Genomic DNA, 57,671 nt, shown 5'->3' with positions numbered 1-57,671 from the left:
TTCCAACGATTGGCTCTACAAGGATAGCTGCTACTTCATGTCCCCATTTATCTAACGCTTCTTTTAAAGTTTCTACATTATTAAATGGAACAGTAATAACTTCTTGGGCGATACTTTTTGGCACGCCAGCTGAATCAGGAATTCCAAGGGTAGAAGGACCAGAGCCAGCTGCTACAAGTACTAAATCGGAATGACCGTGGTAACAACCAGCGAATTTCATAATTTTTGTGCGACCAGTGTAAGCACGAGCAACACGAATGGTTGTCATAACGGATTCTGTACCAGAGTTTACGAAGCGGACTTTATCTAAAGCGGGCATTGCTTCTTTTAACATTTTTGCGAATTTTACTTCTAATGCTGTTGGAGTACCGTATAGTACGCCGTTTTCAGCCGCTGTTTTAATTGCTTCTGTTACGTGTGGGTGAGCATGTCCAGTAATAATTGGGCCATACGCTGCTAAATAGTCGATATATTTATTTCCATCTACATCCCAGAAATAAGCACCTTTCCCGCGTTCCATTGCAATAGGGGAACCGCCTCCAACTGCTTTAAAAGAGCGAGAAGGACTATTAACACCACCAACGATATGTTCTAACGCTTCTTTATGTAATGCTTCTGATTTCGTGAAATTCACTACAATTCATCTCCTTACAAAAATCTATGTATTATTCTAACATGTTTTTCGAAAAGACGTATTGTTTGTGATAGAAGGAGCAGTTGGGTAAACTATTCGTTGTGACATTTAGGAAGGGGGTCCGATTATGAAATCGGTAATTGAGGTACAAGGGTTACGTAAAGAGTTTACAGCTTATTCAAGTCGTCCGGGCTTAAAGGGTGCATTTCGCGATTTATTAAATCGTAATTATAAAATAGTACCAGCAGTAAATGATGTTTCTTTTACTATAAAGCAAGGTGAAATGGTTGGTTATATTGGTGAGAATGGTGCTGGTAAATCAACGACGATTAAAATGCTTACAGGGATTTTGACTCCGACATCAGGACAAATTACAGTGAACGGAATGAATCCACACAAACAGAGAGAAGAATTTGTAAGAACAATCGGTGTTGTGTTTGGGCAGCGTTCGCAGCTTTGGTGGGATATTGCTGTACAAGAATCATTTCGTCTATTGAAGAAAGTGTACGGTGTATCAGACGCTCAGTATAAGGAACATATGGAACATGTTATTGAAACGTTAGATATCGGTCCTTTATTAGATAAACCGGTACGAAAATTATCTCTTGGTCAAAGAATGCGTTGTGAATTAGCAGCGGCGTTAATTCATAATCCGCCGTTATTATTTTTAGATGAGCCAACAATTGGACTAGATGTTCTTGTGAAATTGAAAATACGAGAATTCTTAAAAGAGATGAATGAACGTTATAAAACAACAATTTTATTAACGACACATGATATTACTGATATTGAAGCTTTATGTGAACGCGTCATCATGCTTGATGAAGGAAATATTATGTATGACGGATCTTTAGATAATCTTCGTACGCAGTGGGGAGTAGAGAAGGAAATACATTTTCAGTTTGTTGCCCCAGTTTCATACCAGGAGTTATCAATGGTTATGCCAGATAGTCATGTTGTTTGGTTAAAAGCGAAAGAAGAAAACGCATGGGTTGCAAAAATACCGAATGAAGAAGTTATCATTTCTATGTTGATTTCTAAAGTAGTACAAGCCTTTCAAATTAAAGATTTGAAAATTAACGAAGTGTCTACAGAGGAAATTATTCGTAACATTTATGAAGAAGGTATTATGCATGGGTAAGTATATTGAAATGATTCGGATTCGTTTTTTAATGATGCTTGCTTATCGTACAAATTATTACAGTGGGATTTTAATTTATACGATTAACATTGGTGCGTATTATTTTTTATGGCAAGCAATTTATAGCGGGAAAGAGAATATTGAAAGTTTATCTATTTCGCAAATGACTACGTATATTGCGATCGCATGGATGGCACGCGCTTTTTATTTCAATAATATAGATAGAGAAATTGCGATGGAAATTCAAGAAGGACGTGTGGCGGTAGAGCTAATTCGTCCATATAACTATTTAGGTATGAAAGTTATGCAAGGGCTTGGAGAAGGGATATTTCGTTTTGCTTTCTTTTCAATTCCGGGTATGGTTATTGTTACGTTATTATTTTCATTACAAATTACAACGAATTTTCAAACGTGGTTATATTTCTTCTTATCTTTAATATTTAGTTTTATCATTAATACACAAATAAATTTAATGACAGGAATGCTTACATTCTTCTTATTTAATAATAGTGGAATTATGTATGCGAAACGTGTTGTTATCGATTTATTTTCTGGTTTATTATTACCGATTAGTTTTTATCCGTTATGGGCCCAAAAAGCAATGGTGTTTTTACCGTTTCAAGCAATTAGTTATATTCCGAGTATGATTTTCTCTGAAGGTATACAAGGAAGTAAGTTATATGAAGCTTTATTATTTCAAATGATTTGGGCAATTATACTTATTATTCCAATTGTACTGATGTGGAAAACGGCGAGAAAACGTCTAATCGTACAAGGGGGATGACGAGATGATATATATAAAATTATTTTTGCAATATGCAAGTCAATATATAAAAACAAAATTGGAGTATCGTGGCGATTTTATCGTCGGATTACTTTCAGATTTATCACTACAAGCTGTTAATTTAATCTTCATTCTCGTAGTGTTTGGGCATACCCAAGCACTACAAGGGTGGAGCCGAGAAGAAGTAATCTTTATTTATGGTTTCTTTTTAGTACCGTTTGCCATTTTTTCAGCTTTCTTTAATATATGGGACTTTAATGATCGTTACATTATTAAAGGAGAAATGGACCGTATATTAACGAGACCGATTCATAGTTTATTTCAAATTATATTAGAAAGAATGGAACTTGAATCTTTAATTGGAGCTATTACGGGGATTATTGTGATGGGTTATGCAGCAATGGAGCTGCAATTATCTTTTTACTGGTATGATTTCTTCTTATTCCTACTCATGGTAGGGGGAGGGGCACTTGTGTACGGCGGGATATTTGTTACGCTTGCAAGTCTTGGCTTTTGGTCGGATTCGAAAAGTTCCATTATGCCGCTTATGTATAACATAGGGAATTATGGACGCTACCCTGTTGATATTTATAACCGTGTTATTGGCTTTGTTTTAACGTTTGTTTTACCGTTTGCATTTGTTGGGGTATATCCAGCAGCATACTTTTTAAGAAAAACAGAGTGGAATAGCTATGCTTTCGCAACGCCAATTGTTGGTGTTATCTGTTTTACTATTGCAATCACCCTCTGGAATCAAGGGGTTAAACGATATCGTGGTGCAGGGAATTAATTATAGAAGCTTGTTCGTTTCTAAGGGATAAATCAGCTATAGTCCTCATACATATAAAATGAGGTGGAGGACATGTTATGGGGATTTATTCTATTAATTGCAGCAATCGCTATTTTGAGAAGTGTCCAATTATTATGGAGTTCATATTCAAATTCCAATCGTTTCTTTTCGCTGTATAATTTAGCTACGTTGTTTTTAATTTATACAACGGTACTGATTGCGTTTGGATTAAGTTATGTTGTGCTAGAGGAAATGGGTTTTGCAGTTTTGAAAGAAGATGGGGATCGGTTAAGTGCTCATTCCTTTCAGCTCGTTGAAATATGTTTATATTTTAGCGCGGTTACTTTATTGTCCGTTGGATATGGTGATATAGCTCCGATTGGAATCGGAAGATGGATTGCAATTGGAGAAGCGCTAATTGGATATACATTACCGTTTGCATTTGTGGTAAGGACTGTAATGGACAATGAAAAATAAGGTAGCATTTGTTATAGTAATAGAAAAGAAAAGGAGTGATAACAATGATCACAGTAGGAGAAATAGCACCGGAATTCACATTAGAGGGAAGTACCGGAGAACAAATTCGCTTAGCTGACTTCCGAGGTGAAAATGTAGTTTTATATTTTTACCCGAAAGATATGACTCCAGGGTGTACAACTGAAGCATGTGATTTTCGTGATGCATATGGATTATTCCAAGAGAAGGACACGGTCATCCTTGGTGTCAGTCCTGATTCGGTGAACAGACATATGAAATTCATCGAGAAGCATGAGCTTCCATTTGTACTTTTAGTAGATGAAGATCATAAAGTAGCAGAATTGTACGATGTTTGGAAGTTGAAAAAGAACTTTGGAAAAGAGTACATGGGAATCGAGCGTTCTACATTCCTTATCAATAAAGATGGTGAACTTGTAAAAGAATGGCGTAAAGTGAAAGTGAAAGGACATATTGAGGATGTTCTTTCTTATATAAAGTGAAACTTTAATCAGTGGGGGGTGTCTATCCACACTGATTATTAGCCAGCAAATAGCGGGATAAAATAATCTATATTAATGTGGAGAAAAAATATATATATAAGGCATGCGTCTATACATATTTTCTTGCGATACATAAAGTGAAAGTGTAGGGCATACCTCCTCAGATGATAGTATTCCAAGTGCGATTATGTCGCACTTTTTTCTATGTAAATGTATAGGAAATGGGGGAAGTTATATAAGAATAAGGCTATATACAAAAATAAACCACATACTTATAGTAGAAATATTGACGATTTATAAGAAAAAGAGTACACTCTTTATAAGAATTATAAAATAATAATCCGTATAGAATCGGGGTGCATGACGGTGGTCAAAGAAGAATTAAAAGAAGCGCTAGAAATGCTGAAAAATACGGGTGTACGCATTACTCCACAGCGTCATGCTATTTTAGAGTACCTTGTGGAATCTATGACGCACCCAACAGCGGATGACATTTATAAAGCATTAGAAGGTAAGTTTCCAAATATGAGTGTTGCAACTGTTTATAATAACTTACGTGTGTTTAAAGAAGTTGGACTTGTAAAGGAATTAACTTATGGGGATGCTTCAAGTAGATTTGATTATGTTACAAGTCAACATTATCATGTGATTTGCGAAAAATGTGGTAAGATTGTTGATTTTCCTTATGGAGGTTTGGAACAGCTTGAAGAGGAAGCTGCGAAAACGACAGGCTTCGTTATTAATAGTCATCGCTTAGAAATTTATGGCGTTTGTCCAGAGTGTCATAAGGCGTAATATATAATAAAGAAAGAGGGTGACGATTTCGTCACCCTCTTTCTTTATTATATATTACTATTTAGGATTTATAGCTCTTCTTATTATATTTCTCATCAAATTCTTTTCCTTCTAGATTTCGATCAAGTGTTAAAGGTTGATTGCAATGCATACATGCGTCGACACGACCGAGCATTTTTGTTGGTTTATCGCAGCTTGGACAAATAATTTGTATCGTTTTTGTAGATAACATACCAATCCAAAAGTAAACAACAGTGCTAGCGATGACAGCTAAAAAACCAACCATCATAAAGGTTGTCATAATAATGATGTTTTCGCGAAAAAAGACACCTAAGTATGCAATGAAGAGGCCGATAAATACTAAACTCAATGCAAAGGTTCGGATTTTATTAATTTTGTTCGAATATTTAATACCCATTCCCACCACACTCCTATAGGAATAATATAACACACAATTTAGAATATTTTATGAAAACGAAGACGATGACTAAATTTATCACTTATTAAAGAACAGTAGTGCTTTCTTTTAAGATGCAATACAGAAAGAGATTAGGTGGAAGAAGCATGTCTATAAAAGAGGAGTAGTAATTTTTTTCTATAGTTAATTTAGCTTTTTAACGGGATGTGAAATTTTTTTGTGAAAAGTATTGACCCTACATATACTGCATGATATATTAATAAACGTCGCTGATGCGGAAACGCAGTAAACGACAAAAAAGAAATTTGAAAAACTTAGTTGACATCGAAAAACGAAGATGTTAACATAAGGAAGTCGCAATTGAGCGACGAAGTAGTTCTTTGAAAACTGAACGAAACAAACAACGTGAACGTCAATTTTTATTTTTAGATGCTAGACAAACTAACTTTATTGGAGAGTTTGATCCTGGCTCAGGATGAACGCTGGCGGCGTGCCTAATACATGCAAGTCGAGCGAATGGATTAAGAGCTTGCTCTTATGAAGTTAGCGGCGGACGGGTGAGTAACACGTGGGTAACCTACCCATAAGACTGGGATAACTCCGGGAAACCGGGGCTAATACCGGATAATATTTTGAACTGCATAGTTCGAAATTGAAAGGCGGCTTCGGCTGTCACTTATGGATGGACCCGCGTCGCATTAGCTAGTTGGTGAGGTAACGGCTCACCAAGGCAACGATGCGTAGCCGACCTGAGAGGGTGATCGGCCACACTGGGACTGAGACACGGCCCAGACTCCTACGGGAGGCAGCAGTAGGGAATCTTCCGCAATGGACGAAAGTCTGACGGAGCAACGCCGCGTGAGTGATGAAGGCTTTCGGGTCGTAAAACTCTGTTGTTAGGGAAGAACAAGTGCTAGTTGAATAAGCTGGCACCTTGACGGTACCTAACCAGAAAGCCACGGCTAACTACGTGCCAGCAGCCGCGGTAATACGTAGGTGGCAAGCGTTATCCGGAATTATTGGGCGTAAAGCGCGCGCAGGTGGTTTCTTAAGTCTGATGTGAAAGCCCACGGCTCAACCGTGGAGGGTCATTGGAAACTGGGAGACTTGAGTGCAGAAGAGGAAAGTGGAATTCCATGTGTAGCGGTGAAATGCGTAGAGATATGGAGGAACACCAGTGGCGAAGGCGACTTTCTGGTCTGTAACTGACACTGAGGCGCGAAAGCGTGGGGAGCAAACAGGATTAGATACCCTGGTAGTCCACGCCGTAAACGATGAGTGCTAAGTGTTAGAGGGTTTCCGCCCTTTAGTGCTGAAGTTAACGCATTAAGCACTCCGCCTGGGGAGTACGGCCGCAAGGCTGAAACTCAAAGGAATTGACGGGGGCCCGCACAAGCGGTGGAGCATGTGGTTTAATTCGAAGCAACGCGAAGAACCTTACCAGGTCTTGACATCCTCTGAAAACTCTAGAGATAGAGCTTCTCCTTCGGGAGCAGAGTGACAGGTGGTGCATGGTTGTCGTCAGCTCGTGTCGTGAGATGTTGGGTTAAGTCCCGCAACGAGCGCAACCCTTGATCTTAGTTGCCATCATTAAGTTGGGCACTCTAAGGTGACTGCCGGTGACAAACCGGAGGAAGGTGGGGATGACGTCAAATCATCATGCCCCTTATGACCTGGGCTACACACGTGCTACAATGGACGGTACAAAGAGCTGCAAGACCGCGAGGTGGAGCTAATCTCATAAAACCGTTCTCAGTTCGGATTGTAGGCTGCAACTCGCCTACATGAAGCTGGAATCGCTAGTAATCGCGGATCGAGCATGCCGCGGTGAATACGTTCCCGGGCCTTGTACACACCGCCCGTCACACCACGAGAGTTTGTAACACCCGAAGTCGGTGGGGTAACCTTTATGGAGCCAGCCGCCTAAGGTGGGACAGATGATTGGGGTGAAGTCGTAACAAGGTAGCCGTATCGGAAGGTGCGGCTGGATCACCTCCTTTCTATGGAGAATTGATGAACGCAGTTCATCAATAAACGTTGACTTGTTTTGTTTCGTTCAGTTTTGAGAGAACTATCTCTCAAGTTTAAATGTATGTTCTTTGAAAACTAGATAACAGTGTAGCTCATATTTTTTTAATTTTAGTTTGGTTAAGTTAGAAAGGGCGCACGGTGGATGCCTTGACACTAGGAGTCGATGAAGGACGGGACTAACGCCGATATGCTTCGGGGAGCTGTAAGTAAGCTTTTATCCGAAGATTTCCGAATGGGGAAACCCACTATACGTAATGGTATGGTATCCTTACCTGAATACATAGGGTATGGAAGACAGACCCAGGGAACTGAAACATCTAAGTACCTGGAGGAAGAGAAAGCAAATGCGATTTCCTGAGTAGCGGCGAGCGAAACGGAATCTAGCCCAAACCAAGAGGCTTGCCTCTTGGGGTTGTAGGACATTCTATACGGAGTTACAAAGGAACGAGGTAGACGAAGCGACCTGGAAAGGTCCGTCACAGAGGGTAATAACCCCGTAGTCGAAACTTCGTTCTCTCTTGAATGTATCCTGAGTACGGCGGAACACGTGAAATTCCGTCGGAATCTGGGAGGACCATCTCCCAAGGCTAAATACTCCCTAGTGATCGATAGTGAACCAGTACCGTGAGGGAAAGGTGAAAAGCACCCCGGAAGGGGAGTGAGAGATACCTGAAACCGTGTGCCTACAAATAGTCAGAGCCCGTTAATGGGTGATGGCGTGCCTTTTGTAGAATGAACCGGCGAGTTACGATCCCGTGCAAGGTTAAGCTGAAGAGGCGGAGCCGCAGCGAAAGCGAGTCTGAATAGGGCGTTTAGTACGTGGTCGTAGACCCGAAACCAGGTGATCTACCCATGTCCAGGGTGAAGTTCAGGTAACACTGAATGGAGGCCCGAACCCACGCACGTTGAAAAGTGCGGGGATGAGGTGTGGGTAGCGGAGAAATTCCAATCGAACCTGGAGATAGCTGGTTCTCCCCGAAATAGCTTTAGGGCTAGCCTTAAGTGTAAGAGTCTTGGAGGTAGAGCACTGATTGAACTAGGGGTCCTCATCGGATTACCGAATTCAGTCAAACTCCGAATGCCAATGACTTATCCTTAGGAGTCAGACTGCGAGTGATAAGATCCGTAGTCAAGAGGGAAACAGCCCAGATCGCCAGCTAAGGTCCCAAAGTGTGTATTAAGTGGAAAAGGATGTGGAGTTGCTTAGACAACTAGGATGTTGGCTCAGAAGCAGCCACCATTTAAAGAGTGCGTAATAGCTCACTAGTCGAGTGACTCTGCGCCGAAAATGTACCGGGGCTAAATACACCACCGAAGCTGCGAATTGATACCAATGGTATCAGTGGTAGGGGAGCGTTCTAAGTGCAGTGAAGTCAGACCGGAAGGACTGGTGGAGCGCTTAGAAGTGAGAATGCCGGTATGAGTAGCGAAAGACGGGTGAGAATCCCGTCCACCGAATGCCTAAGGTTTCCTGAGGAAGGCTCGTCCGCTCAGGGTTAGTCAGGACCTAAGCCGAGGCCGACAGGCGTAGGCGATGGACAACAGGTTGATATTCCTGTACCACCTCTTTATCGTTTGAGCAATGGAGGGACGCAGAAGGATAGAAGAAGCGTGCGATTGGTTGTGCACGTCCAAGCAGTTAGGCTGATAAGTAGGCAAATCCGCTTATCGTGAAGGCTGAGCTGTGATGGGGAAGCTCCTTATGGAGCGAAGTCTTTGATTCCCCGCTGCCAAGAAAAGCTTCTAGCGAGATAAAAGGTGCCTGTACCGCAAACCGACACAGGTAGGCGAGGAGAGAATCCTAAGGTGTGCGAGAGAACTCTGGTTAAGGAACTCGGCAAAATGACCCCGTAACTTCGGAGAAGGGGTGCTTTCTTAACGGAAAGCCGCAGTGAATAGGCCCAAGCGACTGTTTAGCAAAAACACAGGTCTCTGCGAAGCCGTAAGGCGAAGTATAGGGGCTGACACCTGCCCGGTGCTGGAAGGTTAAGGAGAGGGGTTAGCGTAAGCGAAGCTCTGAACTGAAGCCCCAGTAAACGGCGGCCGTAACTATAACGGTCCTAAGGTAGCGAAATTCCTTGTCGGGTAAGTTCCGACCCGCACGAAAGGTGTAACGATTTGGGCACTGTCTCAACCAGAGACTCGGTGAAATTATAGTACCTGTGAAGATGCAGGTTACCCGCGACAGGACGGAAAGACCCCGTGGAGCTTTACTGTAGCCTGATATTGAATTTTGGTACAGTTTGTACAGGATAGGCGGGAGCCATTGAAACCGGAGCGCTAGCTTCGGTGGAGGCGCTGGTGGGATACCGCCCTGACTGTATTGAAATTCTAACCTACGGGTCTTATCGACCCGGGAGACAGTGTCAGGTGGGCAGTTTGACTGGGGCGGTCGCCTCCTAAAGTGTAACGGAGGCGCCCAAAGGTTCCCTCAGAATGGTTGGAAATCATTCGTAGAGTGCAAAGGCATAAGGGAGCTTGACTGCGAGACCTACAAGTCGAGCAGGGACGAAAGTCGGGCTTAGTCGATCCGGTGGTTCCGCATGGAAGGGCCATCGCTCAACGGATAAAAGCTACCCCGGGGATAACAGGCTTATCTCCCCCAAGAGTCCACATCGACGGGGAGGTTTGGCACCTCGATGTCGGCTCATCGCATCCTGGGGCTGTAGTCGGTCCCAAGGGTTGGGCTGTTCGCCCATTAAAGCGGTACGCGAGCTGGGTTCAGAACGTCGTGAGACAGTTCGGTCCCTATCCGTCGTGGGCGCAGGAAATTTGAGAGGAGCTGTCCTTAGTACGAGAGGACCGGGATGGACGCACCGCTGGTGTACCAGTTGTTCTGCCAAGGGCATAGCTGGGTAGCTATGTGCGGAAGGGATAAGTGCTGAAAGCATCTAAGCATGAAGCCCCCCTCAAGATGAGATTTCCCATAGCGTAAGCTAGTAAGATCCCTGAAAGATGATCAGGTTGATAGGTTCGAGGTGGAAGCATGGTGACATGTGGAGCTGACGAATACTAATAGATCGAGGACTTAACCATATAATATGAAGCTAATGTTATCTAGTTTTGAGAGAATATAAAAAACTTATTGACTTTCTAAGTGAATCAAGTATAATAATGTTTGTCTCAAGCGAATATAGTCTGGTAATGATGGCAGAGAGGTCACACCCGTTCCCATACCGAACACGGAAGTTAAGCTCTCTAGCGCCGATGGTAGTTGGGACCTTGTCCCTGTGAGAGTAGGACGTTGCCAGGCAATATTATTCCGCAGTAGCTCAGCGGTAGAGCTATCGGCTGTTAACCGATCGGTCGTAGGTTCGATTCCTACCTGCGGAGCCATTGGAGAGCTGTCCGAGTTGGCCGAAGGAGCACGATTGGAAATCGTGTATACGTCACAAGCGTATCAAGGGTTCGAATCCCTTGCTCTCCGCCATAAGCATTTTATAATATTTGGCCCGTTGGTCAAGTGGTTAAGACACCGCCCTTTCACGGCGGTAACACGGGTTCGAATCCCGTACGGGTCACCACTTTTGGAGGATTAGCTCAGCTGGGAGAGCACCTGCCTTACAAGCAGGGGGTCGGCGGTTCGATCCCGTCATCCTCCACCATATAAATTATATGAATAATATTGTCGCGGGGTGGAGCAGTACGGTAGCTCGTCGGGCTCATAACCCGAAGGTCGCAGGTTCAAATCCTGTCCCCGCAACCAAACATTTTCGTAATGTGGTTGCTAACACTTATCATATAATTATATAAATAATATTATCGCGGGGTGGAGCAGTACGGTAGCTCGTCGGGCTCATAATCCGAAGGTCGCAGGTTCAAATCCTGTCCCCGCAACCAAATGGTCCCGTGGTGTAGTGGTTAACATGCCTGCCTGTCACGCAGGAGATCGCCGGTTCGACCCCGGTCGGGACCGCCATTTTAATAAGGCTCGGTAGCTCAGTCGGTAGAGCAGAGGACTGAAAATCCTCGTGTCGGCGGTTCGATTCCGTCCCGAGCCACCATTTTAATAAAATATGCCGGCTTAGCTCAATTGGTAGAGCAACTGACTTGTAATCAGTAGGTTGGGGGTTCAAGTCCTCTAGCCGGCACCATGTAAGTTTCGGAGGGGTAGCGAAGTGGCTAAACGCGGCGGACTGTAAATCCGCTCCTTTGGGTTCGGCAGTTCGAATCTGCCCCCCTCCACCAGTTATATAGGGGCATAGTTTAAAGGTAGAACTGAGGTCTCCAAAACCTCCAGTGTGGGTTCAATTCCTACTGCCCCTGCCAAATATATAAACACAACATGGCGGTTGTGGCGAAGTGGTTAACGCACCGGATTGTGGCTCCGGCATTCGTGGGTTCAATTCCCATCAGTCGCCCCATTTTTATTTTTTAAAATTACAAATAAATTAATGGATACTTACATATAATTAAGTAAAACTTCGGTGGGCTATAGCCAAGCGGTAAGGCAACGGACTTTGACTCCGTCATGCGCTGGTTCGAATCCAGCTAGCCCAGCCATTTTTGCGGAAGTAGTTCAGTGGTAGAATACAACCTTGCCAAGGTTGGGGTCGCGGGTTCGAATCCCGTCTTCCGCTCCATTTTAACTTCATATGGCGGCATAGCCAAGTGGTAAGGCAGAGGTCTGCAAAACCTTTACCACCGGTTCAAATCCGGTTGCCGCCTTTATTTTATGCCGATGTGGCGGAATTGGCAGACGCGCACGACTCAAAATCGTGTTCCTTCGGGAGTGTCGGTTCGACCCCGACCATCGGTATCGGTGAATTAAAAAAGACCCTAACAGAAATGTTAGGGTTTTTTTTGTTAAATTATGCTATGTGATTCTAAAATTCGTAATAAACTTAGGAATTCATGTATAATATAACTTGTCGAAAGAACAAAATGATAATGATTTATATTATGTCTGTAATATGAATCAAAAATGAACTTTTTATATTTCTTTTAAAAATGTGTTGAATACACATTATATTTCATATTAATATTTTTATGTAGATTTAAAATGGGAAAGAGAGTGGAAAGTATGGGCCGTAAATGGAACAATATTAAAGAAAAAAAAGCATCAAAAGATGCAAATACAAGCCGTATATATGCGAAATTTGGACGTGAAATTTATGTGGCAGCAAAACAAGGCGAGCCAGATCCAGAATCAAACCAAACGTTAAGAGTTGTATTAGAACGTGCGAAAACATACAACGTGCCAAGAACAATTATTGACCGTGCGATTGAAAAGGCAAAAGGCGGTTCAGAAGAAAACTATGACGAGCTTCGTTATGAAGGCTTTGGACCAAACGGATCTATGGTAATTGTAGATACACTGACAAATAACGTAAACCGTACTGCAGCAGATGTACGGGCTGCATTTAGCAAAAACAGTGGTAACATGGGTGTAAATGGTTCTGTGGCTTACATGTTTGATGCGACAGCTGTTATCGGTCTTGAAGGTAAAACGTCAGATGAAGTTCTTGAAATCTTAATGGAAGCAGATGTAGATGCACGTGACATTCTAGAAGAAGAAGATTCTGTTATCGTTTATGCTGAACCTGATCAGTTCCATTCAGTACAATCTGCACTTAAAGGTGCTGGTGTTGAAGAATTTACAGTTGCAGAATTAACAATGCTTGCACAAAGTGATGTAGAACTTCCTGAAGATGCTCAAGTACAATTTGAAAAAATGGTTGATGCATTAGAAGATTTAGAAGATGTACAGCAAGTTTACCACAACGTAGACTTAGGGGAATAATAAGGTGAAACTTTAATCAGTGGGGGGTGTTCATCCGCCACTGATTATTACCCCTAACCAATCGGGCGTTTACTGCCCACAAATAGCGGGATATAAGACAGAAGACCCTTTCGTTTAACGAACTGGGTCTTTTTTTATTGAAATAGTTAAGGTGATAAAGTTTTAAAGGGGTTTTGTTGTAGTTATGGAATATGGTTATAGATAGTATTTTAAATAATCGTATTTCTAGGAGGTATTTCTGTGGAGCATAAAACACCAAAGCATATTGTTGCCGTAGCAGGTTACTTAACAAATGAAAAGAATGAGGTGCTTTTAACGAAAGTGCACTGGCGAGCTGATACGTGGGAAATGCCTGGAGGACAGGTAGAAGAAGGGGAAGCGCTCGATCAAGCTGTTTGCAGAGAAATAATGGAGGAAACAGGATTAACTGTGAAGCCTATCGGAGTTACAGGGATTTATTATAATGCTTCTGTGCATATTGTAGCTGTTGTTTTTAAAGTAGCATATGTTAGTGGTGAAATAAAAATTCAACCTGAAGAAATACAAGAGGCTAAATTTGTTGCTTTAAACGAAGAGAACATCGATGAGTATATAACGCGTCCTCATATGAAATCCAGGACACTTGATGCGATGAAAGCAACGCATTTCATTCCATACGAAACATGGGAAGTTCAGCCATATAACCTTATAGGAAGGTTGTAAAGTTTAGGTTAGTTATTTGAGGACAGCTCAAATTGCTAACCTTTTCTTTATGTATAATGTTTCAAAAAAAGGTCACAATAATAAAGTGTAGGCTAATAATTAGTGGAGGAAGCAGGGCTACTACCTAATTTCCTAGCTTTAGCCAAGTTTTGAGGGAGAAGTCTTACTGCATACAAATAGCGAGATAATCTGAAAGCTAGTATTGATTTGTGGAACGTTTGTTCTGTATAATGGTGATATATCATATATAATTAGATTGCTAGATGTTTAAAAGTATAAATGTATAAACTGATATAATAAAAGAATAAAGTGAAATGAAGGAGAGTCCTACTTCCTATAAATAGTATGATAAACAAATGTATATTCAATATTTCATATGAATAGTAGATAAAAAAGGACTGTGATACAATACATTTTTACACCTTACAATGTTGTAAGGTAGGTGTAAGAGAAATCGATGGGATATTCTTTTACAAGAAGGTATTCTTAAATTAAGAGTTATATATGCTGTGTGGAAAAGAGGTGTTCGAGATGAAAGAACGAGTATTATCTAGAGTGAATTATCATCAAAAAGTTGCATTAAATCCATTAACTAAATTTCTTTATAAAGCCATTATATTATTATTATTATTAAGTTTTGCATTATTATTCGTTGGAAATGTAATGATTGAGCGAAGTGATATTAGTAAATTACATGTACCCGCTAAGTTAGAGGTGCCAGAATCATTAACACACGCATTTATTGCGACGGAAGATAAAAGGTTTTATCATCATAACGGTTTAGACTATATAGCAATTATTCGAGCTTCTATTGAAAATATAAAAGCTGGTGGTGTTGTGCAAGGAGGAAGCACGATTACACAGCAGCTATCTAAAAATGCTTTTTTATCTAATGAACGTACATTTTCTCGTAAGTGGAAAGAAATTTTTTATACGAAAAAAATTGAACGTACATTCACAAAGGATGAGATTTTAAAATTATATGTGAGTAATATTTACTACGGAGAAGGAGCATGGGGAATTGAAAAAGCAGCAAACCTTTACTTCGGTAAAAAGGTGGATCAATTAACGTTGGCAGAGAGTGCAATGATGGCTGCTGTAGTAAAAGCACCAGCATATTACTCACCTGCACAAAATTATGATAAAGCAGTTGAAAGACGAAATGTAGTTTTAAGACTAATGGAGAGAGAAGGATATATAAATCATGATGAGTATGTGCAAGCAGTTAGTGAGAAATTAGTAATTCGTCATGATATAAAAACAGAGCAGTCTATGTTAAAAAATGCACGTGAAAAAGCAGTAAGTTAAAAGAAGTTCCTATATAGGGCTTCTTTTTTTGAATAATTTGTGACAAAAGACGACACAATATTGTCACAAATGTTGTATTTTTGTAATTTATGTGAGCGTGTTCATTGCGTGACCTATGTAAGTATTGATATTATGTGTATTGTGTACAATGATGTATACAGAATATGAAATTAAAGAGGAATGTATATGAAATCATCAAACAAACTCATGGTTCTTGGTATAGTTTTTTCTATCGCAGTATTGATTGTAATCGGGACGATTGTGTATAGCATCATAAATGACAAGAAAGATAAAGGGAATGAGATGTTTGCTTATTCTACGCAACAATCTTTAGGGAAAGATGATGCTCCAGTTAAGGTAGTTGAATTTGGAGACTTTAAATGTCCTGCTTGTCGTACTTGGGATGTAACGGTATTACCACGATTAAAAGAAGAGTATATTGATAAAGGTAAAGTGCAGTTATATTTTATTAACTTCCCGTTTATCGGAAAAGACTCTGATTTAGGTGCAGCTGCCGGTGAAGCAATTTATAAACAAGATCAAGATTCATTCTGGATTTTCTATGATGAGATTTATCAAAATCAAAAGAAAGATACGGAAGAATGGATTACAGAAGAATTACTTCTTAATATTGTGAAAGAAAAGCTTCCGAAAATTAATGTAGAACAGTTTAAAAAAGATTTACACAGTAAAGAAATGAAAGACAAAGTACGTAAAGATTCAGATCGTGCTCAAAAATTAAAAGTTCAAGGTGCTCCTTCAGTATATATAAATGGGAATCTTGCAAACCCTGATTTCGATAGTATGAAGAAGGCGATTGATAAAGAATTGAAAAAGTGATGAGGTATCTCATCACTTTTTCGACTTTTTTCGATAAATTTCTTGCTTCGATTTTTTTTACATGCTATACTACTTTACATAAGTTATTTCAATATCTTATATTTATTCATATTTGCGGGTGTAGTTTAGTGGTAAAACAAGAGCCTTCCAAGCTCTGGTCGAGAGTTCGATTCTCTTCACCCGCTCCAAATTTTATTTAATGTTTTTCTAATAAATTGTGATCAACGCAGTGTTTCGTTTCTAAGATAAACGAAGCATTGCGTTTTTTTAATGTTTGAAAATCATAATTGTATGCGAAAATAGAAGTAAAGAATATTATTCCAAAAGTGAATTGCTAACCAATATAGTCGTTACATAAGGGATGGATTCATCGGAGGAGGCGATAAAGAATGGATTTTGAACAATTAAAGCAAGATGTAATTGCGTATAGTAAAACGATTGGTATAGATAAAATAGGTTTTGCCAGTGCTTCACCATTTGAGGAGTTAAAGCAGCGTCTAATCCAGCAACAACAATTGAATTATCAGTCTGGATTCGAAGAACCTGATATAGAGAAGAGAACGAATCCACAGCTATTGTTACCTGGTGCGAAATCAATTATTGCGATTGCTTTAGCGTACCCTTCAAAATTAAAAAATGCACCATTAAGTAAGCGTGGAGAACGTCGCGGGATTTTTTGTCGTGCTTCTTGGGGCCAAGATTATCACCTTGTTTTACGAGATCGTTTGCAAAAGTTAGAGGCGTATTTAATCGAAAAGCTTCCGGATATAGAAGTGAAATCAATGGTTGATACAGGGGAGCTAAGTGATCGAGCTGTTTCAGAGCGTGCCGGTATTGGATGGAGTGGTAAGAACTGCGCTATTATTACACCGGAATTTGGTTCGTATGTATACTTAGGAGAAATGATTACGAATGTTCCATTCCCTCCTGATCGGCCAATAGAAGATCAATGTGGAAGTTGTACGAAATGTATTGATATTTGTCCTACAGGTGCTTTAGTACAAGGCGGGCAGTTGGACTCGAAGAAATGTATTGCATTTTTAACACAGACAAAAGGATTTCTGCCTGAAGAATACCGCGATAAAATAGGAAATCGTATATATGGATGTGATACGTGTCAGACTGTTTGTCCGAAAAATAAAGGAATGGATTTTCATAACCATCCTGAAATGGAGCCTGATCCTGAATTAGTTAAACCATTATTAACACCACTTTTAACAATTGGTAATCGTGATTTTAAGGAAAAATATGGGGTTATGTCTGGTTCATGGAGAGGTAAAAAGCCATTGCAACGAAATGCTATTCTAGCACTTGCACATTTTAAAGAAACAGCAGCAATTCCTGATTTAATCGGTGTTATGAAAGATGATCCAAGACCAGTACTTCGGGGAACAGCAGCATGGGCACTTGGGAAAATTGGTGGAGATGGAGTAGGAGAAGCCATTGAAAAAGCGATGGAACGTGAGAAAGATGAAGAGGTTCTTCATGAAATGAATCGTGGACTTGAATTGTTAGCACAGAAAAAAGAGTAGATAATATCTCCCTTTTTCATATTGTAATATGGGAGGGAGACGAAATGGTTGTAAAAGCGAATATTGAAAAGCAAGTGCAACAGTTTTTAGCATATATAACAGAGAAACGAACAGATGTAGATGGTATTGCAGTAGATTTGTTACAAATGGTACAGAGAAAGAAACAATTGTTTCAAAAGCGTAGTGCACATATAGTGAAAGCAACTGCAGATATTTCTTTCATTAGACAATTAAATAGTAATGAGCATCAAGAAATTGATTATCAAATACACTTGAAATATTTAATTAAGCATAAAGAATTATTTTATATCGAAGAGGAACAATTAAAACGACGAGTTTGTTTGAAAAATAGTCGTATAATAGATGATTATGCTCTTGAAGTGTCAGAAGAAATAGGAATAGGTGAAACGTTAGAACGGGAAGTCACGAAAGAAAAATACGGTTCATATCAATATAATCGTTTAGAGGCAGTGAAATATGCAGAGCGTTGGTGGGATGATCGCAATCCTGCATACCGTAATTTTCCTGATAATTGTACAAATTTCATTTCACAATGTCTGCACACTGGAGAAGTGCCAATGAATGGACATCCTAATATTCGTAAAGGGTGGTGGCAAAGGGGAAACCAGTGGAGTTGGAGCTGGGCTGTAGCACACTCTTTTTATTGGTATTTGTCAGGTGCTACAGCTGGTCTTCGAGCAGAAGCAGTAGAAAAGCCAGAAGACCTTATTCTTGGCGATGTAATTGCGTATGATTTTGAGGATGATGGTAGGTGGAATCATACGACAATTGTAGTAGCAAAAGACGCAGATGGTATGCCGCTTGTAAATGCACATTCAGCGAATAGCCGCAGGCGTTATTGGAACTATGAAGACTCTAGTAAATATACACCACAAATGAAATATAAATTCTTTCATATTATTAATGGGTAGAGATTTTTCGTTCAAGTGGTATAATACGTAGTAGACAAAAAATAGAGGTGAATATCGCGTGGGAGTACATGTTGTTTTATATCAACCAGAAATTCCAGCAAATACAGGGAATATTGCACGTACTTGTGCAGCAACTGGAACAGAGTTACATTTGATTAGACCGCTTGGATTTTCAACGGATGACAAAATGTTAAAGCGTGCAGGACTAGATTATTGGCAGCACGTAAAAGTTACGTATTATGATTCAATCGAAGAATTTTATGAGAAAAATAAAGATGGTGAATTCTTCTATTTAACAAAGTATGGCGAGAAAGCTCATACAGCATTTGATTATAGCAAACGTGAGAAGGATTACTATTTCGTATTTGGAAGAGAAACAAATGGATTACCAGCTAATGTAATTGAAGAAAACTTCGATCATTGTTTACGTATTCCAATGACGGATAAAGTACGTTCATTAAATTTATCTAATACAGCAGCAATTTTAATTTATGAAGCGTTCCGTCAACAAAATTATCCAGGATTAGATTTAGAAATCGTTTATTAAAAGTCGCCATTTGGCGACTTTTTTATTTTTTAAAAAAATATGTAATCATACATTTTAAAAAAGGTACATATTCATATAGAATGAGATATATGAATAAAAATAGATAAGACGGGTTGAGATAAATATGAAGGAACAATATAATAATCAAAATACCTTTTTAAGTATGATAGATATGGATTTAGTAAGACAGGGACTGTTACATGCTATTCAAGATTTAGTGTTTATTGTGAAAGTTATTGACGATGAAACTTTTAAATATATTTATGTGAATAAAATAGGAATGGATCACGCCAGGCTAGGGAAAGAATGTTATGGAAAAACTTTTGCAGAAGTATTACCAGAAGATACGGCAAGGTTATTGCAAGGACAATATGAAAAAGTAATGAGAGAAGCGAGAGCAAATACATTTTGTGATGTAATTAGTTTGCCAACTGGTGATATACATTATGAATCTTCACTTAATCCAGTATGCGATGTAAATGGAACATGTCAGTTTATTATTTGTATTACTAGAGATATTACAGCACAGGTTAAGAAAAAAGCGGAAATAGAAGAAAAACAAATGTTATTTAAGTCATTACTAGAATATAATAATGATTCCATTGTATCTGTAGATTCTATTGGAAGAATTACATATGCAAATCCAGCAACTTATGAAATTTTTGGGTATCGATATGAAGAGCTAAAGGACCAATTTATTTTTCAGTTTATAAATAAAGAATATGAAAAAACTTTTCAAATTATATTTAAGAATGCTTTACAGGGAAAAGCAAAACAAATTGTTGCAAAGAAATATGTTCATAAAGAAGGATATGAACTTTATATTTCTGTGAGGACTATCCCCATTATTGTGAATAGTGAAATCGTTGGGGTGTACATTGTTACGAGGGATGTTACGAGGCAAGTATTAAATGAGATGAAAACAGAGTATTTGGCTTACTTCGATCAGTTAACGGGGTTAATGAATAGAATATCATGTACAAATAAACTAAATGAATTTTTAGATGATAATAAAGAATTTGCATTGGTTTTTATAGATTTGGATGAATTTCACCTTATTAATGATACATTTGGTCATAAAGAAGGGGATCAAGTATTAAAAAAAGTTACTGAATGCCTACGAGAACTAAAAATAGAAGATATGCATTTATTTAGAGAACATGATGATCAATTTGTTATGTTAATAGAAAATATAACGAAAGAATGCGTAGAGGAAGTGGTACAAACAATATTAAAAAGAATTAGTGAGCATTTTGTAATAGAAGAAGAGGATGTTTATTTGAGTGCATCAATTGGGATTGTAATGGCTCCAAAAGATGGAATGGATGAAAAAATGCTTTTCCAAAGAGTCGACACAGCTTTGGAAAAAGCAAAGGAAAAAGGAAAAGGATATTATCATTTTTATTGTAGTGGATTAGATTGTGAACGTGAACAAAGGTTTATAATAGAGAATCAGTTACATCGTGCTATAGAGAAAAATGAATTTTTCCTATATTATCAACCTCAAATTAATATTGAAACGGGAAAGATAGCCAGTATGGAAGCCTTAATAAGGTGGGAGAATAAGGAGCTAGGATTTGTCTCGCCAAATCAATTTATCCCACTTGCTGAAAGAACAGGATTTATTATTAAACTTGATGAATGGGTAGTACATCAAGTTTGTGAACAGATACGTGAATGGTTAAATAAAGGGTATGAAGTTGTACCAATTGCAGTTAATATTTCAGCTAGACATTTTCGTTCTATTACACTAATAGAGATGATTACACGTGCTTTAAATAAGTACAACGTCCCCCCTCATTTATTAGCAATAGAAGTTACAGAAGGGGCTCTTATACATAAAGATTTATCGAAAAGAGTGTTAATGCAGTTAAAAGAACAAAATTTAAAGATTCATTTAGATGACTTTGGAACGGGATATTCATCTTTAAGTTATTTAAAAACATATCCGATTGATACGTTAAAAATTGATCGTTCTTTTATGGAAGGCATATATAAAGATGAAAGAGATACGAATATTACGGCTGCAATTATTCATTTAGCACATACTCTAGGGTTAAATGTAATTGCAGAAGGAGTAGAAAAAGCGGAACAAATACAATTTTTAAAGGAAAAGAATGTGAAACTCGTACAAGGTTATTTTTATAATCGTCCTTTATCGATATACGATGTGGAAAATATTTATTTTAAATAGTGTATAAAAAACAAGAAAAAAAGTGATGTGCTGAAAAGCACATCACTTTTTATGTGTACCTGGTTTATCGTTATAACCAGATGTGAAAATGGCTGTAAGAAATGTGAGTGATACACCTAAAATTAATAATAACTTCATCCTAATTTCCTCCTTACTTTTTCGGTTTACGAATCCTATTTGTGAATCGAAATGTATGTAAGGTTCCTAGAAGAAAAGAATTTATTTACAATGAATAGCAGCGTAAAAACTTTAATACCTTTATTATACAGAATTTTCTTTGAATTTTGGAGAGAATTTTATAGCGCTATTATATATTTCGTTTTGATTTAAAGAATGTTTAAGGACATCCTAGCATACCTTTTATAATAATCCGATTGAACAAGGAGATGGGGGAGGAGCTATAATGGATATTCTAAAGAAAATTGAACAATATCGGGAAGCAGAAGAACGTTTACAATGGGAAGGTACGTTTGCGGAGTATTTGGAGCTTGTGAAAGAAAGACCATGGGTGGCTCAAACAGCACACTCTCGCATTTACAATATGATAAAAGATGCTGGAATTGAAGAAGTTGATGGTAGAAGAAAATATAACTTCTTTAGTAATCAGCTATTTGGATTAGAGGATGCCTTAGAACGCCTTGTGGAAGAATATTTTCATCCATCTGCAAAACGATTAGATGTTAGAAAACGTATTTTGTTATTAATGGGGCCTGTTAGTGGGGGGAAATCAACATTAGTTACGATGTTGAAACGAGGATTAGAAACATATTCACGAACAGATCGTGGAGCGATTTTTGCATTAAAAGGCTGCCCAATGCATGAAGATCCACTTCATTTAATTCCGCAGCATTTACGGAATGATTTCTTTGATGAGTATGGAGTAAGAATTGAAGGGAATTTATCACCATTAAATGTTATGCGTCTAGAGCAAGAATACGGGTCAAGAATTGAGGATGTAGTTGTAGAGCGTATTTTCTTCTCTGAAGATCGCCGTACAGGAATTGGTACATTTAGTCCTTCTGATCCAAAATCACAAGATATTGCCGATTTAACAGGTAGTCTAGACTTTTCTACAATTGCAGAATACGGTTCGGAATCAGATCCTCGTGCATATCGATTTGATGGAGAATTAAATAAGGCGAACCGTGGAATGATGGAATTCCAAGAGATGCTAAAATGTGATGAGAAATTTTTATGGCATTTATTATCGCTTACACAAGAAGGGAATTTTAAAGCAGGAAGATTTGCGCTTATTTCAGCAGATGAATTAATTGTAGCGCATACAAATGAAACAGAATATCGTTCCTTCATAGCAAATAAGAAAAATGAAGCATTGCATTCACGAATTATTGTAATGCCGGTTCCATATAATTTACGGGTTAGTGAAGAAGAACATATTTATGAAAAAATGATTCGTGAAAGTGATGTGTCAAATGTTCATATTGCACCGCACACACTTCGCGTTGCAGCAATGTTCACTATTTTAACTCGTTTAAAAGATCCGAAGCGTCCGGATATTGATGCAATTAAAAAGATGCGTTTATATGATGGAGAAACGGTAGAAGGGTATAATGCGATTGATGTAGAAGAATTGCAACGCGAATATCAAGATGAAGGTATGAAGGGGATTGATCCTCGTTATGTCATTAACCGAATTTCTTCTACAATTATTCGAAAAGAGGTACCATCTATTAATGCACTAGATGTACTGAGATCGCTAAAAGACGGATTGGATCAGCACCCGTCAATTAGTAGTGAAGACCGAGAGCGCTATATGAATTTTATCTCATTAGCGAGAAAAGAATACGATGAAATTGCTAAGAAAGAAGTGCAAAAAGCGTTTGTTTATTCATACGAAGAATCAGCTAAGACACTTATGGATAATTACTTAGATAACGTCGAAGCGTACTGCAATAAATCAAAATTACGGGATCCTTTAACAGGTGAAGAAATGAGCCCAGATGAAAAACTTATGCGTTCGATTGAAGAGCAAATTGGCATTTCAGAAAATGCTAAAAAGGCATTCCGTGAAGAAATTTTAATTCGCATTTCTGCTTATGCACGTAAAGGGAAGCGCTTTGATTATAATTCACACGAGCGTCTTCGTGAAGCGATTCAGAAAAAATTATTTGCTGATTTAAAAGATATAGTGAAAATTACAACATCAACGAAAACACCAGATGAAAATCAGCTTAAGAAAATCAATGATGTTGTTGCACGCTTAATTGATGAGCATGGCTATAATTCTTCATCCGCGAATGAATTGTTACGATATGTAGGTAGTTTGTTAAATCGATAGTTTGATAACAAAACGCTGTCTCTTATTCTTGGGACGGCGTTTTGTTATCTATTGATATTTGTAAAAAATGTCATAGCTTGTCCGAATATAATAAATTAAGATGCGATTTTATGAATTTATTGTCAATTATTTTTACAATATGCATATGATAGAGTAACCAACCATTCATACAAAAAAGCCAACACAATACAATATGTTGCAAAACGAAAATGTGTGCAACAATGCATTGTGTTTCTTTCTTATCAACGGCTGAATGTTTCTTTCTATTATGTGAGTGGCAAAATTTTGTTTAAGATGCTCGGAGTATTGTATGAAAAACGCTATATATGTTTATGGGATGATTTTCGATGAACAGTTATTTTTCAAATATTATAGTTACGCACACTAGAAAACAAAATTATAGATTGCTGTTCATAAGAGAAAACAAATACAGTAAGGAGGGAAAGGCATGGGCGAAGAAAATCAACCAAACTATACAATTTCACAGGAAAACTGGTCCCTCCATCGCAAAGGATATGACGACCAACAACGCCATCAAGAAAAAGTACAAGAGGCAATTAAAAATAATTTGCCAGATCTTGTAACAGAAGAAAATATTGTTATGTCTAATGGTAGGGATGTTGTGAAAATACCGATTCGTTCTTTAGATGAATATAAGATTAGATACAATTATGATAAAAATAAACATGTTGGGCAAGGGAACGGTGACAGCAAAGTTGGCGATGTCGTTGCGAGAGATGGATCAGGTGGTCAAAAGCAGAAAGGACCAGGAAAAGGGCAAGGGGCAGGAGATGCAGCTGGAGAAGATTATTATGAAGCAGAAGTCTCAATTTTAGAACTGGAGCAAGCGTTTTTCAAAGAGTTAGAGTTGCCTAATTTAAAGAGAAAAGAACTGGATGAAAACCGGATTGAACACATTGAATTTAATGATATTAGAAAAACAGGATTATGGGGAAATATCGATAAGAAACGAACGATGATATCTGCATATAAACGAAATGCAATGCGTGGTAAAGCATCTTTCCATCCAATTCACCAAGAAGATTTAAAGTTCCGTACTTGGAATGAAGTGTTAAAGCCAGATTCAAAAGCTGTTGTATTAGCGATGATGGATACGAGTGGATCGATGGGGATATGGGAGAAGTATATGGCACGTAGCTTCTTTTTCTGGATGACAAGATTTTTACGCACAAAGTATGAAACCGTAGACATTGAATTTATTGCTCACCATACGGAAGCGAAGGTCGTTACAGAAGAAGAATTTTTCTCAAAAGGAGAAAGTGGTGGAACGATCTGTTCTTCTGTGTACAAAAAAGCACTTGAGTTAATCGATAATAAATATTCACCAGATCGCTATAATATTTATCCATTCCATTTTTCAGACGGTGATAATTTAACTTCGGATAATGCTAGATGCGTAAAGCTTGTGGAAGAGTTAATGAAGAAGTGTAATATGTTTGGGTATGGGGAAGTGAACCAGTACAACCGCCATAGTACGCTTATGTCAGCCTATAAAAATATTAAAGATGAGAATTTCAGATATTATATTTTAAAGCAAAAAGCAGATGTATTTCATGCAATGAAAAGCTTTTTTAAAGAAGAATCAGGAGAGAAAATGGCATAACCTCTTATAAAAGGGGTTATTTTTTTGTGAAATTTTTAAGAAATTTTTGCGAAATATTTATATTGTTAGTTGACACTGAAAATGAAAATCATTATCATTTATTCGAGAAATGATTACATTTTGATTTATATATTTTGGAGGAGATGTAAAGTTGAAAAGAAATAAAAGAAAACATATAAATGCGATGTTAATAGCGGCGACGTTATCGTTACCGTTTGCTGTATATTCGACACCGGCTTTAGCGGCAGTAGCAATTGAGGCGAATAAAACTGGACAGACTTTAGAAGATGGTACATATGATGCTGTTATTAAAGCGTATAAAGATAAAACGAATGAAGAGTCTATGGCAGCTGTTTATATAAAAAATCCGAAATTAACAATTGAGAATGGAAAGAAAATTGTAACGGCAACGTTAAGTGATAGTGATTTCTTTCAATACTTGAAAACAGAGGATATTGATACTCCTGGTGTATTCCATGATGTAAAAGTCATATCAGAGGATAAAAAGAAAAATGGGACGAAGGTTATTCAATTTGAAGTTGGAGAATTAGGAAAAAGATATAATATGCAAATGCATATTTATATTCCGACAATGGCCTATGATAATAAGTATCAAGTGCAATTTGAAGTAAATGCATTGAATTTAGAAGGCAATGTTCCAGAAGAACAAAAGGAAAATAAAGAAGATAAAGTGGATCAACAAGATGAAAGTGCAAATGTAATAGTAGATAAGCAATTGCAAATGCATATTAATAAATATAACTTGAATAGAGAGAATCTAAATACGCCAATAACTAAGGAAGATTTATTAAAAGTTAAATCTTTAATAGTCGTTGAGGCAAAAAGTAAAGGAATAAAAGACGTAAGCGGTCTAGAATATATGACGAACTTAGAAAACTTAACGTTGGAAGAAGTTAAGTTAGAAAATATACAGTTTATCTCGAAAATGAGACAATTAAAATCATTAAGTATAACTTATGGTGAACTCGAAGATATTGGACCTTTGGCTGAGTTAGAGCATGTTGAGATTTTAAGTTTGAGAAACAATAAAATTTCAGATTTAAGCCCATTGAGTCAAATGAAGAAGATTAAAATGTTAGATTTAAACAGCAATTATATAAAAGATATTAAACCATTATTTACAGTAACGACTTTAAGGACTTTGACTGTAGCAAATAATCAAATTAGTAATGCTAATCTTGCTGGGATTGAGCAATTGAAAAATGTGAAAAATTTATCTTTAAGTAACAATGGACTTACTAATATCGAGCATATTACCTCAATGAAAAAGTTAGTGGAGTTAGACCTTTCTAAAAATGAATTAAAAAACATCGAACCTTTATTAAGATTATCTACTGTACAATCACTTAATTTAGAGGAAAACTATATTTCAGATATAACACCACTTAGTCAATTAACAGGTTTATATGATTTAAAGCTGGGTTCGAATGAAATTCGTGATGTTAGACCTGTCCAAGAATTAGGAAAAAGAATGTATATCGATATTCAAAGACAAAAAATCTTTTCAGATGAAGCAAGCGTGGATGAAGAAATAAAAATTCCAATATACAATCTTAAAGGAGAAACACTTCAAAATATTAATGTGAAAAGTGAAGAGGCTACTCTGAATAACGGGTTTATAAAATGGAATAGTCCTGGAGAAAAAATATATGAATTTAAACTAGATACGAATTCTGCTGAAAGTAAAATAAGATTTAATGGGACGGTTATACAAAGTATAGTTGAAAAACAAACAGAAAGTAAAAATGTAATTCTTGATAAAAATTTACAACAACATATTAATAAAAAGAATTTTGGTAGAGAGAATCTAAATGCCCCTATAACAAAAGAAGATTTATTACAGATTAAAACATTAGAGATACTTAAAGAAAAAGAGATAAAAGATCTAACTGGTTTAGAATACATGACGAACTTAGAAAACATCACTTTAGAAGGAGTAGGGTTGAAAAATATTGAGTTCATCTCAAACTTGAAACAATTGAAAGAGGTGAATGTATCTCATAATAAAATTGAAGATATAACGCCGTTATCTTCACTGGAAAATTTACAGTGGTTAAACCTTGCGGATAATCATATTAAAGATGTATCAGTTCTTGGTTCAATGTTAGACCTACTAAGTTTAAAATTAGATGGAAATGAGATTCGTGATGTAAGGCCGTTAATACAATTAGGTCAATGGTTTTCAATTGATGTCGGAAGACAAAAAATCATTTTAAATGAAGCAAAAGTAAATGAAGAAATTCAAGTTCCCGTATATGACTTAGAAGGAGAAACTATTGAGAATATTAAACTAACAAGTGAGGGGGGAACGTTTAATAATGGAGTAATGAAATGGAGTACTCCAGGTGAAAAGGTATATAAATTTGATTTAGATTCGGATGAAACTAGTATAAGTTTTAACGGAACAGTAATCCAGAATATAGTTGAAAAAGAAGAAGTGACAGAACCAACAAAAGAAGTTGAAGAAATAAAAGAAGAAGTAAAAGAGCCGATAAAAGAAGTTGAAGAAACAAAAGAAGAAGTAAAAGAGCCGGTAAAAGAAGTTGAAGGTACAAAAGAAGAAGTGAAAGAACCAGTAAAAGAAGTTGAAGAAACAAAAGAAGAAGTAAAAGAGCCGGTAAAAGAAGTTGAAGAAACAAAAGAAGAAGTAAAAGAGCCGGTAAAAGAAATTGAAGAAACAAAAGAAGAAGTAAAAGAGCCGGTAAAAGAAGTTGAAGGTACAAAAGAAGAAGTAAAAGAGCCGGTAAAAGAAGTTGAAGGTACAAAAGAAGAAGTGAAAGAACCAGTAAAAGAAGTTGAAGGTACAAAAGAAGAAGTAAAAGAGCCGGTAAAAGAAATTGAAGAAACAAAAGAAGAAGTAAAAGAGCCGGCGAAAGAAGTTGAAGGTACAAAAGAAGAAGTGAAAGAACCGGCGAAAGAAGTTGAAGGTACAAAAGAAGAGGTAAAAGAATCAGCAACTGGATTGGATCAAGAGCCAAAAGGGAATAATCAAGTTGGTCCAGTAAAAGTGGTAGGACAAGAGAGTGCGAAAGAAAAAGATTCAAATAAACAACATGCTAATAAGCAAGAGGAAAATCAGAAGTCTTTAGCAGCAACTGGTGGTCAAGCTAACACACCGATCTTACTTTCTGGATTAGCACTTGTTCTTTCAGCATTAAGTATGTTTGTATTTAGAAAGAGATTATTTAAGAAATAAATAACGTTTTATCTTATTATTATACAAAATGATTATATAAGTTTTTGAGAAGACCTTATTATAGCAATTTCATGTTGAAATATGCTTATGATAAGGTCTTTTTGAATAGGGGAAGGATATTAATACGAGGATGTTTCGATTGCTTAAATAATGGAGCAACTGTAGCGGAAACTGTAAGTCCCTTTCGTTCACTATATGTTCAAAATGTATGAAGAAATAATATGAAATATTGCATTTTATATCATTTCATCCAGATAATATGTTAATTTCTTGAATGGAATATATAAATAGGGGGGCAATAATATGAACAAGAAATCAAAGATCAATAAAGTTTTGCTTAGTATTAGTACAATGGCGCTATCGCTCGGAGCAATTCAAACGAATGTATCAGCAGAAGAAAAGGTACCGTATAATGTATTGCATTCGAAACCAGTTGGAATTGAAAAACCAGTAGATGAGATCGGACACGCTTCTAAAGCCGAGGAAACATTATCATTTCAAGAACGTTTAAAAGTAGGAGATTTTTCACAGCGACCAGCATCTATTACGAAGAACTCGGCAGTAAAGCAAGCTAAAGAAAGCTATTCAATGGCTGATTTAAACAAAATGAATGATCAAGAATTAATTGAAACGTTAGGCAGTATTAAGTGGCACCAAATTACAGACTTATTCCAGTTTAATGAAGATGCAAAAGCCTTTTATAAAGATAACGGAAAAATGCAAGTAATTATAGACGAATTAGCTCATAGAGGTAGTACATTTACGAAAGATGATTCAAAAGGAATTCAAACGTTTACTGAAGTGTTACGTTCAGCTTTTTATCTTGCATTTTATAATAATGAATTAAGCGACTTAAATGAAAGAAGCTTCCAGGACAAATGTTTACCAGCGTTAAAAGCTATTGCGAAAAATCCCAACTTTAAGCTTGGAACAAATGAGCAGGATACAGTCGTATCTGCATACGGAAAATTAATTAGTAATGCATCAAGTGATGTTGAAACGGTGCAATACGCATCGAATATTTTAAAACAATATAATGATAATTTTAATGCATATGTAGACGATCGTATGAAAGGACAAGCTGTATACGATATGATGCAAGGCATTGATTATGATATACAGTCTTACTTAAATGAGGCTCGTAAAGAAGCGAATGAAACGATGTGGTATGGAAAAGTAGATGGGTTTATTAATGAAATAAATCGTATTGCTCTTCTAAATGAAGTAACGCCAGAAAATAAATGGCTCGTTAATAATGGAATTTATTTTGCTAGCCGATTAGGGAAGTTTCATAGCAATCCAAATAAAGGATTAGAAGTTGTTACACAAGCAATGCATATGTATCCACGTTTAAGTGAACCGTATTTTGTTGCAGTAGAACAAATTACAACAAACTATAACGGGAAAGATTATAGCGGGAATACGGTAGATTTAGAGAAGATACGTAAAGAAGGAAAAGAGCAGTACTTACCAAAAACGTACACATTCGATGATGGGTCTATTGTGTTCAAAACAGGAGATAAAGTATCAGAGGAAAAAATTAAGAGATTATACTGGGCAGCAAAAGAAGTAAAGGCACAATATCACCGTGTGATCGGAAATGACAAAGCTTTAGAACAAGGTAATGCAGACGACGTATTAACGATAGTAATCTATAATACTCCAGACGAATACCAGTTAAATAGACAATTGTATGGATATGAAACAAACAACGGTGGAATTTATATTGAAGAGACAGGGACATTCTTTACATATGAGCGTACGCCAGAGCAAAGTATTTATAGTTTAGAAGAGTTATTCCGTCATGAGTTTACTCATTATCTTCAAGGGAGATATGAAGTTCCCGGTTTATTTGGAAGAGGAGATATGTATCAAAATGAAAGATTAACTTGGTTCCAAGAAGGGAATGCAGAATTTTTCGCAGGATCTACTCGTACAAATAACGTTGTACCAAGAAAGAGCATCATTAGTGGATTATCATCTGATCCTGCAAGCCGTTATACAGCAGAGCGTACACTATTTGCTAAATATGGTTCTTGGGATTTCTATAACTACTCGTTCGCATTGCAGTCTTACTTATATACTCATCAATTTGAAACGTTTGATAAAATTCAAGATTTAATTCGTGCGAATGATGTGGGAAATTATGATACGTATCGTGAGACTTTAAGTAAAGATTCTAAGTTAAATAAAGAGTATCAAGAGTATATGCAGCAGCTAATTGATAATCAAGATAAGTACAATGTGCCGGAAGTAGCAGATGATTATTTAGCTGAACATGCACCAAAAGCACTAACAGAAGTGAAGAAAGAAATTAGTGAAACGTTGTCTATGAAAGATACAAAAATGACAAAGCATACATCTCAATTCTTTAATACATTTACATTAGAAGGCACGTTTACAGGTAGTGTAACAAAAGGTGAGTCAGAAGACTGGAAAGCAATGAGTAAAAGAGTAAATGAGGCTTTAGAACAATTGACGCAAAAAGAATGGAGTGGCTACAAAACGGTTACAGCATACTTCGTTAATTATCGTGTGAATAGTTCAAATGAATTTGAATATGATGTAGTCTTCCATGGTATCGCAAAAGATGACGGAGAAAATAAAGCTCCGACGGTTAATGTAAACGGACCTTATAATGGGTTTGTAAAAGAAGGAATTCAATTCAAAAGTGATGGATCAAAAGACGAAGATGGAAAAATCGTTTCTTATTTATGGGATTTTGGAGACGGCAGAACAAGTAAAGAAGTTAATCCAGTACATGCATATGAAAGAGAAGGAACTTATAAAGTAGCGTTAGTAGTAAAAGATGATAAAGGAAAAGAGAGTAGAAGCGAAACAACTGTTACGATTAAAGATGGGAGTTTAACAGAATCTGAACCAAATAATCGTTCAGAGGAAGCAAATCGTATCGGGCTAAACACTACTATAAAAGGTAGCCTTATCGGCGGGGATCACACCGATGTTTATACATTTAATGTAGCATCAGCGAGAGATATCGATATTTCTGTTTTAAATGAGCATGGAATCGGGATGACATGGGTACTTCACCATGAATCAAATATGCAAAATTATGCAGCTTACGGTCAAGCAAATGGAAATCATATAGAAGCAAAATTTAATGCAAAACCAGGTAAGTACTACTTGTATGTATATAAATATGATAATGGCGATGGAACATACGCATTATCAGTAAAGTGAAACTTTAATCAGCGGGGGTTCTGTTCATCCCCCACTGGTTATTAGTTGAACCAATCGGGCTTTTATGGGCAGTTATCTCCCACCTAACTTCCTCGCATTCGCCGAATTTTGAAGTGGGAGTTTTACTGCCCGTTAATGCGGGATAAAATAAGTACTCTTCCAATGTATGTTTAACTTTACTTTTTGTGGAAAATAGTATATTATATAGATATACAATATATCGGTTATTTACTAGGAGGAGCCTGTCACAATAGGTTTCTCCTGTTCTTTTTTAGAGGCCTGTCTTACAGGTTTTTCTTTAAAGATTAAATAACTGAAAATTAAGAATGATGATCTTTGAAAGAGGTGAGGCATAGATATAACAAAAAAGGATTGTTTAAGAAAGGGGGATAAGAAATGATCTTGTTTGGTTATCCACTTGAAACAATTTATTTATACGGATTTATAATTGCAACTATACTTACTGTTATTTATATCTTTTTTGGAGATATATTTGAATCAATATTTAGTTTTGGAGGCGGATCTGTATCCGTTGTAACGTTGCTACTTAGTTTTTTCGCCATGTTATGTGGACTTAGTTATATAGGAGAGTATTTATATTCCTATAATAGTCTCGTTATTTTCGGGGGCTCATTTGCTATATCTTTTATCGGTGTTTTCATAATGAAAATACTAATTTTAAAACCAATTGCAGAGGCAGAGCAAAATACAATGCACCGTATGGATGAATTTATTGGCCGAAAAGGAGAAGTAATTATATCGATTCCGAAAGAAGGATTTGGAGAAGTATTAATTTCATCCCAATTTGGAAGTAATGCAATACCAGCGAAAACAATTGGAAAAAAAGATATTTCACAAGGAACCGAGGTCATTATTGAGGGAGTTCAAGATGGTGTTTTACTTGTACAAAACATCGCTTATTCTTTAAAAAAACCAAAATTATAAGGGGGAATTTACATGACGATTCCATTAATTATCGGTGGAGTTTTACTCGCAATTTTACTTCTACTCATTTTAGTATTCATTACGAAGTATCGTACAGTGGGTCCAGATGAAGCATTAATTGTAACAGGAAACTGGCTTGGTGGTGGAAAGAATGTTGTTATCACTGATGATGGAAAGAAGATCAAGATTATCCGCGGTGGTGGTACTTTCGTTGTTCCAATTATGCAACGGGCAGAACTTCTTAGCTTATTAAACTACAAATTAGAAGTTGGAACACGTGATACATATACGAAACAAGGTGTACCGATTACAGTAAACGGTGTTTCTATTATTAAAGTAGGATCGACAATTGAAGAAGTTTCTACAGCAGCTGAACAATATTTAGGAAAAGAAACGGAAGAGTTAAAAGTAGAAGCAAAAGAAGTTTTAGAAGGGCATCTACGTGCTATTTTATCTTCTATGACAGTAGAAGATGCTTATAGTAATAGAGAGCAATTCGCACAAAAGGTGCATGAAGTAGCTTCTACTGATTTGAAGAAGATGGGACTTCGCATCGTTTCCTTTACAATTAAAGAAATAATGGATAAAAACGGTTACTTAGATGCACTTGGTCAGCCGCAAATCGCAATGGTTAAGCGTGATGCAACAGTTGCGAATGCAGAGCGTGAAAAAGAGGCACGAATTGAAAAAGCTCGTGCTGAGAAAGAAGCGAAAGAAGCGGAATATCAACGTGATGCACAAATCGCTGAAGCTGAAAAACATAAGGAATTAAAAGTACAATCTTATAAGAGAGACCAAGAACAAGCTCGTGCAGATGCAGATCTTTCTTACGAATTACAACAAGCGAAAGCGCAACAAGGTGTTACAGAGGAGCAAATGCGAGTTAAAATCATTGAGCGTGAAAAGCAAATTGAGTTAGAAGAAAAAGAGATTGCGCGTCGTGAAAAGCAATACGATGCAGAAGTAAAGAAAAAGGCAGATGCAGATCGCTATGCTGTTGAACAATCAGCTGAAGCGGAAAAAGTAAAACAAATGAAAAAAGCAGATGCAGATCAATATAAAATTGAAGCAGAAGCAAGAGCACGTGCAGAAGAAGTTCGTGTAGAAGGTTTAGCAAAAGCAGAAATTGAAAAAGCACAAGGTCAGGCAAAAGCAGAAGTACAAAAGGCACAAGGTACAGCCGAAGCAGATGTTATTAGGTTAAAAGGTTTAGCAGAAGCAGAAGCGAAACAAAAAATTGCAGAAGCATTTGAATTATATGGGCAAGCGGCAATTATGGATATGGTTCTAAAAATGCTTCCGAGTTATGCGAAAGAAATTGCAAGTCCACTTAGCAATATTGATAAAATTACAGTTGTCGATACAGGCGGCGGTGGTAAGAATAGCGGCGCCGGAAAAGTTGCAGGTTATGCGACTGATTTAATGGCAACAATGCAGGAAACACTAAAAGCTTCTTCTGGTATTGATTTAAAAGAGTTATTAGAAGGGTTTGCAGGAAAAGGGGCAGTACAACAATTAGCAAATGATAAACCTGTTGTATCTGTAGTAGAAGATAAGGAAAAAGAAGTAGAAAAAACTAAAGAATAGTAAGATGGAAAGAACCTCTAGTAAGTGGGATACTAGAGGTTCTTCTGTGAATTATAATATTTCGAATAATATACATTTTTATACATTGTTTTAATTATTAAATTTTTATAGAATGAAGTATGTATGCAATAATCTTTTAAATTTAGAAAGATGAGTAAAGAGAAATAAAGAGTCTCATTAACGTATTTATATCTTATAATTTTTATAAATAGATTAATTGTAAGTTATTGCATGTAAAACGGTATGAAGGGGTAGGAATATGTTTCAAAGGAAATTAAGGAGTAGTAGTTTAAAAACAAAGTTACTTGTGTCATTTATTATTATTTTAATTCTTCCAAGTATTGTAATTGGTTGGACGTCTTATCAGCAGGCGAAAACAAATTTTAATGAAACGATTTTAAAATCGGCGAAAGATAATATAAAAATTTTGGATAATGTAATTAATAAGGAATTGGATAGTAAAAAAGTAGATGCAACTTATTTTACGAAATTATTTACACAATCAAGTTACCAAGCGGATCAAATTCAAAACATCCAAAATAAACTAGAAGAATATAATAAATTACATCCAGAAATGGAAGCGATCTATACAGGATCTAGTAATGGACAATTTATTCAATCACCAGCTATTCAAATGCCCGAAGGATATAATCCTACAGAAAGAGATTGGTATAAAGAGGCAGTGAAAAAAAGCGGAGAAGTGATTGTAACTGCTCCATATAAGTCAAAAACGACAGGGAATATTGTTATTACACTAGCAAAACAAAACGAAGATAAAAGTGGTGTTCTCGGGATTGACTTAATTATCAATGATATTGTAACTACTTCTAAGATGGTTAATATCGGTAAGGAAGGGTATGTAGCGATATTTGATCAAGATAAAAATGTAGTCGCACACCCGACACTGAAGCCAGGAGAGAAATTAGAAGAGAAACTTAGTAAGGAATTTTATAAACAGGAAGCTGGTGATTTTCATTATTCATTAGATGGTGAAGATCGTAATATTACTTTTAAAACGAGTAAGAAAACTGGATGGAAAATAGCAGGAATTATGCCTTCAAAAGAAATTATTCAAGCGGCGGAGCCTATTTTCTATAAAACGATAACTGTTATTGGTATTTCATTAATGATCGGCGGGGTTTTAATTTACTTTATAATTGCTTCTATTATTAAACCGTTAAAACAACTTGTAATATCATCGAAAAAAATTAGTGAAGGTGATTTAACAGAATCAATTACAGTTCATTCTAAAGATGAAATTGGGCAGTTAGGAGAAAGCTTTAACGAGATGGCATCATCATTACATAATGTCATTTCCAATATAAATATTTCAGCAAGTCATGTAGCAGCATCTTCAGAAGAATTAACAGCTAGCATGAAGCAATCAGGTGAAGCGATAGAGCAAATTACACAAGCGATGGAACAAGTATCGAGTGGTGCAGAAATACAAACGCGGGAAGTTGAAGAAGGAGCGACTTTGTTAGAAGAAGTTACAGAAGGAATTCAGCGTGTTGCGGATAGCTCTTCATTAGTATCCACAGCATCTATGTATACGAAGAAAAAAGCTGAAGATGGTGGAAAGTTAGTTGAACAAACTGTGAATCAAATGCAATTAATTCATGAGTCTGTTTCACAGTCAGACAAAGTCATTACGTTATTAGATGATAAGTCAAAGCAAATTGGAGCTATTCTAGAAGTGATTCAACATATTGCACAGCAGACAAACTTATTAGCATTAAATGCTGCAATTGAGGCTGCAAGAGCTGGAGAGCAAGGAAGAGGTTTTGCAATTGTAGCAGATGAAGTACGTAAACTAGCGGAACAATCGGGACAGTCTTCTACGGAAATTGGAAAGTTAGTGAAAGAGATACAATTTGATATAAAAGAAACTGTAAGTTCTATGAATCAAGTTGGGACAGAGGTACAATCAGGGCTTGTAGTTGCAAATGAGGCGAAGCAAAGCTTTGTAGAAATATTGAAATCTACAAATGATACAGTTGTACAAATTGATAGTATGGTAGATGTAGCGAAGCGAATGACGATAGATACAAAACAAGTAAGTGCATCTATTAATGAAATTGCAGCAACGATTGAAGAAAATGCAGCAAGCGTTCAAAATATTGCTGGCTCCTCTGAAGAACAAGTAGCTTCAGTAGAAGAAATAAATTCAGCAGCAGTTCATTTATCGGGAATGGCAGAAGAACTACAAGTAATGATTGGTAAATTTAAAGTGTAATAACAAGCATTAAGAAACGGGGTAGTAATTTTACTTCGTTTCTTTTTTTATGAAGATAAAGATAAAGAAATATATAGTAGCCGTGTTATGATTGAAGGTGAAAATCAAAAAACTGTATTTTCTTTAAATTCTATCTTTAGTCATGTTAGGGGAATGGTTTTGAAATTTAAAAAATTAAAGCTGCAACCGAGAATTACATTAACTATTAGCACACTTATTCTTGTTGTACTGCTGTTAACAAGTTATTTATTTTACTATATATTATCTGAAACAGTAGAGGAGCAAATTGGAAAAAGAGCGTTGCATGTTGCGAAAACAGTTGCTGCTATACCGGAAATCCAGGAAGCTTTTCAAAAAGAAAATCCAGCTTCTATTATTCAGCCAATTGCAGAAAAAATTCGAATCGAAACAGATGCTGACTTTATTGTAGTTGGAAATAAAGATGGTATTCGTTATGCACATCCTAAGCGAGATAAAATAGGAGAAGCTATGGTGGGCGGAGATAACAAAGGGGTTCTATTAGAAGGGAAATCTTACGTTTCGAAAGCAACGGGATCATTAGGGCCTTCATTACGCGGAAAAGTCCCAATTCGTAATCAGGATAATGAAATTATTGGTGTAGTATCTGTCGGTTTTTCAATGGATGATATTCATGGAGCGATAGAAGTATATGGAAAGCGTGTGTTTTGGATTACAATAACAGGTCTGTTAATTGGGATAATTGGCTCTGTATATTTAGCAAAAAGTATTAAGCGGATGATGTTTGGAATGGAGCCAGAAGAAATTTCATCTTTATATGAGGAGCATAGTACAGTTATTCAATCTGTACGTGAAGGGATTGTAGTAATTGATAAAAATGGAATGGTTAGTTTAGTAAATCAAGCAGCATACGATATCCTTTCTTTAGATAAACAACAAAATGTAATAGGGAAATTTATTTTAGATGTTATTCCTAATTCATCGATACTGGATGTACTTCAAACCGGAGAAGAACAATTTGATCGCCAATTAAATATAAAGGGGCAGGATGTTATTGCCAATCGTCTCCCTATTAAAGTTAATCATAAAGTAACGGGTGTAGTATCCAGCTTACGCCTGAAATCTGAGATGGATCAATTAACAGCGGAATTGTCTCAAACACGGCAGTATACAGAGGCATTACGGGCGCAAACGCACGAATATAACAATTTATTGTATACGCTTTCAGGTCTTATTCAATTAGAGTCTTATGAAGATGCTTTAGAGCTTATTCATAAGGAAACGGCAGTATATCAAGAGTTCGTTCAATTTATTATGAAACGAATTCAAAATCCATGGTTAGGTGGGATTTTAATTGGATTTTATAATAGGGCACGAGAGTTGAAGATTGATTTTATGCTAGATCGGGAAAGTAGTTTAGAAAATTTAAGCCCACATATTGAGAGTAATTACGTTGTTTCTATTTTAGGGAATTTGATCACGAATGCATTTGAAGCAATTGAAAGAAATCAAGATCATGATAAGAAAGTAAGAATGTTTGTAACAGACATTGGGGAAGAAATATTAATTGAAGTAGAAGATTCAGGACAAGGTGTTCATGATGAAATAATTACAAGCATATTCTATAAAGGTTTTTCGACGAAGGCGGGCGAAAAACGTGGATATGGATTAGCGAAAGTGAAAGAGTTAGTGGAAGATTTAAATGGAAGTATTGCGATTGAAAAAGGGGATTTAGGTGGTGCTTTATTTATCATTGCATTACCGAAAGAGAGAGGCGAATTGTAATGAATGAGGGGATTGAAGTATTGATTGTAGAAGATGATATTCGGATTGCGGAAATTCATCGTCGTTTTACTGAAAAAATTGAGGGGTTTAAAGTAATTGGAACAGCAACGACTGGGGAACAGGCGAAAGAATGGCTAGAGTTTGTAAAGCCACAACTCGTTTTATTAGATGTATATTTACCTGACATGCAAGGGACAGAACTCGTCACATATATTAGGCATAATTTGCATGATACAGATATTATTATGATTACAGCCGCATCAGAGACGGATGTAGTGCGGCATGCTTTACGAGGCGGGGTAACAGATTATATCGTAAAGCCACTTACATTTGATCGGTTTAAAACAAGTTTAGAAAGTTATCAAAAGAAGATTACGAAGTTAAAGAAAAATGCTCAATTATCTTCAGAACAGATTGAACATCTATGGTCCCAAAGAGGGGTGCAGGCAAATCCAATAGAATATGCGCCAAAAGGAATCGATCCTTTAACGTTAGCAAAAATAAAAAAGCATATGTTAACTGTTAATGAGGAGGGAATTACTGCAGAGATGCTAAGTTCAATGGTAGGTGTAAGCCGATCAACTGCGAGGCGCTATTTAGAGTATTTGATCTCTGGAAAGAAAGTGCATGCGGAGCTTATATATGGAAGTGTGGGGAGGCCAGAAAGAAGGTATTTCCGCGTTTCTTCATAGGGGACTTTCACAACAATAAAAACAGTAGAGGATTACATTTCCTCTACTGTTTTTTCTAGTTTCATCTTATATTGGAATAATTCCAATTACAATTCCAGTAATCAACATAACCATTGTCGTTCCAACAGCCCAAAGTAAAGTAAAGCGTTGGTGTTCACCAAAATCAACTTTGGCCATTCCGACTAATAAATAAGTGGAAGCGACAAGAGGGCTTAGTAAGTGAACAGGTTGCCCAAGTAATGAAGCGCGCCCCATTTCAGCTGCGCTAACTCCGTAAGCCGCAGCGGCTTTTGTTAAAATAGGTAATACCCCGAAGTAAAACGCATCATTGGACATGAAAAATGTGAACGGCATACTTAGAAGAGCTGTAATAATTGGAAGCTGAGGTCCAAGAGCATCTGGTATGAGAGTAACCACACTTTGAGCCATCGCATCTACCATTTTTGTTCCAGATAGAATACCTGTGAAAATTCCAGCAGCAAATACGAGAGAAACAACGGCTAAAACGTTTCCAGCGTGAGACGCAATACGTTCTTTCTGTTGTTCTAAGTTTGGATAGTTAATCATAACGGCAATAGCAAAAGCAACTGTAAATAACACAGGTAACGGCATAACTTCTAGTATGAGACAGACGAGTAGGGCAACAGTTAATAAAAAGTTAATCCATAGCAGTTTAGGACGTTTATGTACTGCAGCTTCGACTGTTGCAGCTTGCTCATCCATTGTTTGCATTTGTTTTAAATACTGTACATCCATAATTCCTAAACGTTTCCTTTCCTTTTTTCCAAGGTAGTAGGCAACGAAAACAACCCAAATGGCACCAGCAATCATTCCTGGTATAAGCGGTGTGAAGAGCTCGGATGCTTCAAGTCCAAGTGCGCTCATAACCCGAGCTGTTGGTCCACCCCAAGGTGTAAGATTTGTCACTCCTGCTCCTAACATAACAACCCCAGCTAATATAAGTGGATTCATTCCGAGACGTTTATACAGTGGATACATTGCAGCAACTGTAATCATATATGTTGTTGTACCATCACCGTCTAGAGAGACGATAATAGTTAATATAGCTGTACCGACAACAATTTTTAAAGGATCTCCTTTTACGAATTTCAATATTTTACCGATTACGGGGTCGAATAAACCACTGTCAATCATAATTCCGAAATATAAAATGGCAAACATAAGCATAATACCAGTAGGTGCCAATTTCTTAATTCCCTCTAGCATCATAGGCCCCATATCTGCATAAAATCCACCAATTAACGCGAATATAATTGGAATTAATATTAATGCTACTAATGCTGACATACGTTTAGTCATAATTAAAAACATAAAGACAAATACCATTGCGAATCCAAGTAATGCTAACACATAATCTCCCCCTCAAAAATGATTGCGCTTTCAAAATAAAATAAAAATTCTGAAAAAGGTTTTTTGTTTATAATAAGAGTTTCAATAGGGATGGTAAATAATTAGAAAAATAACATCATTAGAAGCATAATTTTTATTTTGATCATTTTGTTCACGAGGTAATTTTGAATTTTTAAAAAGATAAATACCTGTATGCAAGAATGGTAGAATAAGGTGAAAAAGAGAAGCGCGTGAAGTAGGGAGTAGATTTTGAATGGAAACAAGAATAGAAGAGATTTATAGTTCATGTACAGGAATAGTAGAAGAGATTTGTATTAATGAATCCTCTTACGTATATGAATGGGAAAAATTAATGATGATCCGAAAAAATGACGGTGAGATTGAAAAAATCGCAGTAGGGATCAGTGGAAATATAAGATTAGTAAATGTAGAAGTTGGACAGAACATTGATGCGGACACATTATTAGTTAAGTTAGAAGATGATTTATTAATTACTGGTTGTGAATGATGAGAGATGTGTAGAAGTAACTGCACATCTCTTTTTTGTTCCATATATTACAAAAATAACATTGTTTTTTCACAAATTTCACACAGTTTTTTGATATTCTTCTAGTTGAATATAAATATAACGAATAGATATTTTAGAATAATGTATTCTCGTTGAGGGGGATTATATTGTTTTTTAGGGAGGAAATATGGATGAGAGTAAAGTATGCTGTGCTTGCTATATGTTTATGCTTCGTATTTACAGTAGTAGGGTGTGGAAAAAAGGAAATAGAAGTAGTTGCAGTTGATGAGAAAAACGATAAGTGTGATATTTGTCAAATAGGGGTAATGGATAATCAATTCACAACAGAAATTATTTTGGAGAGTGGAAAAGCATTAAAGTTTGATGATATTGGCTGCATGTATAAATGGATGGATAGCAATAAAAATGAGAATATGAAAGAAAAGTTTGTGCGAGACTACGATACGAAAGATTGGATTCCATTGCAGGAAGCAACTTATGTATATGATAAAACAATAACAACACCTATGGCTTATAACGTAATTTCTTTTAATGATAAAAAAGATGCAGAAAGTTTTGTTTCTAAATATACTGGGGCGGTCCTTTCCTATAAAGATTTATCAGAGCATAGGTGGGAAATGAATAAAGAGATGATGGGGAAACCGAAAAAAGAGAATAGCGGAGGACATTCTCATTAATCCGAAAAAGTAGTTACATAAAGGACAACCATCTAAGGTTGTCCTTTTCTTTGGCTGATGAGATGAAAAACGGAAAGATAAAAGGTGTAAAATAGTTAGAAGAACAGTTACAATATAATATAGTGACATATTCAGAGTACATTTGAGTAATTAAGGGTAACAAAGATGTACAAGTATCGCTGAAATATGCTAAACTAATTGCTCCATAATATTAATGATGGAGCTGGGTGGCATATCATTCCAAACATGAATTATATGTTGAGAAAACATGAGCATAAGTATACTATGACAATTGAAGAAGGAATATAAGGTACTTATGGATAAATCTATTGAAGAAGAGTTATTGCATGTGATGGAGGAATGGTTAAGAAAACATTATCTTTCATAGGAGCTGTAGTTGTGAGAAAACAAAAAATTTTATTATGTACATTATTAGGACTTTTAATGATGGTAGTGGCTTGTGATAAGCAAGAAGAACCTGAATCGAAACCGGTTCACGTGAAAAACGAAAAAAACGAAAAAAAGCAAGAAAAGCATAAAGAAAAGGAAAAAGATAAAGAAGAGACTGGTATAAATTTAATGGATAAGCAATTATTGCTTTCTGCGACCCTAGGTGATACAGAAACGACTATGAAGTTAATAAAGGACGGGGCAAATATAAACGTAGAGGGCGATAATGGAGAAACACCTATCTTGGCAGCGGTGTATCAAAATCATATAGAGACAGTTAAAGCGTTAATTGATGCAGGAGCCGATATTGAAATCCAAGATGAAAAACAAAGCAATCCATTTCTTTATGCTAGCAGAGAGGGCTATACAGACATCGTAAAACTACTAATTAATGCAGGAGCTAATACGAAAGAAACTACTAGGTCAGGTGGAACAGCATTAATTTCTGCATCAGAGCGTGGTCATGTAGAGGTCGTAAAAGAATTATTAGAGCACACGGATATTGATGTGAATTATAAAAATAATCGTGGTGGGACAGCGTTATTAGAAACGATTGTGTTAGGAAATGGTAGTGACAGCCATAAAAGGGTAATTCAAATGCTTATTGAGCATGGAGTGGATGTAAATATGGCTAACAATGAAGGAACTACGCCATTGCAACATGCTGAAAAAAGAGGCTTTAAAGATATTGCGAATATGTTGAGGGTAGCTGGGGCGAATGAAGTAGTGCAGCCACAACAACCAATGGAGTAAAAAGAAGAAGAAATAAAGGGTACGAATTAATCCCATTTAGATAGACAGAATGAAGAAGTCATTTAGTATGATGGATTCAGTAATGTGTATTTAAATGGGGTTTTTGTTTTGAACATGAAAAATAGAGTATGGATAGTATATGGAGACTACACATAGTAACTAAGGAGGATATAAATGAGGCTTTCAGAACTTGAGTTAATAGCAATTCAGGCAGAGGTTTTATTTGTTCATAATCAAGCAGGAAAAATGATATGTGTAAATGAACAGGGAAATCCGAAAGCACCGCGTTTTTTTCTTGGTAGAACTCGTGAAGGGAATATAAAGAGATATCATTATAATCTGGATAGTGAAATGATAAGTAAGATGGAGAAATTAATTTTAGAATGTTCAAATCATATAGAGATAGCAAAGATTATTAAAGTATTAAATGATGAGAGAACGGTGGAGAATATTTGGATGGGTTCTGCTTACATTTTTCCAAATAATTCAAATAAGCCGACTAGGGCGATACAAATAACAGAGAAAAATAAAGAGCTTTTGCGAGAAAATTTCCCTCATCTAATAGAACAGATGGAATGGAGGCAACCTTATTTTGCAATTGTTGAAAATGAACAAGTAGTTTCTATATGTTGTAGTGCAAGAAGCAGCCCAGAGGCTTCTGAAGCGAGTGTAGAAACGTTAGCTGAGTTTCAAGGGAATGGATATGGTTCGGATGTTGTTACAGCCTGGGCGATATCGGTAAAAGAAGAAAAACGTATTCCACTGTATAGTACTTCTTGGGAGAATTTTGCCTCGCAAGCAGTGGCGAGAAAACTAAAATTGATTAAATACGGAATGAATTTACATATCACTTAAATTTTAAACACAGTTGTTTGCTGTTGGAGTTTATTCGAATATCTAGATTACTGTAAAGAAAGCCGCATCCTGAACAAGGATGCGGCTTTCTTTACAGGGAGATAAGGGATCAAAGAAATGATGAAGTCTTATCTCTTTTATATGAGTAAAGGGTCTAGAATGAATTTTGTCCTTGTCATTATTTGTTTAACTCCATTGCAACTTGTTTGCCGTTTACGAAAACCTCTGCCACTGCTACAACAACTTCCATCACTTTTTTCATATCTCATCTCTCCTTGTTTTTTGTTTCATTTCTTACCTTTAGTATAAGGAAATACAGTAGTTGCAACTATCGAATTGGATGACAAGAGACTTACATTGTTGTAAGGAAATTGGTTGTACTTGTAATAATAATACTTTCTAGTAGTTGAGTTCAGAAGATTCCTTTAAATTCAGTTATAATTAAAAATAACTGAATTTAGAAAGAAGGGGAAAAATGAATAGGATACTTGTCATTAGTGATATTCATGGAGAGATTGATAAATTTGAAAAGTTACTCGAGGAAATACAATACAATGCAAAACAAGATCAACTAATTCTATTAGGGGATTATGTAGATCGTGGCCCGAATGCACGTGCTGTAATTGAAAAGGTGAAAGATTTAAAAGAAGAAGGAGCGTTCGTTTTAAAGGGGAATCATGAAGATATGATGATTAAAGCGTTAACGACTGATGAGGAACGTTCATGGAACCATTGGGTAAAAAGAAATGGTGGAGATAAAACATTATATAGCTATGGATTCGTAGAAGAAGACATTGCGGTTAATGAGGAGGACTTCCAAAAGCCGATTGTAAAATCTCATGTATTAGAGGAACATGTAAAGTTTATTCAAGAATTAGATCATTACATTGAAACAGAAGAGTATATATTTGTACATGCTGGTGTTGAGCCAATGAAACAAGTTTCTGAATCTGAACCGTACACGTTAATGTGGATCCGTAATGAGTTTCATAGTGGGTATAGTGGCGAAAAGGTTGTTGTATTTGGCCATACGGAAACAAAAACGCTTCATGGTAGTGAGAATTGCGGAGTGTATTTTGGTAGTAATCGTATTATTGGAATTGATGGCGGGGCTGTGTATGGTGGTCAGTTAAATTGTTTGGAGTTGCCGAGTAAAAAGGTGTATGTAGTAAAAAATTGAAAGAGATAAGGGCAATCTTATTTCTTTCAATTTTTTATTAAGCGAAATTTAAGAAAGAGCTTTTATAATAAAGGTTTAAAATTCTCTATCGAGCAAAAATTCAGCAGGGGATATGTGGGAATGGAATTACATGATATGATTACATTCTTTCGTTAGGAAGAGAAGAAATGTAATAATAAATAGAATTGAACTATATTGTGGAAGGTGAGAATATGCGCTTACTTGTAGTAGAAGATAATGCTTCTTTATTGGAGTCTATAGTACAAATTTTACGTGATGAATTTGAAGTGGACACGGCAATGAATGGGGAAGACGGTTTATTTTTAGCATTACAAAATATATATGATGCAATATTACTTGATGTCATGATGCCAGAAATGGATGGATTTGAAGTTATCCAAAAAATACGAGATGAAAAGATTGAAACGCCAGTTTTATTTTTAACAGCGAAAGATTCTTTGGAGGATCGAGTTAAAGGCTTAGATTTTGGCGGGGATGATTATCTCGTTAAGCCGTTTCAAGCACCGGAACTAAAAGCGAGAATTCGTGCTCTATTAAGACGAAGTGGTAGTTTAACAACAAAGCAGACAATTTGTTATAAAGGAATCGAATTGTTTGGAAAAGACAAAGACGCACAAGTTGATGGACAAGGAATTAAGTTGACCTTAAAGCAGTATGAACTTCTAGAGTACCTCGTTCAAAATAGCGGTAAAATTTTAATGCGTGAACAAATTTTTGATCGTGTTTGGGGATTTGATTCAGATACAACAGTAGCTATCGTAGAAGTGTATGTTCATCACTTACGTAAAAAATTAGAGCCATTCGGTTATCAGAAAGATATTCAAACTGTTCGTGGTATTGGATATATATTAAAAGACCAATGAAAAAGGGAAGTATGTTTCAAAAAACACGTATTCGTCTGACTATAGTAAACTCATTAGTATTTATCCTATTAATAGGAGTATTAGGGAGTATTATTTATTCATACACATATAAGCGCATTTATAATGAAGTAGATACATCCATAGAAAAAATGGTTCAGCATAGAGAGATTTCAGATGATAAAAAACTACCTAAAAAAATTAGGGGATATCTCCCAATTGGGGATCCAAGGATAATAGAGTTAACTTGGAGTGGAAACAGAGTGGAGATAGGTGGCGAAAACGGCAAACGCCGTTTTATCTTTGAAGACAATTTGGAAAAGTTTTCTCCAAAAAAATTAGGATCTTTGCAAGATATTGAAGTGCAAGGGCTATATTTTAGAACGTTCGCGTTTCAAAAAGATGGGAAAATAGTTCAAATCGTACGCGATATAACAGCTGAAGAAGAAATGTTAAATACTTTATTTTTAATTCTTGTTATAGGTTGTAGCGTAGGAAGTGTATGTGCAATAGGAATCGGCTTTTTCTTAGCTGGGAGGGCACTCGTACCCATTCAAAATTCATGGGAGAAACAGCAGCAGTTCGTTTCTGATGCATCACATGAATTAAGAACACCACTTGCGGTTATTCAATCAAAAACAGATATATTATTTCAATCACCATCTGCGACGATAGAAGAAAAAGCGCTGGATATTTCTACGATTTCAAAGGAGTGTAGACGGTTATCGAAGCTCGTAGCTAATTTATTATTGTTAGCACGTTCGGATTCTAATCAAATCGAGGTGGATAAGAAAACATTTGAAATGGGTAAATTGTTAGAAGAAATAGTAGATCCATATAAGGAGATTGCTTCTTATCAAAAAAAAGAGATGATATTAAAAGTAGAACGTGACGTATCATTTATTGGCGATAGAGAGAGAATCCATCAATTGATGGTCATATTGTTAGATAATGCGATGAAGTATACGAATGAAGGCGGGCATATTCAAATTGCTTGCACGCAAACGAGTAGTTCAATTTGCATACAGGTGAAAGATGACGGGATAGGAGTTAAAGAAGGGGATATTCCAAAGTTATTTGATCGTTTTTATCAAGGAGATAAAGCGAGAAGTCCATCAGAAGGAGCGGGGTTAGGTCTTTCAATCGCTAATTGGATTGTAGAAAAGCATTATGGGAAAATATCGGTAGGGAGCAAATGGGGAGAGGGCACTTGTTTTGAAGTGATTTTTCCTAAAAACCAAAGATTATAAGTGAGAAGGCGACCTTGTTTTTTACAAGGTCGTCTTTTTTTAAGGGAAAGTTAAGGAACAACTTGTATCATGTATTACATAATGGAAACTTATGATGGAAAGAAAAGCTGTAAGTTTTTTTGAATGAACTGGATAAATCATAAGGTTATTTCTAACAGAGATGAAGTTTATGTATAGTATAAAAAAAATTATGGGAAAGCTGGGAAAAGAAAGCGTGAGAGGGAGGAAGAAGTCTTGAAAAAGAAAATGATGACGGTATTCACTATTGGAGTAATGAGTTTAAGTATATTAGGGGGTTCCTCTCCTTCTGGAATGAAAAAAGGAAAGACAGATTACACGCAGCGTAGTAAAGAACAATTAAATGATGGGAAAATACATGCAATGCATACAGAAGAAAAGGCAGAAAAGCTAGGCATTGAAACGGATGGGAAAGAACAAATTACGTTAGAAAAAGAAATTCATGAGACTGAGGTAGGAAGAGAAGCAGAACAATTAGGTATTTCGACGGAAGGAAAAGATGTCGGAACTCTTTCAGAAGAAATCTATGAAACAAAAGTGAAGCAAGAAGCGTCAAAATTAGGCATATCTATAGATAATACATCGATTGTGAATTTGATTACTCAAATTAATACGATTAAAATTAATGATGAAGCGGATAAATTAGGTATTTCGACAAATGGAAAAGAAATAGAAGACATTGCGGAAGAAATCTATGGAACGAAAGTAAGAGAAGAAGCAGGAAAGTTAGGTATTTCTCAAAAAGGAAAAGAGATGGAAGATTTAGCACAAGAAGTGTACGAACAAAAAGTGCAGGGAGAAGCAAAAAAATATCATATTGATTTATACGGCAAAGATATATATCAAGTATTAAGAGAAATTAATGAACAAAAAGTAGTAGAAATGGCAGATGAGCTTAATATGGATAGAACGAATATAGGCATTCAAGAGCTAGCGGAAAAAATAAAACGAGAACAACCTGAAAAAGGAAACGAACTAAAATTTGTACCGATGATTCAAACAGATGCTGATGCGTTTTATTTGTATTTAACGAATTAAAAAGGGCGTGAAAGTGATACGAAAATGGAAGTGGTATATATGTATGGCTGTACTATGTATAGTAATTTGGGGTGTATATACAAATGGAATTACAAAGTATGTAGAGAAGTTAACATTCTTCAATATACAAAGCGGAAAACGAACGGAGTTTAGTAATAACGATGAAAAGGTCATCTTGTCAAATGTGCCTTTAATTCAGCAATTACCAGAGTTAGAGAGAGGCTGCGAAGTGACAAGCTTAGCGATGATGTTACAATATGCGGGTGTTTCTGTAGATAAGATGCAATTAGCAAATGAAATAAAAAAAGTTAATTTTATGGAAGATGGTGTACGTGGGAATCCGAATGAAGGGTTTGTAGGGAATATTTATACTTTTTCTGAATCTGGATACGGTGTATATCATGGACCGCTTTTTCAGTTAGCGAAAAAATATTTACCTAATGAAGCTGTGGACTTAACAGGGAAGAGTATAGAAGAAATTTATAAGAGTGTAAAAGCAGGGCAACCGGTAGTCATGATTACGAATGCAACATATGCTCCTTTAGATGAAGATGAATTTACTACATGGGAAACAAATAGTGGGGATGTTTCTATTACGTATAATGAACATTGTGTTGTACTTGTTGGGTACGATAAGGAATCTGTATATATTCGAGATCCCCTCGATGATAGCTTAGATGTAAAAGTGCCAAGAGGAAACTTTGAACAGGCATGGGTGCAGATGGGGAGTCAGGCAATTAGCTATGTAAATAACTCCAAATAAATTAGGAAGAAGAGCATGAACTATATAACTATAAGGTGAAGGATAAAGATTTAAGGAATTGTAAGAGAAGTTTTGCAGATTTTTTTTGAAGAGAAGCTGTTAAGAAATAAGAGAACTTTAGCTTATTATATATGCTAAAGTTCTCTTGTTTTTTATGATTAAAATGTTTAGGGGAAGTGAATATGTAAAATGCATAATTGACGAAAAAAATTACACATTATCATTATATGTTGTTTTATATATGTTGATTGTATAAAATTACACAAGTGTTCTACATTACATAAAGGAGGTTTATTATGCAAAATATATTCAATTGGGTTAAAAGTATGAGTATCAATAAAAAATTAATCATTTCATTTTTTATTATTTTAACTATACCAGGACTTATTATCGGTGGTGTTTCATATCAAACTGCCAAAACAAATTTTGAACATCAAATGACAGATAAAGCAAAGGAGAATATTTCAGTTTTAAATACTGTTATTTCTCAAAATATAGAAGAGAAATTTGTTGATGCGTCGTACTTTGCAGACATCTTAACAGAGGATACATATCCAAATGGACAAGAAGAAATAGTAAGAACGAAGTTAGCACAATATATAAAGCTTCATCCAGAAGTAGAAGGTATTTATATTGGAACGCAGACGGGAAAGTTTATAAGAGAACCATTTATTCAAATGTCTGATGGCTATAATCCAACAGATAGATCGTGGTATAAAGAAGCGCATGAAAATAAAGGAAAGGTAATTGTTACCGCACCGTATCAATCAGCATCTACAAAAAATATGGTAGTGACAATTGCTAAGGAAGTAAAAGATGGTAAAGGTGTTATAGGGATTAACTTGAATTTGGATAACATCCTAAAGGTTTCAAAAATGATTAACATTGGTGAAAAAGGCTATGCAGTTATTTTAGATCAAAATAAGCAAATTGTTAGTCATCCGTCTAGAAAACCGGGTTCAAAGGTTACTGAGCCTTGGATTAAACCAATTTATGAAGACAAACAAGGAAATGTATCTTATACAGAACAAGCTGATAAAAAGAATTTAATCTTTGCAACAAATGAGAAAACAGGATGGAAGATAGTTGGAGTTATGTTTGACGAAGAAATTACCCAAGCTGCGAATCCAGTGTTTTATAAAACTTTGATTGTCATTACCATCGCTATTGCATTTGGTAGTGTATTAATTTATTTCATTACAAATTCTATTACAAGGCCATTACGAAAAATAGCTGATTCGGCACATAAGATTAGTAAGGGGAATTTGACAGAAAAAATTACTATTTACTCCAAGGATGATATAGGAAAATTAGGGGATTCATTTAATGAAATGTCTACCTCTTTACAAGATGTGATTACCCAAATTAGCTTTTCAGCAGAACATGTTGCAGCATCGGCAGAAGAGTTAACAGCGAGCGTACAGCAAGCGAATGATGCGACAGATCAAATTACAATTGCAATGGAACAAGTATCAGGTGGGGCTGAATCACAAAGCCAAGGTGTTGAAGAAGGTGCGGCTACATTACAACAAGTAAATATAGCAATTCAAGATGTAACTGGAAGCGCGGAGTCAATTTCCATCTCCTCATTACATGCGAGAGAAAGAGCTGAAGAGGGAGAAGAATTGGTTGAACAAACCGCAAAACAAATGCAGTCTATTTCTAGGTCGGTATCCCAGTCAGATGCTATTATTAAACTTCTTGATGAGAAATCAAAGCAGGTAGGGGCTATTTCTGAAGCAATTCAAACCATCGCTACTCAAACGAACTTATTAGCTTTAAATGCGGCTATTGAAGCAGCAAGAGCTGGTGAACAGGGACGAGGATTTGCTATTGTAGCAGATGAGGTTAGAAAATTAGCAGAGCAATCAGGAGAATCATCTGGAGAGATTGCAAATTTAATTACAGAAATTAAGGCTGATATTGAACATACTGTTAAGGCGATGGATGATGTTAGTGAAGAAGTCCAATATGGTTTAGAGGTTGTAACGAAAACGAAAGTAAGTTTTGCAGAAATTTTAAATTCTACTACTCAAATTGTTTCTCAAGTTAATCAAATGGTAGAAACAACGAAGAGTATAGCTGGAGATGCAAACGAAGTAACAAATGCTATTGATGAAATTGCAGCGGCGGCAGAAGAAAATACAGCCAGTATGCAAAGTGTTGCAGCTTCAACAGAAGAACAAGTGAATTCGATGGAAGAAATTAGTTCGGCTTCGCAAAACTTAGCTGAGATGGCAGAAGAACTACAAGCAATGACTAGTAAATTTAAAGTATAATAACAGCAAATAAGTAAGGTGAAAATGATATCACCTTACTTATTTTTCTATTCAGCAATTAGGGGAGTCATTAACGGGATGAAAAAAAGAAAAAGACTATGGAATTTATGGAAAACGATTACATTATTAGTGTGTACCGTTGTCATTTTTTCTTTACTTGTGACAGATATTTTAATCAGCCATAATGTTGAACGAACGACAGAAGAAAGCCAAGCAGAGAAGGCAAAAACGATTGCACATATTGTAGCGAATGATTCGGTGGTAATCGATGGTTTAATTGGGAAAGCAGATACGTCCGCCATCCAAACGTATACAAATAGGATATTAAAAAATACAGGTGTTCAATTTATTGTCGTTATGGACATGGATGGGATAAGAAAATCTCATCCAAATCCCCAAAAAATAGGTCATCATTTCGTTGGAGGGGATGAAGGAACGGTATTGAAGGGAAAGGAACACGTATCTTTAGCAGAAGGAACTTTAGGGATTTCAATGCGAGTATTCGTTCCTGTTTTTGCTGACACAGGTGAACAGCTTGGTGCGGTTGCTGTTGGTATTTCAGCAGATAATGTAAAAGAGAGAGTTAAGGAAAGTAGACATATTATTTATATTGGTGTCGGAGTTGGATTGTTAATTGGCATTATAGGAGCGATATTGCTAGCTAGACATATAAAGAAGAGTCTGTTTGGTCTGGAACCGCACAGGATAGCGAAAATTCTTGAAGAAAGAAATACGATGTTACAATCAGTAAAAGAAGGTATTATTGCCGTAGATAAAGAGGCAAAGGTAACGTTAATTAATAATGAAGCAAAACGGATATTTAAGAAAAGCGGACTTAAAGAGGATTTTATTGGTAAATCTGTTGAATTGTATATGCCGAATTCACGTATAAAAGAAGTGTTGCAAACAGGAGAGGTACAATTAAACGAAGAACAAAATATTTATGGAATTACGATTGTTACGAATCGTGTTCCTTTATATGTAAAAGGAGAAATAGTTGGTGCGATTGCAACATTTCGTGATAAAACAGAAATCAGAAAATTGGCAGAAGAATTAACTGGTATTAGGCTATATGCGGAAGCATTACGGGCTCAATCTCATGAATTTATGAATAAAATGCATGTCGTATTAGGGCTAACACATATGAAACAGTATGAAGAATTGCAGAAATATGTAAGTAGTATGGTATCAGAGCATCAATATGAAATTGGGGGGATTATGAAAAAAATTCAAAGCCCAGTATTTGCTGGTTTTTTATTAGGTAAACTTAGCTATGCTAGAGAGAAAAATATAAAGTTAATTATAAAAAAAGATTCTTATTTACCAGAAATATATGATGAGCGTATCATTCATGAACTGATAACCATTGTCGGAAATTTAATTAATAATGCATTAGACGCAGTGACGAACTGTGAGAAGAAACAGGTTGAAGTTGGAATACAATATGGGGATACATTAATTATTACAGTACAAGATACAGGGAAAGGCATAAAAGAAGATGAAATTGATGCATTATTTATAAAAGGTTATTCCACAAAGGGTGATAATCGGGGGTATGGTTTGCATCTTGTAAAGGAAAGCATACAGCGAATAAATGGGGAAATTCATGTTCATTCATTGTTAGGAACGGGAACGACAATAACGATTGAAATACCTAAAAGTAGGGATGAGAGATAAGATGATCAAAGTTTTGATTGTAGAAGATGATCCGATGGTTGCGATGTTAAATACGCATTATTTAGAGCAAGTGGGAGGGTTTGAACTTGTCCATGCAGTCAACTCAGTTAAAGAAGCGATAGAAGTATTAGAGAAGTCACGAGTAGACTTCATATTACTTGATATTTTTATGCCTGAGGAGACTGGATTTGAGCTGTTAATGTATATTCGAAATCAAGAAAAAGAAATTGATATTATGATGATTTCAGCTGTGCATGATATGGGAAGTATCAAAAAAGCATTACAATACGGGGTTGTAGACTATCTAATTAAACCATTTACATTTGAACGCTTTAAGGAAGCATTAACTGTGTATCGAGAAAAATTTACTTTCATGAAAGAACAACAAAAAATTAGTCAATCGGAATTAGATTCGCTAATTTTACAAAAAGAAAAAAGAGAGTCCTTTGACTATAAAGAGCTTCCGAAAGGATTAACAAAGCAAACATTGCAACTAATTTGGCAGCAAATCAAATCGCTTCACGGACAAGCATTTACAACAGATGAAATGGCGAAATTAGTAGGGGTTTCAAGAGTTTCTATTCGAAAGTATGTAATGTTTTTGACTGAAATTGGAGTTTTAGAGAATGAAATGGTATATCAACATGTGGGAAGGCCGGTAAGTAAATTAAGGTGCATTGATCAAAACAAAATAGACTTTTACGTATAAGCGACTTATTATAGGTCGCTTATACTTTTTTTAATTACAAAAGTAGTTACAAAACTTACAAAAACTATTTTTACTATTGAAAGCGTTTTAATATTGTTATTAAGAAAACAAGGGGGTGCCATATGGGAATTCAAAAGAATGTGGAAGCGGTATCATTTTCTGAGGGGAATGAGGTACAAAGAGAATCGTTCGTTTCTAAAATTATGAATGTAAAAATCGGTGTAATACCTTTACCGTTATATGTAGTATTGGCTGCCATTATTTATGGGGCATCTGTATATAATAAGTTGCCAGCAGATATGATTGGTGGATTTGCAGTTATTATGATTATGGGTATTTTCTTAGGTGACATTGGGATGAGAATTCCAATTTTAAAAAATATCGGTGGTCCAGCAATTCTCTCATTATTTATTCCATCGTTACTTGTATTTTTTAACTGGATGAATCCAGCTTCAATGGAAGCTGCGACTATGTTAATGAAAAAATCGAACTTTTTGTATTTATATATTTCTTGTTTAGTAGTTGGAAGTATTTTAGGAATGAACCGTAAAGTATTAGTACAAGGTTTCGTTCGTATGTTTATTCCTTTAGTAGTAGGGACGTTAGCTTCTATAGCAGTAGGCCTATTAGTCGGTTCACTATTTGGATTTGAAATGAAGCAGACATTCTTCTTTATCATCGTACCAATTGTGAGTGGTGGTATCGGGGAAGGGATTTTACCATTGTCGCTAGCTTACAGTGATATTTTAAATGAATCATCAGCAACATTTGTATCACAGCTTATTCCGGCAGCTATTATTGGGAATATGTTTGCAATCGTGAGTGCAGGGTATATGAAGCGTTTAGGTGAGAAGAAACCGGAGCTTAGTGGTAACGGTGTATTAGTGAAAACAGACAATCAAGCAGATTTATTAAAAGAACAAAATACAGAGAAGCCAATTGACTTCTCATTAATGGGAGCAGGTTTATTAATTGCATGTACGTTCTTCATCTTCGGAGGATTTGCTTCTAAGTTCATCGGTATTCCTGGGGCAATCATTATGATTTTCTCAGCAGCACTTGTGAAATACTTTAAATTAATGCCAGCAAAAATGGAGCAAGGAGCATTCCATTTATATAAATTTATTTCAAAGAATTTAACTTGGCCGTTAATGGTCGGTTTAGGATTGCTATATATTCCGTTAAAAGACGTAGCAGCAGTTCTTTCGGTAGGATATGTTGTTGTGTGCGCATCGGTTGTTCTTACAATGGTAGCGTCAGGTTTTCTTGTAGGGAAAGTGATGAAAATGTATCCAGTTGAATCAGCGATTGTAACTGGATGTCATAGTGGTTTAGGTGGAACTGGAGATGTTGCTATTTTATCAGCTTCAAATCGTATGGAATTAATGCCGTTCGCGCAAATTTCGACGCGTTTAGGCGGGGCAGCAATGGTTGTAACAGCGACAATCTTATTAACAATGTTTTCATGATCAAACAAGCTAGCTATATTCATATAGCTAGCTTGTCAAATTAAGGGGAGATTATAAGTATGTTAGAAAATCAAATTAATGAAAGATCATTGTTATTGCATAAAGAGTTAGTAGGGAAAATTGAGATTACAAGTAAGGTAGAAGTAAATACAGCGGATGATTTAAGCCTGACTTATACACCAGGTGTAGCGGAGTCTTGCAAAGCAATTGCAGCAGATGAAGAAACAGCGTATGACTATACAGCAAGAGGGAATATGGTTGCAGTTGTTTCAGATGGAACAGCAGTACTTGGTTTAGGGAATATTGGACCGAAAGCGGCTATGCCTGTTATGGAAGGGAAAAGTATTTTATTTAAGAAGTTTGCGAATGTAGATGCTTTCCCGTTATGTTTAGGTACGACTGATGTGGATGAAATCGTTACCCTTGTGAAAAATTTAGAGCCTACATTTGCAGGTATTAATTTAGAGGATATTGCAGCACCACGCTGTTTTGAAATTGAAAAACGATTAAAAGAAGAAATGAATATTCCTGTATTTCATGATGATCAGCATGGGACGGCTATTGTCGTTTTAGCAGCTGTTATTAATGCATTAAAAGTTGTAAGTAAACAAATGGATGATGTGAAAATTGTTATTAATGGTGCGGGTTCGGCAGGAATTGCAATTGGGAAATTATTATTAAAAGCTGGCACAAAACACATTACGTTAGTTAGTTTAGAAGGTATTGTTTGTGAAGGTGAAACATGGATGAACGAAGCGCAAATCGAAGTTTCAAAAAAGACAAATCGAGACTATGTACGTGGAACATTAAAGGAAGCAATTCATCAGGCTGATATTTTCATTGGTGTATCGGCGCCTAACGTATTAACGAAAGAACTTGTACAGATGATGAATGAGAAAGCAATTGTATTTGCAATGGCGAATCCAATTCCAGAAATATTCCCAGAAGATGCATTAGAAGCTGGTGCAGCTGTAGTAGGAACTGGGCGTTCTGATTATTCGAATCAAGTAAATAATGTATTGGCGTTCCCTGGAATATTCCGCGGTGCGTTAGATGTGCGCGCGACTGATATTACAGAAGAGATGAAATTAGCGGCAGCATATGGAATCGCTAACATAATTACGGACGAAGAGCGTAATGCGAATTATGTAATTCCAAATCCATTAGATAAAAGAGTTGTTCCAAGTGTTGCAGAAGCAGTAGCAAAAGCAGCCATTGATTCAGGGGTGGCACAAATTACGAAAATGCCAAGTTATAAATAGTCAAAAGCAGTGCCTTTAAGGCGCTGCTTTTTTGAGATAAGAAATCAAAATAACGAAGAAGTGTTCTAGTTTTGTCACCTTACTCAGCATTGATTACAAATTGCTCATAATATTTTTCATTCACATATATATTTAATATCCATAATCCAGATGAAGGTAGTGACATAGTGAGTGGGAGTTCGGTTGTAGTAGAATCAATTGTATTTGAAGTAGTCCAAGTTGGTTTAGAAGTATCTTGTTGAAAGAGTACGGGTGTTGGGGTTACTGATCCTTGTTTTAGTGCAATAATAGATAGTTTTCCAGTTGGCATTTCAGGATCTAGGAAGAACCACATTATTTCATTTTGCTCATTGGCGATAATAGAGCTATCAGCCATTGCGATTTTCCCTTCAATGCCTTTTAACGGTATTTTTCCTTCTACGAATGATGGCGCTTCTTCCCAATTTACATCTTTTAAGACACTAAGATGAAAAAAGGAAGGTGCATTAATTTGAGAGGATGACGTTTCTAGTACTTCTTTTTTAGGTACATTTGAATCAGGTTGCACTTGTGCGCAGCCAGTAATGAGGAAGGAGAAAAGTAGCATAGTTCCGATTTTTTTCATGGTGCCACACTCCTAATTTTTATTGTTAGTGTAATTGTATTTGCCAGCAGACGAGACAATTCCTTTAAATCATAAAAAGAGGTCGTAAGTTTTGTACGACCTCTTTTGACATTTTCTATCCCGATTGGTGCGGGCTAATAATCAGTGGGGGATGGAACCTCCCCACTGATTAAAGTTTCACTTTATATTTGTTCAGTTGAAAAGGTTGGTTCTCTCTCTTTTTGAGGCATTGTTAAGAAAATAACAGAAAGAACAATACATACTCCGCCTAATAATTGATATGCTCCAAAAGATTCATTAAGCCAAGCGATTGAAACGATGGCAGCTACAAGTGGTTCAATGCTAGATAAAATACTTGTTTCTGTTGCTGCTAAATATTTAAGACTCCCGATATAAAGAAGGAAAGAAAGAGTGCCACTTATAATGATAAGAATAAGCATAGAAAAAGTTTGCAGTGTGAAAGTTTGCGAAATCTGATTCCATCCAAAAGAGCGATTACAAATAAGCAGTGCAATCCCTCCAATTAACATCCCCCAGCCAATTACTATAGTTGTTCCGCATTCTTTAATAAGAGAAGCCGGATGAAGGGTATAAAACGCAAAACCAATCGCTGTTAATAGGCCGAAAGTAATAGCTGCTTTAGATAAAACAATATTTTCAATTGAACCGTTTGTAATAATAAAGTATGTCCCTGTTAGAGCAGTTATAATTGCGAGTATTTGCATAGAAGCAGGGAATTTTTTTTGCTCAAACGCAACGTAAATAGTAATAAGAACAGGACCTAGAAATTGAAATAGTGTTGCCGTTACGGCATTACTAATATGAACTGTTTCGATAAAAGCGTACTGCGCACCAAGCATGCCAAGAATAGAGAAAATTATAAGTTGTATAAAGTGTTTAGGATGTTTCCAAATGTGAAATATGTTTTGTTTTTTAATAAGCAAGAAAGCCAAAATGAATATTCCTGCGAGTA

42 protein-coding genes, 17 tRNA genes, 3 rRNA genes and 1 pseudogene (2 of these 63 cut by a window edge) are annotated in these 57,671 nt (G+C 36.2%); 58 read left to right on the top strand and 5 right to left on the bottom strand.

Annotated features, from left to right (window positions below; all coding sequences use genetic code 11):
* Positions 1–634, bottom strand: the 5' end (the start) of a protein-coding gene (gene hemL / locus ACE38F_RS25295) for a glutamate-1-semialdehyde-2,1-aminomutase (RefSeq protein ID WP_215555156.1). It extends 665 nt beyond the left edge of the window; 634 of the gene's 1,299 nt are visible here — the first part of the coding sequence; the start codon lies at positions 632–634; its stop codon lies off the left edge, out of view.
* A 127-nt stretch (positions 635–761) separates the two neighbouring features.
* Here hemL and ACE38F_RS25290 point away from each other — a divergent pair, with 127 nt between their 5' ends.
* The 6 genes from ACE38F_RS25290 to perR all read left to right on the top strand — a co-directional run bounded on the left by ACE38F_RS25290 (position 762) and on the right by perR (position 5,121).
* Entirely contained in the window at positions 762–1,775 is a 1,014-nt protein-coding gene (locus tag ACE38F_RS25290) for an ABC transporter ATP-binding protein (protein ID WP_215555157.1), read from the top strand.
* Entirely contained in the window at positions 1,768–2,559 is a 792-nt protein-coding gene (locus ACE38F_RS25285) for an ABC transporter permease (RefSeq protein ID WP_002113871.1), read from the top strand. Before ACE38F_RS25290 ends, ACE38F_RS25285 begins: the two co-directional genes overlap by 8 nt.
* Positions 2,560–2,563: 4 nt before the next feature.
* On the top strand, positions 2,564–3,349 hold the full coding sequence (locus tag ACE38F_RS25280; RefSeq protein WP_215555158.1) for an ABC transporter permease: 786 nt from the start codon (positions 2,564–2,566) through the stop codon (positions 3,347–3,349).
* Between the two features lie 72 nt (positions 3,350–3,421).
* Positions 3,422–3,826, top strand: coding sequence for a potassium channel family protein (locus ACE38F_RS25275; protein WP_002091112.1), 405 nt, complete (start codon positions 3,422–3,424; stop codon positions 3,824–3,826).
* Positions 3,827–3,870: 44 nt separating this feature from the next.
* Positions 3,871–4,326 carry a thioredoxin-dependent thiol peroxidase gene (gene bcp / locus ACE38F_RS25270; RefSeq protein WP_098778070.1) on the top strand — a complete coding sequence of 152 codons (456 nt, stop codon included), beginning with the start codon at positions 3,871–3,873 and terminating at the stop codon, positions 4,324–4,326.
* Between the two features lie 366 nt (positions 4,327–4,692).
* Positions 4,693–5,121: a peroxide-responsive transcriptional repressor PerR gene (gene perR / locus ACE38F_RS25265; RefSeq protein ID WP_000237831.1), complete on the top strand. Its 429-nt coding sequence runs from the start codon at positions 4,693–4,695 to the stop codon at positions 5,119–5,121.
* Between the two features lie 61 nt (positions 5,122–5,182).
* Here perR and ACE38F_RS25260 read toward each other — a convergent pair whose 3' ends face one another.
* Positions 5,183–5,539 carry a YgzB family protein gene (locus ACE38F_RS25260; protein ID WP_002125074.1) on the bottom strand — a complete coding sequence of 119 codons (357 nt, stop codon included), beginning with the start codon at positions 5,537–5,539 and terminating at the stop codon, positions 5,183–5,185.
* A gap of 447 nt (positions 5,540–5,986) precedes the next feature.
* Between ACE38F_RS25260 and ACE38F_RS25255 the strand changes: the two genes are divergently transcribed.
* From ACE38F_RS25255 to ACE38F_RS25070, 38 genes and pseudogenes are all read left to right on the top strand, one after another.
* Positions 5,987–7,539: ribosomal RNA gene (locus ACE38F_RS25255) — 16S ribosomal RNA — on the top strand.
* 146 nt (positions 7,540–7,685) lie between these two features.
* A 23S ribosomal RNA gene (locus ACE38F_RS25250) occupies positions 7,686–10,606 on the top strand.
* Positions 10,607–10,707: 101 nt separating this feature from the next.
* Positions 10,708–10,823, top strand: a 5S ribosomal RNA gene (gene rrf / locus ACE38F_RS25245).
* Together the 16S, 23S and 5S rRNA genes with 16 tRNA genes alongside form the textbook arrangement of a ribosomal RNA operon.
* A gap of 8 nt (positions 10,824–10,831) precedes the next feature.
* Positions 10,832–10,906, top strand: a tRNA-Asn gene (locus ACE38F_RS25240).
* 2 nt (positions 10,907–10,908) lie between these two features.
* Positions 10,909–11,000 (top strand) — tRNA-Ser (locus ACE38F_RS25235).
* A 19-nt stretch (positions 11,001–11,019) separates the two neighbouring features.
* Positions 11,020–11,094 (top strand) — tRNA-Glu (locus tag ACE38F_RS25230).
* Positions 11,095–11,099: 5 nt separating this feature from the next.
* A tRNA-Val gene (locus ACE38F_RS25225) sits at positions 11,100–11,175 on the top strand.
* Between the two features lie 24 nt (positions 11,176–11,199).
* A tRNA-Met gene (locus tag ACE38F_RS25220) sits at positions 11,200–11,276 on the top strand.
* 57 nt (positions 11,277–11,333) lie between these two features.
* A tRNA-Met gene (locus ACE38F_RS25215) sits at positions 11,334–11,410 on the top strand.
* A 3-nt stretch (positions 11,411–11,413) separates the two neighbouring features.
* Positions 11,414–11,489 (top strand) — tRNA-Asp (locus ACE38F_RS25210).
* A gap of 9 nt (positions 11,490–11,498) precedes the next feature.
* Positions 11,499–11,574, top strand: a tRNA-Phe gene (locus ACE38F_RS25205).
* Between the two features lie 14 nt (positions 11,575–11,588).
* A tRNA-Thr gene (locus tag ACE38F_RS25200) sits at positions 11,589–11,664 on the top strand.
* A gap of 10 nt (positions 11,665–11,674) precedes the next feature.
* Positions 11,675–11,758, top strand: a tRNA-Tyr gene (locus ACE38F_RS25195).
* Between the two features lie 7 nt (positions 11,759–11,765).
* Positions 11,766–11,839 (top strand) — tRNA-Trp (locus tag ACE38F_RS25190).
* 19 nt (positions 11,840–11,858) lie between these two features.
* Positions 11,859–11,934 (top strand) — tRNA-His (locus ACE38F_RS25185).
* A 64-nt stretch (positions 11,935–11,998) separates the two neighbouring features.
* Positions 11,999–12,073, top strand: a tRNA-Gln gene (locus tag ACE38F_RS25180).
* A gap of 5 nt (positions 12,074–12,078) precedes the next feature.
* Positions 12,079–12,153, top strand: a tRNA-Gly gene (locus tag ACE38F_RS25175).
* Positions 12,154–12,167: 14 nt separating this feature from the next.
* Positions 12,168–12,238 (top strand) — tRNA-Cys (locus ACE38F_RS25170).
* Between the two features lie 9 nt (positions 12,239–12,247).
* A tRNA-Leu gene (locus tag ACE38F_RS25165) sits at positions 12,248–12,329 on the top strand.
* A gap of 264 nt (positions 12,330–12,593) precedes the next feature.
* The gene (locus ACE38F_RS25160; RefSeq protein ID WP_002113875.1) at positions 12,594–13,313 is read left to right on the top strand and encodes a YebC/PmpR family DNA-binding transcriptional regulator; all 720 of its coding nucleotides are present in this window, start codon (positions 12,594–12,596) and stop codon (positions 13,311–13,313) included.
* 240 nt (positions 13,314–13,553) lie between these two features.
* Positions 13,554–14,015: an NUDIX hydrolase gene (locus ACE38F_RS25155; protein ID WP_375370752.1), complete on the top strand. Its 462-nt coding sequence runs from the start codon at positions 13,554–13,556 to the stop codon at positions 14,013–14,015.
* Between the two features lie 531 nt (positions 14,016–14,546).
* Entirely contained in the window at positions 14,547–15,323 is a 777-nt protein-coding gene (locus ACE38F_RS25150; protein WP_375370753.1) for a transglycosylase domain-containing protein, read from the top strand.
* A 186-nt stretch (positions 15,324–15,509) separates the two neighbouring features.
* Positions 15,510–16,163 (top strand): DsbA family protein, encoded by a 654-nt coding sequence (locus ACE38F_RS25145; RefSeq protein ID WP_002204548.1) that lies wholly within the window; start codon positions 15,510–15,512, stop codon positions 16,161–16,163.
* Positions 16,164–16,277: 114 nt separating this feature from the next.
* Positions 16,278–16,351 (top strand) — tRNA-Gly (locus ACE38F_RS25140).
* Positions 16,352–16,552: 201 nt separating this feature from the next.
* A complete protein-coding gene (gene queG, locus ACE38F_RS25135; RefSeq protein WP_215555162.1) occupies positions 16,553–17,695 on the top strand; it encodes a tRNA epoxyqueuosine(34) reductase QueG in 1,143 nt (380 codons plus the stop codon).
* A 44-nt stretch (positions 17,696–17,739) separates the two neighbouring features.
* Positions 17,740–18,627 (top strand): amidase domain-containing protein, encoded by an 888-nt coding sequence (locus tag ACE38F_RS25130; RefSeq protein WP_002204546.1) that lies wholly within the window; start codon positions 17,740–17,742, stop codon positions 18,625–18,627.
* Positions 18,628–18,685: 58 nt separating this feature from the next.
* Positions 18,686–19,174 (top strand): tRNA (uridine(34)/cytosine(34)/5-carboxymethylaminomethyluridine(34)-2'-O)-methyltransferase TrmL, encoded by a 489-nt coding sequence (gene trmL / locus ACE38F_RS25125; RefSeq protein ID WP_000538149.1) that lies wholly within the window; start codon positions 18,686–18,688, stop codon positions 19,172–19,174.
* Between the two features lie 124 nt (positions 19,175–19,298).
* Positions 19,299–21,368, top strand: a complete 2,070-nt coding sequence (locus ACE38F_RS25120) for a sensor domain-containing protein (RefSeq protein WP_375370754.1) — start codon at positions 19,299–19,301, stop codon at positions 21,366–21,368.
* A gap of 403 nt (positions 21,369–21,771) precedes the next feature.
* Positions 21,772–23,667: a PrkA family serine protein kinase gene (locus tag ACE38F_RS25115; RefSeq protein ID WP_375370755.1), complete on the top strand. Its 1,896-nt coding sequence runs from the start codon at positions 21,772–21,774 to the stop codon at positions 23,665–23,667.
* A gap of 448 nt (positions 23,668–24,115) precedes the next feature.
* On the top strand, positions 24,116–25,291 hold the full coding sequence (gene yhbH, locus ACE38F_RS25110; protein ID WP_002113900.1) for a sporulation protein YhbH: 1,176 nt from the start codon (positions 24,116–24,118) through the stop codon (positions 25,289–25,291).
* 151 nt (positions 25,292–25,442) lie between these two features.
* Positions 25,443–28,508: a leucine-rich repeat domain-containing protein gene (locus tag ACE38F_RS25105; RefSeq protein WP_375370756.1), complete on the top strand. Its 3,066-nt coding sequence runs from the start codon at positions 25,443–25,445 to the stop codon at positions 28,506–28,508.
* Positions 28,509–28,811: 303 nt separating this feature from the next.
* Positions 28,812–31,709 carry a collagenase ColA gene (gene colA, locus ACE38F_RS25100; RefSeq protein ID WP_375370757.1) on the top strand — a complete coding sequence of 966 codons (2,898 nt, stop codon included), beginning with the start codon at positions 28,812–28,814 and terminating at the stop codon, positions 31,707–31,709.
* 396 nt (positions 31,710–32,105) lie between these two features.
* On the top strand, positions 32,106–32,654 hold the full coding sequence (locus ACE38F_RS25095) for an NfeD family protein (protein ID WP_215580519.1): 549 nt from the start codon (positions 32,106–32,108) through the stop codon (positions 32,652–32,654).
* Positions 32,655–32,666: 12 nt separating this feature from the next.
* Positions 32,667–34,241: a flotillin family protein gene (locus tag ACE38F_RS25090; protein ID WP_085308997.1), complete on the top strand. Its 1,575-nt coding sequence runs from the start codon at positions 32,667–32,669 to the stop codon at positions 34,239–34,241.
* Positions 34,242–34,500: 259 nt separating this feature from the next.
* Positions 34,501–35,535: pseudogene (locus tag ACE38F_RS25085) on the top strand (HAMP domain-containing protein); the annotation flags it as partial.
* Entirely contained in the window at positions 35,530–36,477 is a 948-nt protein-coding gene (locus ACE38F_RS25080; RefSeq protein WP_445819119.1) for a methyl-accepting chemotaxis protein, read from the top strand. The pseudogene ACE38F_RS25085 and the gene ACE38F_RS25080, both read left to right, overlap by 6 nt.
* Before the next feature lie 153 nt (positions 36,478–36,630).
* A complete protein-coding gene (locus ACE38F_RS25075; RefSeq protein ID WP_341307986.1) occupies positions 36,631–38,241 on the top strand; it encodes a sensor histidine kinase in 1,611 nt (536 codons plus the stop codon).
* A complete protein-coding gene (locus ACE38F_RS25070; protein ID WP_199674495.1) occupies positions 38,241–38,933 on the top strand; it encodes a response regulator in 693 nt (230 codons plus the stop codon). Before ACE38F_RS25075 ends, ACE38F_RS25070 begins: the two co-directional genes overlap by 1 nt.
* Before the next feature lie 66 nt (positions 38,934–38,999).
* Here ACE38F_RS25070 and ACE38F_RS25065 read toward each other — a convergent pair whose 3' ends face one another.
* Complete coding sequence (locus tag ACE38F_RS25065; protein ID WP_215555169.1) at positions 39,000–40,304, bottom strand: CitMHS family transporter; 1,305 nt, start codon at positions 40,302–40,304, stop codon at positions 39,000–39,002.
* A gap of 253 nt (positions 40,305–40,557) precedes the next feature.
* Here ACE38F_RS25065 and ACE38F_RS25060 point away from each other — a divergent pair, with 253 nt between their 5' ends.
* The 14 genes from ACE38F_RS25060 to ACE38F_RS24995 all read left to right on the top strand — a co-directional run bounded on the left by ACE38F_RS25060 (position 40,558) and on the right by ACE38F_RS24995 (position 56,094).
* Positions 40,558–40,812 carry a hypothetical protein gene (locus ACE38F_RS25060; RefSeq protein WP_002169200.1) on the top strand — a complete coding sequence of 85 codons (255 nt, stop codon included), beginning with the start codon at positions 40,558–40,560 and terminating at the stop codon, positions 40,810–40,812.
* Positions 40,813–41,003: 191 nt separating this feature from the next.
* Complete coding sequence (locus tag ACE38F_RS25055) at positions 41,004–41,510, top strand: nitrous oxide reductase accessory protein NosL (protein WP_375370758.1); 507 nt, start codon at positions 41,004–41,006, stop codon at positions 41,508–41,510.
* A 360-nt stretch (positions 41,511–41,870) separates the two neighbouring features.
* Positions 41,871–42,713 (top strand): ankyrin repeat domain-containing protein, encoded by an 843-nt coding sequence (locus ACE38F_RS25050; protein ID WP_375370759.1) that lies wholly within the window; start codon positions 41,871–41,873, stop codon positions 42,711–42,713.
* 174 nt (positions 42,714–42,887) lie between these two features.
* Entirely contained in the window at positions 42,888–43,568 is a 681-nt protein-coding gene (locus ACE38F_RS25045; protein WP_375370760.1) for a GNAT family N-acetyltransferase, read from the top strand.
* A 475-nt stretch (positions 43,569–44,043) separates the two neighbouring features.
* The gene (locus tag ACE38F_RS25040; protein WP_375370761.1) at positions 44,044–44,748 is read left to right on the top strand and encodes a metallophosphoesterase family protein; all 705 of its coding nucleotides are present in this window, start codon (positions 44,044–44,046) and stop codon (positions 44,746–44,748) included.
* A gap of 212 nt (positions 44,749–44,960) precedes the next feature.
* Positions 44,961–45,632: a response regulator transcription factor gene (locus tag ACE38F_RS25035; RefSeq protein WP_215555175.1), complete on the top strand. Its 672-nt coding sequence runs from the start codon at positions 44,961–44,963 to the stop codon at positions 45,630–45,632.
* Positions 45,633–45,643: 11 nt separating this feature from the next.
* Positions 45,644–46,879 (top strand): sensor histidine kinase, encoded by a 1,236-nt coding sequence (locus ACE38F_RS25030; protein ID WP_215555176.1) that lies wholly within the window; start codon positions 45,644–45,646, stop codon positions 46,877–46,879.
* Between the two features lie 234 nt (positions 46,880–47,113).
* Positions 47,114–47,935, top strand: coding sequence for a transporter (locus tag ACE38F_RS25025; RefSeq protein ID WP_375370762.1), 822 nt, complete (start codon positions 47,114–47,116; stop codon positions 47,933–47,935).
* 43 nt (positions 47,936–47,978) lie between these two features.
* Positions 47,979–48,698 carry a C39 family peptidase gene (locus tag ACE38F_RS25020; RefSeq protein WP_375370763.1) on the top strand — a complete coding sequence of 240 codons (720 nt, stop codon included), beginning with the start codon at positions 47,979–47,981 and terminating at the stop codon, positions 48,696–48,698.
* Between the two features lie 296 nt (positions 48,699–48,994).
* A complete protein-coding gene (locus ACE38F_RS25015; RefSeq protein WP_462782392.1) occupies positions 48,995–50,977 on the top strand; it encodes a methyl-accepting chemotaxis protein in 1,983 nt (660 codons plus the stop codon).
* 78 nt (positions 50,978–51,055) lie between these two features.
* The gene (locus ACE38F_RS25010; RefSeq protein WP_341307733.1) at positions 51,056–52,654 is read left to right on the top strand and encodes a sensor histidine kinase; all 1,599 of its coding nucleotides are present in this window, start codon (positions 51,056–51,058) and stop codon (positions 52,652–52,654) included.
* Position 52,655: 1 nt separating this feature from the next.
* A complete protein-coding gene (locus tag ACE38F_RS25005) occupies positions 52,656–53,363 on the top strand; it encodes a response regulator (RefSeq protein ID WP_078180324.1) in 708 nt (235 codons plus the stop codon).
* Between the two features lie 122 nt (positions 53,364–53,485).
* The gene (locus tag ACE38F_RS25000) at positions 53,486–54,832 is read left to right on the top strand and encodes a 2-hydroxycarboxylate transporter family protein (protein ID WP_375370764.1); all 1,347 of its coding nucleotides are present in this window, start codon (positions 53,486–53,488) and stop codon (positions 54,830–54,832) included.
* 59 nt (positions 54,833–54,891) lie between these two features.
* On the top strand, positions 54,892–56,094 hold the full coding sequence (locus ACE38F_RS24995) for an NAD(P)-dependent malic enzyme (RefSeq protein ID WP_375370765.1): 1,203 nt from the start codon (positions 54,892–54,894) through the stop codon (positions 56,092–56,094).
* Between the two features lie 79 nt (positions 56,095–56,173).
* Here ACE38F_RS24995 and ACE38F_RS24990 read toward each other — a convergent pair whose 3' ends face one another.
* A complete protein-coding gene (locus ACE38F_RS24990; protein WP_375370766.1) occupies positions 56,174–56,698 on the bottom strand; it encodes a DUF4871 domain-containing protein in 525 nt (174 codons plus the stop codon).
* Between the two features lie 182 nt (positions 56,699–56,880).
* On the bottom strand, positions 56,881–57,671 hold the 3' portion of the coding sequence (locus tag ACE38F_RS24985; protein WP_215555185.1) for a DMT family transporter. 136 nt of this gene lie beyond the right edge of the window; 791 of the gene's 927 nt are visible here — the last part of the coding sequence; its start codon lies beyond the right edge, outside the window; the stop codon is at positions 56,881–56,883.

Origin of the sequence: Bacillus altaicus (assembly GCF_042136375.2) — a bacterium.
In the GTDB taxonomy this organism is placed as follows: domain Bacteria; phylum Bacillota; class Bacilli; order Bacillales; family Bacillaceae_G; genus Bacillus_A; species Bacillus_A cereus_U.
This window is presented reverse-complemented; position numbering and strand designations above follow the sequence as displayed.

Bases quoted from the DNA above. Each gene is read 5' to 3' on its own strand.
- ACE38F_RS25070 (WP_199674495.1), top strand. From the start codon at position 38,241: ATGAATGAGGGGATTGAAGTATTGATTGTAGAAGATGATATTCGGATT.
- ACE38F_RS24990 (WP_375370766.1), bottom strand. From the start codon at position 56,698: ATGAAAAAAATCGGAACTATGCTACTTTTCTCCTTCCTCATTACTGGC.
- ACE38F_RS25040 (WP_375370761.1), top strand. From the start codon at position 44,044: ATGAATAGGATACTTGTCATTAGTGATATTCATGGAGAGATTGATAAA.
- queG (WP_215555162.1), top strand. From the start codon at position 16,553: ATGGATTTTGAACAATTAAAGCAAGATGTAATTGCGTATAGTAAAACG.
- ACE38F_RS25145 (WP_002204548.1), top strand. From the start codon at position 15,510: ATGAAATCATCAAACAAACTCATGGTTCTTGGTATAGTTTTTTCTATC.
- ACE38F_RS25130 (WP_002204546.1), top strand. From the start codon at position 17,740: ATGGTTGTAAAAGCGAATATTGAAAAGCAAGTGCAACAGTTTTTAGCA.
- ACE38F_RS25090 (WP_085308997.1), top strand. From the start codon at position 32,667: ATGACGATTCCATTAATTATCGGTGGAGTTTTACTCGCAATTTTACTT.
- ACE38F_RS25005 (WP_078180324.1), top strand. From the start codon at position 52,656: ATGATCAAAGTTTTGATTGTAGAAGATGATCCGATGGTTGCGATGTTA.
- ACE38F_RS25055 (WP_375370758.1), top strand. From the start codon at position 41,004: ATGAGAGTAAAGTATGCTGTGCTTGCTATATGTTTATGCTTCGTATTT.
- ACE38F_RS25150 (WP_375370753.1), top strand. From the start codon at position 14,547: ATGAAAGAACGAGTATTATCTAGAGTGAATTATCATCAAAAAGTTGCA.
- ACE38F_RS25000 (WP_375370764.1), top strand. From the start codon at position 53,486: ATGGGAATTCAAAAGAATGTGGAAGCGGTATCATTTTCTGAGGGGAAT.
- ACE38F_RS25075 (WP_341307986.1), top strand. From the start codon at position 36,631: ATGGTTTTGAAATTTAAAAAATTAAAGCTGCAACCGAGAATTACATTA.
- ACE38F_RS25260 (WP_002125074.1), bottom strand. From the start codon at position 5,539: ATGGGTATTAAATATTCGAACAAAATTAATAAAATCCGAACCTTTGCA.
- ACE38F_RS24995 (WP_375370765.1), top strand. From the start codon at position 54,892: ATGTTAGAAAATCAAATTAATGAAAGATCATTGTTATTGCATAAAGAG.
- bcp (WP_098778070.1), top strand. From the start codon at position 3,871: ATGATCACAGTAGGAGAAATAGCACCGGAATTCACATTAGAGGGAAGT.
- ACE38F_RS25030 (WP_215555176.1), top strand. From the start codon at position 45,644: ATGTTTCAAAAAACACGTATTCGTCTGACTATAGTAAACTCATTAGTA.
- colA (WP_375370757.1), top strand. From the start codon at position 28,812: ATGAACAAGAAATCAAAGATCAATAAAGTTTTGCTTAGTATTAGTACA.
- ACE38F_RS25035 (WP_215555175.1), top strand. From the start codon at position 44,961: ATGCGCTTACTTGTAGTAGAAGATAATGCTTCTTTATTGGAGTCTATA.
- ACE38F_RS25275 (WP_002091112.1), top strand. From the start codon at position 3,422: ATGTTATGGGGATTTATTCTATTAATTGCAGCAATCGCTATTTTGAGA.
- ACE38F_RS25080 (WP_445819119.1), top strand. From the start codon at position 35,530: ATGGCATCATCATTACATAATGTCATTTCCAATATAAATATTTCAGCA.
- ACE38F_RS25020 (WP_375370763.1), top strand. From the start codon at position 47,979: ATGGCTGTACTATGTATAGTAATTTGGGGTGTATATACAAATGGAATT.
- ACE38F_RS25050 (WP_375370759.1), top strand. From the start codon at position 41,871: ATGGTTAAGAAAACATTATCTTTCATAGGAGCTGTAGTTGTGAGAAAA.
- ACE38F_RS25060 (WP_002169200.1), top strand. From the start codon at position 40,558: ATGGAAACAAGAATAGAAGAGATTTATAGTTCATGTACAGGAATAGTA.
- ACE38F_RS25010 (WP_341307733.1), top strand. From the start codon at position 51,056: ATGAAAAAAAGAAAAAGACTATGGAATTTATGGAAAACGATTACATTA.
- ACE38F_RS25120 (WP_375370754.1), top strand. From the start codon at position 19,299: ATGAAGGAACAATATAATAATCAAAATACCTTTTTAAGTATGATAGAT.
- ACE38F_RS25095 (WP_215580519.1), top strand. From the start codon at position 32,106: ATGATCTTGTTTGGTTATCCACTTGAAACAATTTATTTATACGGATTT.
- ACE38F_RS25280 (WP_215555158.1), top strand. From the start codon at position 2,564: ATGATATATATAAAATTATTTTTGCAATATGCAAGTCAATATATAAAA.
- ACE38F_RS25290 (WP_215555157.1), top strand. From the start codon at position 762: ATGAAATCGGTAATTGAGGTACAAGGGTTACGTAAAGAGTTTACAGCT.
- ACE38F_RS25160 (WP_002113875.1), top strand. From the start codon at position 12,594: ATGGGCCGTAAATGGAACAATATTAAAGAAAAAAAAGCATCAAAAGAT.
- ACE38F_RS25285 (WP_002113871.1), top strand. From the start codon at position 1,768: ATGGGTAAGTATATTGAAATGATTCGGATTCGTTTTTTAATGATGCTT.
- ACE38F_RS25045 (WP_375370760.1), top strand. From the start codon at position 42,888: ATGAGGCTTTCAGAACTTGAGTTAATAGCAATTCAGGCAGAGGTTTTA.
- ACE38F_RS25115 (WP_375370755.1), top strand. From the start codon at position 21,772: ATGGATATTCTAAAGAAAATTGAACAATATCGGGAAGCAGAAGAACGT.
- yhbH (WP_002113900.1), top strand. From the start codon at position 24,116: ATGGGCGAAGAAAATCAACCAAACTATACAATTTCACAGGAAAACTGG.
- ACE38F_RS25015 (WP_462782392.1), top strand. From the start codon at position 48,995: ATGCAAAATATATTCAATTGGGTTAAAAGTATGAGTATCAATAAAAAA.